Below are 47549 nucleotides of genomic sequence, written 5' to 3'. Positions count from 1 at the left end.
CACCTCTTTTTCAACTCCTTTCGCGCTTCGATGACCTGAAGCAACTCACTGCCGAAAACTGCGTAACTCTTTGTTTACCAAGGAGTTTTCCGTTTCGACTGCGCCGGAAGTGGGGCGAATTATAGACATCCTGAATCTGCCGTCAACCCTTAATTACGCCTTTCGTGCAGAAGATCCCTTTTTATTGGTTAATCGTGGAATTCGGCGGCTTACACAGGGGATTCGCATCACCAATAGCAGTACGCCTATAGAGGCGTAGATCACCCACTCCTTCAAGTCAGCGCGCACGATCCACAGCATATGCAGCAAGCCAAGCCCGAGGATCACATAGACCAGGCGATGCAGCTTCTTCCATCGCCCCCCCAAACGGCGCTGACTGAACCGATTAGAGGTCACTGCCAACACCAACAAACCGAGAAACCCCAGCACTCCGACAATAATGTAAGGCCGCTTGCGCAATTCGACACCCAGCTGCGACCAATCGAACCCGAGGATAAAAGCGGTATAGCCGCTCAGATGCAGCACCACATATGCAAAACACCAAAGACCCAGTTGACGCCGTACAGCTACCCACCCCGCCCAACCGGTAAGCTTCTGCAAAGGCGTCATGCTCAAGGTAATCAGGAGCAACACCAGCGTTCCCTGCCCCAAGCGGTCGACCAGCACCTTCCCGGGATCAGGACCCAGTACATCCTCCCAAGCCTGATAAAGCCAAAGTACAGGCCACATCGCCGCAGCGATGAAAATCCCGATACGCCAGAACGGATAACGCATCAGTAATTCTTCCGCAGATCGAGCCCTGCATATAAGGAAGCGACTTCATCCGCATAGCCGTTGAACATTTGGGTGTCGCGCACATTGGGTTTGAACAGACCACTCGGCAATCTGCGCTCGCGTGCCTGGGTCCAGCGAGGATGATCTACTTCGGGATTCACATTCGCATAGAAGCCATACTCATCGGCAGCGATACTCTGCCAGGTCGTTTTCGGCTGCTCGCTCACCAGACTGATACGCACGATGGATTTGACGCTCTTGAAGCCGTACTTCCAGGGCACCACCAAACGCAGCGGCGCACCGTTCTGATTAGGCAACTCTCGCCCATACATGCCCACCGCAAGAATCGCCAACGGATTCATCGCCTCATCCAGGCGCAGCCCTTCTATATAAGGCCAGTCGATCAACGCAAAACCGGAACGCTGGCCCGGCATGCTCGTGGGGTCCTGCAGGGTTTCGAAGCGGATGTATTTGGCGCTGGAGGTTGGCTCGACTTCTTTGAGTAACGCCGAAATGGGGAATCCGATCCAGGGAATGACCATCGACCACGCCTCCACACAGCGGAGTCGGTATATCCGCTCCTCTAAATGGTAGGGCTTCATGAAATCTTCCAGTGCATACCGCCCCGGCTTACCCACCTCCCCATCCACCACGACGCTCCATGGCTCGGTCTTCAGCGCACCGGCATTCGCCGCCGGATCACCTTTATCGGTACCAAATTCATAGAAGTTGTTGTAGTGGGTCGCGTCCTTGAACGGGGTGATAGCCTCATCCTTGACGTTCACCGCCCCCCATTTAGTGGACGGTAGCTTGTCGGCAAACCAGGAAGGCGCCTTGCCAGGCTCGACGCCGGCATACCGCGCAGCCTCATCAGCAGAAGCCCAGCGAGGAAGACTGCTCACAGCCAGGCCGGCCACGGCAGCACCGAGCACATTGCGACGGGAAAGATAGAGGGATTCAGGCGTAACGTCAGACTCAGAGCAGTCGGACGCTTTAGGGACTTTGATCAGCATGGCTACTCCGCAGTATTGGAGAACAGATACACCAATAGACTGCGGAGTATGAGGGATGTTACGCGTTCTTGTGCCGGCGAAGTCTTAAGAGATATTGCACCGGACCAGAGGCTGCATAGGCAAGGAAAACCAGCAGCAAAATGCGCGGCGGATCACTGAACACAACGGCAAATACCAGGACCACAGCCAGGATCGCCACGAAAGGGACACGCCCCTTCAGATCCAGCTCCTTGAAGCTGTTGTACTTGATGTTACTGACCATCAGCATACCGGCAGCGGCAACCATCAATGCCACCAGGAAAGACATCTTGGAGCCCTGGATGCCGTAATCGCTGAAGGCCCAGACAATACCAGCAACTACACCCGCAGCAGCCGGACTGGCCAGACCGATGAAGTAGCGCTTATCCGCAGTGCCAACCTGAGTGTTGAAGCGTGCCAAGCGCAAAGCAGCGCCAGCTACATAGATGAAGGCAACCATCCAGCCAACCTTGCCCATGTCGCCCAACGCCCAGCCAAACGCCAGCAATGCCGGCGCAACACCAAAGGCAACCATGTCCGACAAAGAGTCGTACTCGGCGCCGAAAGCGCTTTGTGTATTGGTCATGCGAGCAACACGGCCATCAAGCCCGTCGAGGACCATGGCGACAAAGATCGCAATCGCAGCGAAAGCAAAATACTTGCTCGCATTGACTGAATCACCCGCACTCAATGCCGCCTGGGCGCTCATCGAATTGATGATGGAATAAAACCCTGCGAACAGATTCGCAGTAGTGAAAAGATTCGGCAGAAGATAGATACCACGATGCCGGACTTTACGACCTTCAGCGTCATGCCCTTCTTCGATATGTTCATCGATGGGCAGCAGGCTTTCGGCGTCAGAAGCCTGGTTTGGCTCTTCGGGACGTTCGCTCATGGACATTACCTTGCAACAGGGTGGAAAGTTTCGACAAGTGTCTGGGACGACGGTTCGGCCACAAACGATGCAGCTTTATACCAGAACCGGACTCCCAAACGAAAAAACGCGGCCTAGGCCGCGTTTTCCGTTCAACCGTGCGACTTAGTTTTTGGCTTTGTCGACGATCTTGTTGGCACCGATCCACGGCATCATGGAGCGCAGTTGCTCACCGATGATTTCGATACCGTGAGCGGCGTTGTTACGACGCTTGGCGGTCATCGAAGGATAGCCGGTCGCGCCTTCGCTGATGAACATCTTGGCGTATTCGCCATCCTGAATACGTTTTAGGGCGTTGCGCATGGCCTGACGGGATTCGGCGTTGATTACTTCCGGACCCGTTACATACTCGCCGTACTCGGCGTTGTTGGAGATCGAGTAGTTCATGTTGGCGATACCGCCTTCGTACATGAGGTCAACGATCAGTTTCAGTTCGTGCAGGCATTCGAAGTAAGCCATTTCCGGCGCGTAGCCAGCTTCAACCAGGGTTTCGAAACCGGCTTTTACCAGTTCAACGGTACCGCCGCACAGAACGGCTTGTTCGCCGAACAGGTCGGTTTCGGTTTCGTCCTTGAAAGTGGTTTCGATGATGCCGGTACGGCCGCCGCCAACGCCAGCAGCGTAGGACAGCGCAACGTTCTTGGCGTTGCCGGAAGCATCCTGATAGATAGCGATCAGGTCAGGGATACCGCCGCCTTTGACGAACTCGGAACGCACGGTGTGACCCGGTGCTTTCGGCGCGATCATGATCACGTCGAGGTCGGCACGCGGAACAACCTGGTTGTAGTGAATCGCGAAACCGTGGGAGAAGGCCAGGGTGGCGCCCTTCTTGATGTTCGGCTCGATTTCGTTCTTGTACAGAGCGGACTGGAACTCGTCCGGGGTCAGGATCATGACCAGGTCGGCAGCAGCAACAGCCGAAGCAACGTCGGTCACTTTCAAGCCGTGGGCTTCTGCCTTGGCAACGGTAGCCGAACCTTTACGCAGGCCAACGGTAACGTCAACGCCGGAGTCTTTCAGGTTGCACGCTTGAGCGTGACCCTGGGAGCCGTAACCAATGATGGCAACTTTCTTGCCCTGGATGATCGACAGGTCGCAGTCTTTTTCGTAATAAACTTTCATGAAATTCCCCTATATATCCAGGCCGTTCAGGCCATTCACTAATTTGGTTTAGATGCTGAGTACTTTGTCGCCGCGAGCAATCCCGGTCACGCCACTGCGGACGGTTTCCAGAATCGAGGCAGTGCCAATGGACTGAATGAAGCTGTCGAGCTTGTCGCTGGTACCGGTCAGTTGAACGGTATACACGCTGGCGCTGACATCGACGATCTGCCCACGATAAATATCGGTAGTGCGCTTGATCTCGGCGCGCTGGGCGCCGGTGGCCTTGACCTTGACCAGCATCAGCTCGCGCTCGATGTGAGCACTCTCCGACAGGTCGACCAATTTGACCACTTCAATCAACTTGTTCAGGTTTTTGGTGATCTGCTCGATCACTTCGTCATGACCAACCGTGGTCAACGTCAGACGCGACAGTGTCGGGTCTTCGGTCGGTGCCACTGTCAGGCTTTCGATGTTGTAGTTGCGCTGCGAGAACAGGCCGACTACACGAGACAGAGCGCCAGGTTCGTTTTCCAGAAGCAAGGAAATAATGTGCCGCATGATTAAGTACGCTCCGTCTTGCTCAGCCACATATCGCGCATGGAGCCGTCTTTGATCTGCATCGGATAGACGTGCTCGCTGGTGTCCACCGAGATATCGATAACCACCAGACGGTCTTTCATGGCGAACGCCTCTTCCATCTTCGACTTCAAATCTTTCGAGTCGGTGATGCGTACGCCAACATGACCATAGGCCTCTGCCAGCTTGACGAAGTCAGGCAACGATTCCATGTAGGAATGCGAGTGGCGACTGCCATAACTCATGTCCTGCCACTGGCGAACCATGCCCAACACACCGTTGTTCAGGATGACGATTTTTACCGGCAAACCGTACTGCAGGCAGGTCGACAACTCCTGAATGTTCATCTGGATGCTGCCCTCGCCCGTCACACAGGCGACGTCATCATCCGGAAAGCTCAACTTGATCCCCATGGCCGCTGGAAAGCCGAACCCCATGGTGCCCAGGCCACCGGAGTTGATCCAGCGGTTCGGCTTGTTGAACTTGTAGTACTGCGCGGCGAACATCTGGTGCTGACCCACGTCTGAGGTGACATAGGCATCGCCCTTGGTCACTTCGCACAGGGTCTCGATCACGGTCTGCGGCTTGATGATGCTGCCGTCGCCCTTGTCATAAGGGAACAGGCCGCGGTCACCGCGCCATTCGTCAACTTGCTTCCACCAACTGGCAACGGACTCCTTGTTCGGGGTCTCGCCGATCTCCTTGAGAATCGCGACCATTTCGGTCAGGACACTCTCGACCGGGCCAACGATAGGCACGTCGGCTTTGATAGTCTTGGAAATCGAAGCAGGGTCGATGTCGATGTGAATGATCTTGGCGTTCGGGCAAAACTTGGCCGGGCCATTGATCACGCGATCGTCGAAACGAGCGCCAACAGCAAGGATCACATCGGCATGGTGCATCGCCAGGTTAGCGGTGTAGCTGCCGTGCATGCCGAGCATGCCGATAAACTGACGGTCCGTGCCAGGGTAGGCACCGAGACCCATCAGGGTATTGGTCACTGGAAGGTTAAGCATCTTCGCCAGCTCGGTCAGCGGCGCGGAGCCACCACCAAGGATCACGCCGCCGCCCGCATACAACACAGGACGTTTGGCTGCCAGGAGCATCTCTGCTGCCTTGCGGATTTGCCCGGAGTGACCGCGGACAGCCGGGCTGTAGGAACGCAGCTTGGCTTTTTTCGGGAAAATGTATTCGAACTTCTCGGCCGGGTTGGTCATGTCTTTCGGGATATCGACAACGACCGGACCAGGACGACCGGATTGCGCCAGGTAGAACGCCTTCTTCATGACTTCCGGGATTTCCGAAGCATGCTTGATCATGAAGCTGTGCTTCACGATCGGCCGGGAGATACCGATCATGTCGGTTTCCTGGAATGCATCGGTGCCTACCATAGTGCTAGGCACCTGGCCGGAAATGATCACCATCGGAATGGAGTCCATGTACGCCGTGGCAATACCGGTAATGGCATTGGTTGCGCCCGGCCCGGAAGTTACCAGCACCACACCGGCTTTACCGGTTGCGCGGGCATAGCCGTCAGCCATATGGGTCGCAGCCTGCTCGTGACGAACCAGGATGTGAGTCACTTCCGGTTCTTTGAACAGCGCATCGTAAACATGAAGAAGAGCACCACCCGGGTACCCGTAGATGTACTTGACGCCTTCGTCACGCAAAAAGCGGACGAGCATCTCACCGCCAGATAAAAGCTCCACGTTGTTCACCTCTAAAACGCCAGAATACCGCCCACATCAAAGAGGACGGGTCTTAATAGGTTTACTTCTCAGCAGAGCATGAGCGACGGTGGTCGCCGACTACGTCAGCACTGACTGAGCAAGTATTGGGATCGTCCCAAGTGTTGCGGGCCTTTCCCACCCAGCGCGAGGTAACGCGTTGCGGGTGTAACAGGTCGGCGCGGATGTGCGCCTCATGATCTGCTGAGTGGGTCTGCTTCTGGCAGTCCCTCTACAGCGGACTTTGGATTCTTCTGTTTCGCCCTCTCCAAGTCAAGTCGTCTATGTGCTTTATTGAAGTAAGCGCATGAGAAAGCAAGAAAAAACCGCTAAACAGCAACTGTGTTAGCTTCAATTGCGCAACTCATGGCAAGGAAATGGCATGCGAACTTTATTGATGGTCAGTCTGTTGATCAGCCCTTTGTGTATGGCCGGTCAAATCTATAAATGGGTCGACGCCCAAGGCGTTACCCATTTCGACGCTCAACCACCCCAAGGCCAGGCGTCGACAACAGTGGTCACGCCCTCTGCGCCTGCAAGCAAATCGACGCTACCTGCACGCAGCAACGTCATAGGCGATCAGCAGGCAATCGACAAATCGGTGAAAGAGCAGGTCGCTGATCAACAGGCCCAGTTGAAAGTGTTCTGCGAACAGGCACGCACCAACCTTGCTCAACTGCAGAACAATCCAAGGTTACGAGAGGATGTGGATGGCGAGATGCGTCGCCTGACCGATCAACAGCGCCAGGAGCGAACAAGCGAAGCACAGAAACAGATTGCGGAGAACTGCCAATAGGTGCGGATAGATAGCTGTATGCGCTGCCGAGTGAAACGAGGCTGTGATATTCGATTTTGCTTTTCAAGAACAAGATCAAAAGATCGCAGCCTCGTTTCACTCGACAGCTCCTACAAGCCTTACAGATCCAACAATGAATCGGCCTTATCGCGAGGCCGTGATCAGCAGGTCGAACTCTTTGAGCAGCACCTGCAATTGACGATCTTTGCCCTGGACGTTACGGGCAGCGAAAACCATCTCGGCCATTTCCTGAATCCCCGAGGCATTGGGCAACGGTAGATCCTGCTCCAGGATCACTTTCATCCTCGGCAGGAAGATCCATTGCAGCCATTGCTCGAAATCCAGGGTGTCGACCGAAAAGGGCTCGACACTGGAAAGCGCTTCGACCGATGGAGAAACCTCGTCCCACCAGCCCTGAACACGCAACTCGCGCTCGATCAACAGCAACTGTTCGGCGATCTTCGGGAAGCGTTCGTCCATCACAGCGAAACCTTGGCCTTCTGACGGGCCAATGCGGCGCCAGCGGAATCGCCCTGTTTTTCACGCGCCTGAGCGATCAACCCCCACAAACTGGCCTGAAGATCCGGACGACCGTTGGCCATGGTCAGGCCACGTCGCGCGAACTGCTCAGCCTGTGCCGCATCGCCTTGGGCCATGCGGACCTGAGCCAGACGATAAAGCACCTGCGGTTCCCGAGGCGCCACTCGCTGAGCACGCTCAAGACTGGACGACGCACCGTTCAGATCACCACCGGCCTGTTGCTGCTGCGCGGTCGTCAACAGCGCCAATACCGGACCATCCAGTTGCTCATCAGCAGACAAGCCCCCTCCCGTACTGGCGGAGGGAATGCCGCTCGGCGTCGACGGCATGCTGTAGCTACCCTGATTGATCGGCGCCGACTGCACTGGCGAAGTGTCGATCGGCCCCGGAGTAATAGGGCCAGGCGTGATCGGCGACGTACTGATCGGCGCCGATGCTACCGCCCCGCCACCGGGCACCATGACCACTACACCGGTATCACCTTGCGGGATCGCCTGGGCCTGGGCTTGTGCAGGACGTTTCACTGTCGTCTGACGGAAACCGCCATTTGTCTGAATACGTTCGCTGTTCGACACGGCGCTGCCCGAATCCACTACCGGAATCGAACCACGCTGCACGGTGGAACAACCGCTGAGCAAAGCCACGGCGGTAACCGCTGGAATCAACCACTTGTTCACTTGAAACCCTCTTTGCTTAATTCATCCAGCCTTTGACCCAATCCATCACCGTTTCGCCAGAAGCAGGGCTTTCGCCACCGCAGGCGGCACCAGGAGGTGGTTCGCTGCCGCGAATATACGGCATCTGCACGACGCCTGGGCAGCTGGCATCCGAACCCTGTCCCGTGCGCGAATCGACCCACGCCTGCACGATGTTGTCGGGCTGCGGCATGTCCAACGGCAACGGATCGGCCTTGCGCATGAAACTGGACCAGACCTGCAATGCACCGGTAGCGCCGGTAAACGGCGTCTTGCCGTTATCATCGCGCCCCAACCACACCACCGCCAGCAAGTCCTGACTGAACCCTGCGAACCAGCTGTCTCGAGAGTCGTTACTGGTACCGGTCTTGCCGGCCAGCGTCAGGGTTTTCGGTAACACGTTGTAAACCGAACTGCCCGTACCTTCACGCATGACCCGCTGCATGGCGCTTTGAATCAGATAAATGGACGCCGGATCGAAGCGTTGCTCGATCTGGAACGGGTAACGCTTGAGCGGCTCGCCTTCAGCAGTCAGCACGCTACGAATCCCGCGCATCGGCGTATTGAAACCACCGTTGGCCAGGGTCTGATACATGGTCGCGACTTCGATCGGAGTCAAACCTCCCGCCCCGAGCAACATCGAAGGGAAAGCCGGAAATTCACGAGTCACTCCAAGGCGCGCCAGCGTCTTGAGCACGTTGGGTACACCCACCGCCAACCCAAGACGCGCGGTCGACAAGTTGTAGGAATGCGCCAACCCTTGATAAAGGAAAACCGTGCCATGGGAGCGGCGATCATAGTTCTGCGGCTTCCAGACCTGACCGTCAGCCCCCTTGACGGAAAAAGCATCATCGGACAGCCAACTGGTCAGCGTGTACTGGCTTGGCTTCTCAAGGGCGGTCAGATAAACCGCCGGCTTTATCAGCGAGCCAATCGGCCTGACCGCATCCAGTGCGCGGTTGAAACCGGCAAAACTGGCCTGCCGACTGCCGATCATGGCCTGGACTTCACCTGTTTCCGGGTTAGTCACGACCATGGCCGCTTCAACTTCATCGGCCCCTTTGCGCCCGGACAGACGCTTGAACGTATCGTTGACCGATGCTTCAGCTTTCATCTGCAGAATCGGGTCGAAACTGGTGAAAATCCGCAGGCCTTCCTCAGTCAAGTCTTCGTCACGATAATCCTGGCGCAGCTGACGCTTGACCAGATCGATGAAACCCGGGAACGAGCTATCAGCCAATCTGCCGCGCGTAGTCACACCCAGTGGCATTTTCTTCGCTGCAGCGACCTGTTCGGCGGTGGCAACGCCTTGCTGCTCAAGCACGTCGAGCACCAGATTTCGCCGCTCAAGCGCGCGCTCAGGATTGCGACGCGGGTTGTAATAGGACGGTCCCTTGACCATACCGACCAGCAACGCAACCTGATGCAGTTTCAGCTCGGACAACGGCTGCCCGAAGAAGAACTGACTGGCCAGGCCAAAACCGTGCACCGCGCGCTGCCCATCCTGACCGACGAACACTTCATTGAGGTACGCCTCAAGAATTTCCCGCTTGTCGTAATGCAACTCAAGCAACATCGCCATCATGGCTTCGGTGAGTTTGCGAGACAGGCTGCGCTCGCTGGTCAGGTAGAAGTTCTTGACCAATTGTTGCGTCAGCGTACTGCCGCCCTGCGTCATCCTGCCGCCAGAGGTGTTGACGTAAAGGGCTCGCATGATCGACTTGGGCGAAACGCCCCAGTGACTGTAGAAATCCCGGTCTTCAACTGCGACGAGGGTTTCCAGCAGGTACGGCGGGACCTGATCGATCTTGATCAGAATCCTGTCTTCGAGATTTTTCGGATAGATCCCACCGATCATCAGCGGCTCAAGCCGGACAACGGACAGCTTCGAACCGTTCGTCGCGGAGAGCTCGGCGACATAGTCACCCGAGAACCGGACACGCACCGGTTGGGCCTTCTCCATGCCTTCATAGAACTGGAAGCCACGGGTGTTCAGGTCGACAGTGTTGCCATTGACCGCCGCAGCGCCCGGCCCATTGCTCACGCTTTCGCGCCGGTAGCCCAAAGCGTCCAGTTCGGTGAGGAAATCTTCTTTGCTCAGCTTCTGGCCGGTGAACAGTTCCAGCGGGCGGGCGTAGACCTTGGCCGGGATTGTCCAGCGCTTGCCAGAGAACTTCTCCTGGACGATGGCGTCGAGGTAAACCGCGAAACCGGCGAGCACCACAAGGCCGACCAGACTGAGTTTAAGGGCCCATCCCAGCCAGGGGCGCATGCCCTTGGAAGGTGGTTTTTTTGGAGTGCGGGGGGATCGAGTACGAGTCATGGCGGCGGATTATACGCACTTTATTCATACTCAACAGAAGCCCTCCGAGGTTTGCGTCGGGCGGACTTGCGGCCATAATGGCGACCGTGAATTTTCCCAGACTCTGAAGGATCGCCTGTGAGCCAGTCCCTGATCGCTGCCCTGCAAAACCCGGCCCTCTACCCGCATCCCGTAGAAGGGTTCCAGGTCATCGAGACCCACATTTCCTGGGTCCTGCTCACCGGCCCGTTTGCTTATAAAGTGAAGAAGCCCATGAATTTCGGCTTCCTCGACTTCACCAGTCTCGACGCTCGCGAGCATTTTTGCGGCGAAGAGCTGCGACTTAACCAACGTTTGACCAGCGATTTGTATCTTGAAGTGTTGCCGATAACTGGCAGCGCAGATGCCCCCCAACTGGGTGGCGAAGGACCGGCCATCGAATTCGCCCTGAAAATGCGCCAGTTTCCGCAGGCTAATCTGCTGAGCACGCTGCAGGCCAATGGTGAACTGACCACCGCGCACATCGACGAGATGGCCGCGCAAATTGCTCATTTCCACCTCAACGCGCCGAAGGTCCCCGCCGAACATGAAGCCGGTCAGCCGGACAGCGTGATGGCCCCTGTCAGTCAGAACTTCGAGCAAATCCGTCCATTCCTCAGCGACAAGGCCGATCTGCTGCAACTTGATGCCCTTCAAGCCTGGGCGGAAAGCAGCTTCGAACGCCTCAAACCGCTGTTTGCCCAGCGCAAGGCCGACGGTTTTATCCGCGAATGCCACGGTGATATCCATCTGGGTAACGCCACCCTGATTGACGGCAAAGTCGTGATCTTCGACTGCATCGAATTTAACGAGCCGTTCCGCTTCACCGACGTCTACGCCGACACCGGTTTCCTGGCGATGGACCTTGAAGACCGCGGCCTGAAAAGTCTGGCGCGCCGTTTCATCAGCCAATACCTGGAACTGACTGGCGATTACCAGGGCCTTGAACTGCTGAACTTCTACAAGGCCTACCGCGCGCTGGTTCGTGCCAAGGTCACCCTGTTCAGCATGCCGGCCGAAGCCGACCCTGTGCAGCGCGCGACAACGCTGCGTCAATATCGCAACTACGCCAACCTGGCTGAAAGCTACAGCACCATTCCTTCGCGTTTCATGGCCATCACCCACGGTGTTTCTGCTGTCGGCAAGAGCCGTGTGGCAATGCGCCTGGTGGAAGCACTGGGCGCGATTCGCCTGCGCTCCGATGTGGAACGCAAGCGCCTGTTCGGCGAGCAGACCGTGACAAACGATCCGCATGCCGGCATTTATAGCGCCGACGCCAGCGCCGCAACCTATACACGCCTGCATGAAATCGCGGCCGTGATCCTGCGTGCCGGCTTCCCTGTCGTAGTCGACGCCACTTACCTCAAGCGTGAGCAACGCGACGGCGCAGCGAAAATCGCCGAGTCCACTGGCGCGCCATTTTTGATCCTTGATTGCAACGCCCCACAAGCGGTCATCGAGGGGTGGTTGGCATTGCGCCAAGCCGATAAAACCGACCCTTCCGACGCTGACCTCGCGGTAATCGCCGATCAGCAGGCCAATCGCGAAGCCCTGACACCTGCAGAGATTCTGTGCAGCAAACGAGTTCAAACCAACGAAAGCGGGACGCTCGACACTGTCGTAGCGCAAATTCGCCAGCGACTGCCCGGCCTGTAAGGATATTTCAGCCGTGGGGCCTGCGTGGCTTCACGGCTGTCAAATAGTGGCACTATACTGGCGTCATAAAACCAACAGGTGATGTGACATGAGCCAGCCCAAACTCCTCGACACTCCGCTTTATGCCTTGCTGCACAAAGACGACATCACAGGTTTCAACAATGAACGCCCCAAGGAAGGAACCATCGACATGATCGGTGGTGACTTCCGCGGCCTGGACCTGCGTGAGTTGAATGCCGAAGGTGTCGACTTCACCGACGCTTATTTTCGCTCCGCCGACTTGCGCGGCATCGACTTTCGCAAATCCTCACTCGAAGGCGCCAGCCTGGCCCACGCGCAGATTTCCGGTGCCTATTTCCCCGCAGAACTGAGTGCGGACGAGATCCTTATGTCGATGAACTTCGGAACCCGTCTGCGATATCGCACTCGCTAAAAACGACCTGTTAACCGAACGGTCCAGCGCCCCCGCTTTGCGCTGGACTATGGGTCGTAACATCCGATCCACTCGATTCCGGCACCCTCTTTCGATTCGATTCACGTATTTCCTTGGACTCGGCGCCAACGTTTCTTAGAAGCATTTGCCCTGAAACCGACCAAAGAATCACGCTTTTCCTACTGATGGCTACACTCCTGAGAAGCTTGCCCACGCACCATTCGGCCGTCGCAAGGAGGCTTGATGAATGATGAACTGCAACACCTGAAGAATCTTGGCAAGACGTCGGCGCAATGGCTGCATGCCGTGGGCATCCACAGCGCCTCGGACTTGCGTCGCCTCGGGGCGGTGGATGCCTATCGAGCCGTGCGTACGCGCGGGTTTCGGGCGTCCAAGGTGTTGTTGTATGCAATCGAAGGCGCCCTGATGGATGTGCACTGGAACGACATTCCTGCAGAACGAAAGGAAGCGTTGAACAAGCAACTGGAGGCTATTTCGTCCCGTCACAAAAATTGAATAGACGTGGAGCCCAATGATTACGGGCCTCTCGGATGATTTTCTGGGAAATTCAAAGGCAACGAAAAATCAGCTGTTGACATGGTAATGAGAATCGCTATGATTATCACAACCAGTCGCGAGACTGGTCGATATTTGAACAGCCCTTGGTTCGGACTCTCAGATATCTCCTCATCAGGCTAATCACGGTTATTTGACCCGGCTCTTGCCGGGTCTTTTTTTGCCTGTCAAAAAACCCCGTACAGACTTACTTCTTCGACGGCTTGCCGAACTGTTTTCGCATCTGCTCGCAGTAATCCGGGGTTGGCATTTTCGGGGTGTACCAAACGAAATCAGCCATCTGCGACGTGACCTCGCTACCCTGCTGAGCCAGCATCAATACTGTCGGCGCCTCGGGGGCTCCCAGATCGAGCAGATGAATAGGCACACCAACATCCTTGCGCGCATGAAAAGCTCCGGCATACAGCACCGAAGGCTCGGGGGCAGCGAGCAAGCGCTCGGCCATGCGTCGATCGCGCTGCTGCTGAACCGCCAGCATTGCCGGCATTTGCGACGCGGGTAACAGTCCACAATGCGAGTCGCTGACTTGTTTCAGAAGCTCGTCTCTCACGGACGATGCATTGGAACGCGAACCGCTCAGCGTGGGTGGGTTTGCGTAGATGGCACGGACTTCAGGCACGTCCAGATTTGCCGCCAGCAATGGGTACGGTTGAGTCAGGGAAAATCGAACGATAGGCCCGTACAGGTCCCACTCCCAGCCAGACTGCCAGGCCAGAGATCCAGGCAGATCCTTCGGCGGCGTCGCGGCGTGACGCACTTCATCAACACGAGGTTGCTGATCCGGTGTGAGCATCTCCAACAGCAAACTGCCCTGAGGCCGCCTATCCCCCAACGACTGCAACAACCACAACTGCAGCTCATGGTGATCGCGGTTGTCATGCTGCTCACCCACGATCAGTCGAGAAGACTTGGCCAACGCCGCAATCAGCGCCTGCGGCGTCACAGCCTGACCACTGTGCAAGTCGCGAATCTCACCCACCACAGGTGGCGGCGCCGAAACATGCGTACAGGCACTCAGCAATAACAATCCCAGTATCAGCATTACGCGCATGGATTCCCCCCAGTAACAGATCTAGCGGGCGATGATCAGCGGATGCCCACGTTCCGGGTGCTGCTGCACCAGCACTTCCAGACCGAACACTGCCTGGAGTCGATCAGGACGTAACACCCGTTCCGGCGTATCCAGCGCAACAGGTCGTCCGCCTTCGAGCAGCAACAGTCGATCACAATAGCGCGCTGCCAGGTTCAGATCATGCAGGATCACCATTACCGCCGCACCACGATCGGCGAATTCGCGCACAGCTTGCAGTGTGGTGTGCTGATGCAACGGATCGAGCATCGACGTGGGCTCGTCGAGCAGCAAGGTCTGCCCCGCTTCACCTGGCCAGAGCTGTGCCAACACCCGCGCCAGATGTATTCGCTGACGCTCACCTCCGGACAGCGCCAGGTAACTGCGGCCATGCAAATGCCCGGCATCGGCGGCGTTCAAGGCCGCCGCGACAATCTCGTCATCCCGGACACGACCACTCTGATAAGGCAAACGCCCCATGCCGACCACTTCTTCGACCCGAAAGGCAAAGTCCAGCGTCGACACCTGCGGCAATACCGCCAGACGCTGGGCTCGCAACGCCCCGGTCCAGTGACTCAACTCATGCTCACCCAGCCAGATGTTTCCGTGATCAGCCTTCAACTCGCCACACAAGGCGCCAAGCAAGGTGCTCTTGCCGGCACCGTTAGGTCCCAGCACACCCAGGACTTCCCCCGGTTTGAGTTCAAGCGTGATATCCATCAGCACGGTCTTGCGGCCGCGGCGGATTTGCAGATTTTGCGTTCGCAGCATCAGGCGCGTCCTCTGAGGAGCAGGTACAGAAAGAACGGAGCACCAATGAACGCCGTAACAATGCCAATGGGCAGCTCGGCAGGCGCCAGTGCCAGCCGCGCTACCAGGTCAGCAAACAGCAAGAGACTGGCGCCGGCCAACACCGAGGCGGGTAACAGCACTCGATGATCAGGTCCGGCCAGCAGACGCACCAGATGCGGCACCACCAACCCGACAAAGCCAATCATTCCTGCCGCCGCCACAGCTGCCCCTACTCCCAGCGCCGTGCAGAAGACCAGCTCGCGCTTGAGCCTTTCAACGTCAATGCCCAGGTGCCCGGCTTCGGACTCTCCCAGTAACAATGCATTCAAGGCTTTGGCACGACGTGGCAGCCACAGCGCCACACCGGCGCTGATCAACAGCAATGGCCAAAGTCGCGAATAACTGGCGCCGTTGAGGCTGCCCAGGTTCCAGAACGCCAGGGTACGCAGGGTGGCGTCGTCCGCCAGATAGGTGAAAAGCCCAACGGCAGATCCCGCCAGAGCAGTCAAAGCAATGCCTGCCAACAACATTGTTGCAACGTTGGTCTGACCGTTACGCCGACCCAGCCGATACACCAGCGCCGTCACACCCAGGCCGCCGAGAAAGGCACACAGCGATAACAGGTAAGGCCCGAAAGCCTCCGGCAGACCGCCAAACGCCGAACCACCGACAATGGCAATCGCCGCGCCGAGCGCCGCGCCGCTGGAAACGCCCACCAACCCCGGATCGGCCAGTGGGTTACGAAAGAGACCCTGCATGGCCACGCCGGACAACGCCAGCACGCCTCCCACCGCCAAACCCAACAACGTTCGCGGCAGGCGTATTTGCCCAAGGATCAGCTCCGCCTGCTCCAGCCCGTCTGGCGCAATGGGCAGGCCGATCATGCGTAACGCTACGCGCAATGTGTCGAGCAACGGCAGACTGACCGGCCCAAGCGCCAGCGACAACCAGATCGCCAATAAGCACAGCAGGCTCAGGCCAATGAACAATGCACGCGGTTTAACCAGAACCGTCATTGTTTGGCGGTGCCGGGGAAGAAACCGTCAGACAGTTTTTTCAGTTCATCGGGTAACCGCGGCCCCAGCCCGCCGACCAGTAACGTCGGATCGAGCTCGATGACGCGCCCGTCCTTGGCCGCACGTGTCGAAGACAGAATAGGGTTTTCTTTAAACAAGGCGGCACGCGCCTCTTCGCCACTCAGCGCGCGATCGGCAAACACCAGCACTTCCGGGTCCAGGCTGATCAGGGATTCGACGGAAAACGGCTTGTACCCGGTATGCGTCGCCAGGTTATGCCCACCGGCGCGTTGCAGGAGCCAATCCGCGCTGGTGTCTTTGCCGGCGATCAGTGGCTTGCCGCCCGCGTGACCGATCAGCACCAGCACACCCGGTGACGGCTGACTCAACTGCGCCTTGGTGACCCGGACCTTTTGTTGATCAAGCTGTTGCTGGTAAGCCTGAAACAGTTTCGAAGCCCGGCCTTCGGCACCCAGCAACTTGCCCAAATGCTCCAGGTTACTCTGCAAGGCAGGCAAATCAGGCTGGGCTGAGAACAGCTCGACCTGCACTCCCGCGTTGCGGATCTGCGACAGTATCGGCGGTGGCCCCATTTCTTCGGTGCCGACCAATATTTGCGGGCGCAGGCTTAAAATGCCTTCAGCCGACAATTGCCGCTGGTAACCGATACTCGGCAGTGCCTTGAGTGCCTCCGGGTGCTGGCTGGTGGTGTCGACGCCGACCAACTTCGACTCACCACCCAGCGCGCTGACCCACTCCGACAGGGCGCCACCGGCACTGACCCAACGTTGTGGCAACTCGGTTGCGGCAACGTGGTGGCTGGCGAGGAGGCCAACACAGAGCGCAGCAGCGCGGGGACTCAGGCGCATAAACAGCTTCCTTTAAAGTTTTTCCAGGCGTGGAGCTGACAGGCCAAGTATTCTCGGCGTCGGCACCTGCACCCAACGGGCGGAGCCGGCATTTGATAATTGTTTGCATTTGAACGTCAAGCTCTGACATATCCAGTCACGAGCAGGCGTGCTTGAGGATAGACATGAAGTTTCTTTGTGCGGGCCTGGAGCTCGCCGATTCCAGCAGTCGTGGCTTTGACATTGACGGCCAGAAGCTCCTTGCGGTGCGCCGAAGTGGACAGGTTTATGTCTACCTCAACCGTTGCCCGCATCGTGGCGTCGGACTGGAATGGCAACCCGACCAGTTTCTTGATCCGAGCAACAGCCTGATCCAGTGCGCCACCCACGGCGCACTGTTTCTGATCGAAGACGGCGAGTGCGTCGCCGGCCCGTGTTCCGGACAATTTCTGACCAGCGTCCCTAGTCTCGAAGATGAACAAGGCATCTGGATCAGCCTTTAATCTTCAAGCATTAGTTCCAGACGTCGATCGACCACCATTTCTTCATGACTCAATCTCACACCGTATGCCAGCACCTCGACCCCGCACGCCACCGCTTCGCGCAACGCTGCCGCATAAGCCGAATCGATTTCGTGCGCAGGACGCACGGCATCAATGCCACTCAGGTTCACGCAATACAGCTGCACCGCGCGGATCCCGTCCCGAGCCAGGTGTGCCAGCTCGCGCAAATGCTTGGCACCCCGCTGGGTTACCGCATCGGGAAACGCAGCCACCGATGAGCCATCAAAGCCCAGCGTGACGCTCTTGACTTCCACATAGGCCGGCCCAGTCGGGTAATCGAGACGGAAATCGATGCGACTGCTTTCCTGGCCGTAAGCCACTTCGCGCTTGAGCTCGGTGAAGCCGTTCAGTTCGGTGATGACCCCGGCACGCAATGCCTCCTCGATCAAACCATTGGCGCGCCCGGTGTTCACGCAAAACAGCCGGCCCTGCGGGGTTTCGCCGATTTCCCAGGTGCCGGGCAACTTGCGCTTCGGGTCATTGGAGCGGCTGAACCAGACCTGCCCGCCCTCAACCTGGCAATTGAGCATCGAGCCGGTGTTCGGGCAATGAATGGTCAGCAACTCGCCGTCTACAGTTTCGATGTCAGCGAGGAAGCGCTTGTAACGGCGAATCAGGCGACCTTCTTCAAGGGGAGGATGAAAACGCATCAGCCTTGCCAGCTCCGCAATCCGCGGGCGATCCGCTCGACCGCTTCCTGCAGCCGAGGAAGGCTTTGGGTGTAAGCAAATCGCACGTGATGGCCGGCCTGATAACGACCGAAATCCAGACCCGGGGTGATCGCAACATGTTCGGTTTCGAGAAAATGACGACAGAACGCGAAGGCATCGCCGCCGAACTTGGTGATATCTGCATACAAATAGAACGCGCCTTCAGGTTCTACAGCGATACCGAAACCTAGCTCGCGCAACGCAGGCAGCAGGAAATCACGACGACGACCAAACTCGGCGCGGCGCTCTTCGAGGATGCTGATGGTGGCAGGCTCAAAACAAGCCAGCGCCGCATGCTGGGCCATACTCGGGGCGCTGATGTAGAGGTTTTGAGCGAGCTTCTCCAGTTCGCCGACGGCTGCCTCCGGGGCAACCAGCCAACCCAGGCGCCACCCGGTCATGCCGAAATACTTTGAAAAACTATTAAGCACGAACGCGCTGTCGTCGACTTCGAGCACGCTGGCGGCGTCGGTGCCGTAAGTCAGGCCGTGATAGATCTCGTCAACCACCAGATGTCCGTGTCGCGCCTTGATTGCAGCGGACAAGCCCGCCAGCTCATCGCGGGTCAGAATGGTCCCGGTCGGGTTGGCAGGCGAGGCCACGAGGGCACCGACACTGTCATGGTCCCAATGACGAGCCACAAGGTCAGGTGTCAATTGATATCGCACCTCCGGGCCGACGGGCACTAACTGCGCCGCACCTTCCACCAGTCGCAGGAAATGCCGGTTACACGGGTAACCTGGATCCGCCAACAGCCAATGTTTGCCCGGGTCCACCAACAGGGCGCTGGCCAGCAGCAGCGCCCCGGAACCACCGGGTGTGATGAGAATTCGCTGCGGATCGATGTTCAATCCATACCGCTGTTGATAAAAACCCGAAATGGCTTCACGCAGTTCGGGAATACCCCGTGCGGCGGTGTAACGGGTCTTTCCGGCCGTGAGTGCAGCCTGGCCCGCCTGAATAATCGGTTCGGCGGTGGTGAAGTCAGGCTCGCCGATTTCCAGGTGGATCACATCGTGGCCGGCGGCCTGCAATTCATTGGCCCGCGCTAACAGCGCCATCACATGAAAGGGTTCGATCGCGCGACTGCGGGCACTGTAGGACTGAGCCATTGGCCTTCCTTCAACGGTAAAAAGAACTGATTCTACCCAAGCACTGGAACGAGCGAGAACCTAAAGCGGTCAGACGCTCATAACGCCGGTCCCAAACGACTCAAGCGTGTATCCCAGGTTTGACTAAAATCAATATTTGATCAGGTCTCCAGCACCACCAGACAAGGCTTTGCAACTATTTGCAAGAGCATCGGGCCATTACCTCGACATCCGGGAGTAGCGCGGTCCGATTTGATCTGGTAAGTTCGCCCGCTTGCAGCCGCAGGGCCGGCAGGTGTCGGTGATGGAGCAATCCTGCGCAATGGATTACAAGAGTAGAGGCGGTCCATTTCATGCCCACCCAAGCAAAGCAGCAAAACCAGTCGATCAGCGGCTTCGAACCCTACAAAGAAGTGAAGGGTGAGGAATACATGGGCAAGCCCATGCGCGCGCACTTCACCAAGATCCTGAACAAGTGGAAACAGGACTTGATGCAGGAAGTCGACCGTACGGTTGATCACATGAAGGACGAAGCGGCCAACTTCCCGGACCCGGCAGACCGTGCCAGCCAGGAAGAAGAATTCAGCCTCGAACTGCGTGCCCGCGACCGCGAGCGCAAGTTGATCAAGAAAATCGACAAGACCCTGCAGTTGATCGAAGACGAAGAGTATGGCTGGTGCGAGTCCTGCGGCGTCGAGATTGGCGTCAAGCGACTGGAAGCCCGCCCTACCGCCGATATGTGCGTTGACTGCAAGACCCTGGCGGAAATCAAGGAAAAGCAAGTCGGCAAGTAATGTCGACCTGAACGAAAAACGGAGCGTGCGAACGCTCCGTTTTTGTTTCCAAAATTCAAACCAGCAGGCCTCCCTTGAGGGAGCGGACCTTCGTGGCGAGGGGATTTATCCCCGTGGGTCGCGTAGCGGCCCCAAACTCTGTAATCGCGATGCATCAGATAGAGCGCATTTACTGGTTTGCGACTGCTTCGCAGCAGAACGGGGTGGTGCGGCATTCCGATAAATCCCCTCGCCACGAAGGCCACCGCCCTCAAGTGATTTGCGTCTGGCCCAACAACATAGATCGCCTTTATGACCGCCACCTCCTACATCGGCCGCTTCGCCCCCACGCCCAGCGGACATCTGCATTTCGGCTCGCTGGTCGCAGCGCTGGCCTCGTACCTCGACGCCCGCTCGGTGGGCGGTCAGTGGTTGATGCGGATGGAGGACCTCGATCCGCCTCGGGAAGAGCCCGGCGCTCAGGCTGCAATACTCAAGGCCCTGGAGAGCTACGGTTTCGAGTGGGACGGCGAAATGATCCGCCAAAGCGACCGGCACGACGCCTATGCCGAAGTCCTCAATCGTCTGTTTAACCACGGCCTGGCTTACGCCTGCACCTGCTCGCGCAAACAACTGGAGCCTTATCACGGCATTTATCCAGGATTCTGCCGCAATGCCGGGCACAGCACTGAAAACGCAGCAATACGATTGCGAGTACCCGAACTGGAATACCACTTTATAGACCGCGTGCAAGGCGAGTATCGCCAGCACCTGGGTCGTGACGTCGGTGATTTCGTGATTCGCCGCCGCGACGGACTCTATGCCTATCAACTCGCGGTGGTGCTGGACGACGCCTGGCAAGGCATCACTGATATTGTCCGTGGCGCCGACCTGCTGGACTCCACACCCCGGCAGCTCTACCTGCAAGAGCTGCTCGGCTTGCGGCAACCGAAATACCTGCATATCCCGCTGATCACTCAGCCCGATGGCAACAAGCTCGGCAAGTCCTACCGCTCTCCGCCCCTGACAGCCGATCAGGCAACACCTTTGTTGCTGCGTGCCCTGCGCGCGCTCGGGCAAAATCCGGGGACCGAATTGTTGTACGCAACGCCCAGGGAAGTGCTGGACTGGGCCATTGGCCACTGGGATGCACTGCTGATCCCGCGAACACTTGACCTTCCCGAAGCGCAACTGCAGTGATCGCACTTGCAGTGGCGCGCCCATCCGTTACCATCGCCGCACGTTTTCGGGCACGCGCATAAAAAAGAGAGGCCGGGATGTACATCTATCGCTTGGTCCTGCTCCTGGTAGTGGGGATTTATCTGTTCTCCCCAGCCATCATGGATTGGTGGATCGACGCCACCGGTGCCTGGTATCGCCCTTATCTGCTCTGGCTGATTCTGATCGTCGTGACCTTCATCCTGCAGAGCCAAAAAGATGCCGATGAGCTTTAGCCTGACCCAGATGATCCTGATCAGCGCCGCCTACCTGGCCGTGCTGTTCGGCGTAGCCTGGATCAGCGAACGGGGCATGATCCCCCGGGCGATCATTCGCCACCCACTGACATACACCCTGTCGCTGGGTGTTTACGCCAGTGCCTGGGCTTTTTACGGCACCGTGGGCCTGGCCTATCAATACGGTTACGGTTTCCTGTCCAGCTATCTCGGTGTTTCGGGCGCTTTCCTGCTGGCGCCGGTGCTGCTGTATCCGATCCTGAAAATCACCCGCACCTATCAATTGTCTTCGCTGGCGGACTTGTTTGCGTTCCGCTTTCGCAGCACGTGGGCCGGAGCACTGACGACGATTTTCATGTTGATTGGCGTGCTGCCGTTGCTGGCGTTGCAGATTCAGGCCGTGGCCGACTCCATCGGCATTCTCACTCGCGAGCCGGTCCAACATCGCGTGGCACTGAGCTTCTGTGCGCTGATTACCCTGTTCACCATTTTCTTCGGCTCACGCCATATCGCTACCCGCGAAAAACACGAAGGCCTGGTGTTCGCGATTGCCTTCGAGTCGGTAATCAAACTGATCGCCATTGGCGGCGTCGGCCTCTATGCGCTGTACGGCGTGTTCGATGGTCCGCAGCAACTTGAGCTTTGGCTGCTGCAAAACCAGACGGCGCTGGCTGCCCTGCATACACCGTTGCAGGAAGGTCCGTGGCGCACGCTGCTGCTGGTGTTCTTTGCCTCGGCGATCGTGATGCCGCACATGTATCACATGACGTTTACCGAGAACCTCAACCCTCGCTCGCTGGTCAGTGCGAGCTGGGGTTTGCCATTGTTTCTTCTGCTGATGAGCCTGGCCGTCCCGCTGATTCTCTGGGCCGGGCTGAAGCTTGGCGCCACCACTAACCCGGAATACTTCACCCTGGGAATCGGTATTGCCGCCAACAGCAAGGCTTTGGCACTGCTGGCGTATGTCGGCGGATTATCGGCCGCCAGCGGATTGATCATTGTCACTACCCTGGCGCTGTCCGGGATGGCACTCAACCACCTGGTGCTGCCGCTCTACCAGCCGCCGGCCGAAGGCAACATTTATCGCTGGCTGAAGTGGACGCGACGCGCGCTGATCGTCGCCATCATCATGGCCGGTTACGGTTTCTATCTGCTGCTCGGCGCCGAGCAGGATCTGGCCAACCTTGGCATCGTCGCGTTTGTGGCGACATTGCAGTTCCTGCCAGGTGTGCTGTCGGTCCTGTACTGGCCGACCGCCAACCGTCGCGGCTTTATCGCCGGTTTGCTGGCCGGGATCCTGGTGTGGCTGGTGACGATGCTGTTGCCGCTGGTCGGCAATTTGCAGGGCTTCTATATTCCGCTCCTGAACATGATTTACGTGCTGGACGACACCAGTTGGCACATGGCGGCCATCGCTTCGCTGGCTGCCAACGTCCTGATGTTCACGCTGATTTCACTGTTCACCAATGCCAGTCCTGAAGAAGCCAGCGCTGCAGAAGCCTGCGCTGTGGACAACGTCCGCCGACCGCAACGTCGCGAATTGCACGCCGCCTCTCCACAAGAATTTGCCACCCAACTGGCCAAACCATTGGGTGCGAAGGCTGCCCAAAAGGAAGTCGAGCAGGCGTTGCGCGATCTCTACCTGCCATTCGATGAGCGCCGCCCGTACGCGTTGCGCCGTTTAAGGGATCGGATCGAGGCCAACCTGTCTGGCCTGATGGGGCCGAGCGTCGCTCAGGACATGGTCGAAACCTTCCTGCCTTACAAGGCCGGCGGCGAAAACTACGTGACTGAAGACATTCACTTCATCGAAAGCCGTTTAGAGGATTACCACTCGCGTCTGACCGGGCTGGCAGCGGAACTGGACGCTTTGCGTCGTTACCACCGCCAGACGTTGCAAGAGTTGCCGATGGGTGTCTGCTCCCTCGCCAAGGACCAGGAAATCCTGATGTGGAACAAAGCCATGGAGGAGCTCACCGGAATTGCCGCCCAACGCGTGGTCGGTTCACGCCTGAGCACCATTGCCGATCCATGGAAAGAACTGCTGCAAGGCTTCATCAACCTGCCGGACGAGCACTTGCACAAACAGCATCTCGCGCTCGACGGCCAGACCCGCTGGCTCAATCTGCACAAAGCCGCCATCGATGAGCCCCTCGCGCCGGGTAACAGTGGCCTGGTGCTGTTGGTAGAAGACCTGACTGAAACCCAGATGCTCGAAGACAAACTGGTGCACTCCGAGCGTCTGGCCAGTATTGGTCGACTCGCCGCCGGCGTGGCCCACGAGATTGGCAACCCGATCACCGGTATCGCCTGCCTGGCGCAGAACCTGCGCGAAGAGCGTGAGGACGATAGTGAGCTGAAGGAAATCAGCGGCCAGATTCTCGAGCAAACCAAGCGGGTGTCGCGCATCGTTCAGTCACTGATGAGCTTCGCCCATGCCGGCAGCCACCAGCACAGCGACGAGCCCGTCTGTCTGGCGGAAGTCGCCCAGGACGCGATAGGCCTGCTGGCCCTCAACAGACGCAATTTCGAAGTGCAGTTCTACAACCTGTGCGACCCCGATCACTGGGTCGAAGGCGATCCGCAGCGACTCGCCCAGGTCTTGATCAACTTGCTCTCAAACGCCCGCGACGCCTCGCCTCCCGGCAGTGCAGTGCGCGTTAAAAGCGAAGCCGGCGAGCACACGGTCGACCTGATCGTGGAAGACGAAGGCAGTGGCATTCCGAAGAACATCATGGACCGATTGTTCGAACCTTTCTTCACCACCAAGGACCCTGGCGAAGGCACCGGTCTGGGCCTTGCACTGGTCTATTCCATCGTTGAAGAGCATTATGGACAAATCACCATCGACAGCCCGGCTGATGTTCAAAGCCAACGCGGCACCCGTATTCGGGTGACCTTGCCGCGTCATGTCGAAGCGACGTCCGCTGTGAACTGAGACCGTCGAGAGTATCGAATCAATGCCGCACATTTTGATCGTCGAAGACGAAACAATTATCCGCTCCGCCTTGCGCCGCCTGCTGGAACGTAACCAGTACCAGGTCAGCGAAGCCGGTTCTGTGCAGGAAGCACAAGAACGTTTCACTATCCCCACGTTCGACCTGATCGTCAGCGACCTGCGTTTACCAGGCGCGCCGGGCACCGAGCTGATCAAGCTCGGCCAAGGTACGCCGGTGCTGATCATGACCAGCTACGCCAGCCTGCGCTCAGCGGTCGACTCGATGAAGATGGGCGCGGTGGACTACATCGCCAAGCCTTTCGATCACGATGAAATGCTTCAGGCAGTCGCAAGAATCCTGCGTGATCGGCAATCGGTGCAAAGCACTGCGGGTGAGCTTGCCAGTGCCAAGGCGGGCAATGGCACGGCAAAAACAGGTGTCGACAACAGCAATGGCGAAATCGGCATCATCGGTTCGTGCCCCCCGATGCAGGATCTGTACAGCAAGATCCGCAAAGTGGCCCCGACTGACTCAAATGTCCTGATCCAGGGCGAATCCGGCACCGGTAAAGAACTGGTGGCACGGGCGCTGCACAACCTGTCCAAACGTGCCAAGGCACCGATGATTTCGGTGAACTGCGCAGCCATTCCGGAAAGCCTGATCGAGTCCGAGCTGTTCGGCCACGAAAAAGGTGCGTTTACCGGTGCCAGCGCCGGTCGCGCCGGCCTGGTGGAAGCTGCCGATGGCGGCACGCTGTTCCTCGACGAAATTGGCGAACTGCCACTGGAAGCTCAGGCTCGTCTATTGCGCGTATTGCAGGAAGGCGAGATTCGCCGAGTCGGTTCCGTGCAATCGCAGAAAGTCGACGTGCGACTGATCGCTGCGACTCACCGGGACCTCAAGAGCCTGGCGAAGATCGGCCAGTTCCGTGAAGACTTGTTTTACCGCCTCCACGTCATCGCCCTGAAATTGCCAGCGCTGCGCGAGCGTGGTGCAGACGTCAACGAAATCGCCACTGCTTTCCTGGCGCGACAAAGTGCGCGAGTCAACCGCACCGACCTGAAGTTTGCGCCGGATGCCGAGCAAGCGATTCGTCACTATTCATGGCCGGGTAACGTTCGTGAACTGGAAAACGCTGTAGAGCGCGCCGTCATACTTTGCGAAAGCCCGGAGATTTCCGCTGAACTGCTGGGGATCGACATCGAACTGAATGATCTGGATGACGATGAGTTCATCGGCCTCGCACCCCAACAGGGCGGCAGCGCCAGTAACACCAGTCATGAGCCTACGGAAGACCTGTCACTGGAAGACTACTTCCAGCACTTCGTACTCGAGCATCAGGACCATATGACCGAGACCGAGCTGGCCCGCAAACTCGGGGTCAGTCGTAAATGCCTGTGGGAACGTCGTCAGCGCCTGGGCATTCCACGGCGCAAGACCGGTGTGGCCAGCGAAAGCTGAACGTCACCTTTCGAATGTGCAGGTAACAGCTGATTGTGTGAAAAAACTGTTACCTCAGGTTTTTCACGTAACAGAAGCCGGGGCTTACGGTAACGAAGCCCCGGCTTTTTTTGACCTCGCAAATACCCGCGCCAGTGCCTAACCCCTTGTTTTGCTGGGCTTCGCAAAAGTTGGCACGCACCCTGCTATATGTTTGGTACAAGAACAATAACAAGCAATGCACAAGACAATAAAAATAAGACGAATCGACTCACGCACAATAAAAACAAGACGGCGAGAGGCGCAGCTAACTGATTCTTTTGGAGAGGCGTTGTATTTGGGGCTTGCCCCACGACCAGGCCGAGAACAACAAAAACTGTCCTAAGACAGAGCCTGAACTGGTTGGATCGATAGATCACTGCAGCACAGCGACCAAAGCAATCCGTTTGCTCTTGGCTCCCGATTGGGAGGGTCATGAAGGAAAATCTCCATGACGAGGGCACTTAACAAAAACAAAAAGCCCGAAACCAATAATAAAAATAGAGCATGCAACTACTTCTTGGGGAGCTTCGGCTCCCCTTGTAGTTTCCGGGATTTGACGATCATGCGGCCCCTGTCGTCGCTGTCCGATCATTCGCCCTTCATCCCGTTGCGCAGCTTCCTACACCATCCCCCGACTAAATGCTAGAATCCCCGCCCATCATGCGGTCATTCTTCGTTATGGCCGAACATTCCTTCAAACAGTGCATCCCATGCTGAAGAAGTTGTTCCAGTCATTCCGTTCTCCCAAGCGTCATACGCAACACATTCGCAGTACGCCTGAAGTGCTCAACAGCAGCCAACATTCGCTGCAGAAGTCGCAATTCAGCCGATACGCAGTGAATATCGTCGAACGCCTGCAGAACGCCGGTTACCAGGCCTATCTGGTTGGCGGCTGTGTGCGCGACATGATGCTCGGCATCACGCCAAAAGATTTCGACGTCGCCACCAGTGCAACACCTGAACAGGTCAGAGCTGAATTCCGCAACGCGCGGATTATCGGCCGTCGCTTCAAATTGGTGCATATCCATTTTGGCCGCGAAATCATCGAGGTCGCGACCTTCCGCGCCAATCACCCGCAAAACGATGAAGAAGAAGACAGCAACCAGTCCTCACGCAACGAGAGCGGGCGCATCCTTCGCGACAACGTTTACGGGACCCTGGAAGAAGACGCGCAGCGCCGCGATTTCACCATCAACGCCCTGTATTACGATCCGGTCAGTGAGCGCATTCTCGACTACGCCAACGGCGTTCACGATATTCGCAATCATCTGATCCGACTGATCGGCGATCCAAAGCAGCGCTACCAGGAAGACCCGGTGCGGATGCTGCGCGCCGTGCGTTTCGCCGCCAAGTTGAATTTCGGCATCGAAAAGCACAGCGCCGCGCCGATCCGCGAACTCGCCCCGATGCTTCGGGAGATACCGTCGGCTCGTCTGTTCGAAGAAGTCCTCAAGTTGTTCCTCTCCGGCCATGCCGCAGACACCTTCGAAATGCTGGTGGATTTGCAGCTGTTCGACCCGCTGTTCCCGGCCAGTGCCGAAGCGTTGGAATACAACCCGACCTACACGCACACACTGATCAGCGAAGCCTTGATCAACACTGACCTGCGCATCAAGCAGAACAAACCGGTGACCCCGGCGTTCCTGTTTGCAGCGCTGTTGTGGCCTGCATTGCCGGCGCGCGTGCTGCGTCTGCAAGAGCGTGGCATGCCACCGATACCGGCGATGCAGGAAGCCGCTCACGAACTGATTGCTGAACAGTGTCAGCGCATCGCGATTCCGAAGCGCTTTACCATGCCAATCCGCGAGATCTGGGACATGCAGGAGCGCTTGCCACGGCGCAGCGGCAAACGTGCCGACCTGTTGCTCGATAACCCACGATTCCGGGCCGGTTATGACTTTCTGCTGTTGCGTGAGAGCGCCGGGGAACAAACCGATGGCCTCGGTGAATGGTGGACCGATTATCAGGACGCCAACGACAGCGAGCGCCGTGACATGATCCGCGACCTCAGTGGTAAAGACGAAGGCACCGGTGCGCCGCGCAAACGACGCCGTAGCGGTGGCGCAAAGCGCAAGCGTACAGCCGACGCACCGAGCACCACGGGCGAGTAACTCATGGAACGCATCTACATCGGCATGGGCAGCAATCTGGCTGACCCCGCCGAACAATTGCGCAGCGCGGTCGACGCGCTGGCGCAACTGCCATGCACCGAACTGGTCGCCGTTTCCGCGTTTTATCAAAGCGATTCATTGCTGCCCGGCCAACCGCGTTACACCAACGCGGTTGCGGCCCTCGACAGCCTGCTCCCGCCATTGGAGCTACTGGATGCGCTGCAAGCCATCGAGAATGACCAGGGGCGCGAACGCCTCGAACGTTGGGGGCCACGAACGCTGGATCTCGATATCGTGCTGTTCGGCGATCGACTGATCGACGAGCCTCGCCTCAAAGTCCCCCACTACCATATGCAGGAACGCGCGTTCGTTCTGTATCCGCTGGCCGAACTGGCGCCTGCAGACCTGCGCTTGGCCGATGGCCGGGTACTTGGCGAATTACTCCAGGCTTGCCCGTTTGTCGGGCTGGAGCGCATTCCCCAAAATTGATGAAATCCCTCTGCAGGAGCAATGCTTGCTCGCGATAGCTGACTGAAATACGGCACGCATGTCGACTGACACGTCACTATCACGAGCAAGCTTTGTTCCTATAGAAACGCGGAGCCCCCCCTTATGCCGCCGCCGCATCCCGTCTGCTGAATCGCATCAGTTACGCCGGTAACACCTCATGCGTAACAATGCGGTAACACACGCAATTGACTTCCCGAGTTCTCCTCACGACTATAGGCGTCCCGTTGCCGCCAACACGGCGTTGAAGGGCGCAATCCAGGCCTTAAAAGCACGACAACAGACCGTGCGCCTGTATTTAACGAAGAATCACGCGCGTTACTCGCAGTAGTTTTCACAGCGCCTGAATGAGGAACTTTTCATGCCAGCCATTACCCTGACCACCCTGCAAGGTCTCAAGCAAAAAGGTGAAAAAATCACCATGCTGACCTGCTATGACGCGACCTTCGCCCACGCCTGCAATCAGGCTGGCGTCGAAGTGCTGTTGGTGGGTGACTCCCTCGGCATGGTTTTGCAGGGTCATGACAGCACGCTGCCGGTGACCACCGCTGAGATGGCTTACCACGTGGCGTGCGTCAAACGCGGCAACACCGACGCATTGATCCTCGCCGACCTGCCTTTCATGGCCTACGCCACCACTGAACAAGCCATGACCAACAGCGCGCTGTTGATGCAGGCCGGTGCGCACATGATCAAGGTTGAAGGGGCATTGTGGCTTGCGGACTCGATTCGCTTGCTGGCCGAGCGTGGCATCCCCGTCTGCGCTCACATGGGACTGACACCTCAATCAGTGAACATCCTGGGCGGCTACAAAGTTCAGGGACGTAACGAAAACCAGGCGCGACAAATGCGTGCCGATGCGATCTCGCTGGAACAAGCCGGCGCAGCGATGCTGCTGCTTGAATGCGTCCCGAGCGAGCTGGCCGAAGAAATTACCCAGGCAGTGAAGATCCCGGTTATCGGCATCGGCGCAGGCAGCGCCACAGATGGCCAGGTATTGGTGATGCACGACATGCTGGGGTTGTCGATTACAGGTCGCATGCCAAAATTCGTGAAAAACTTCATGGCCGGTCAGACCAGCATTGATGCGGCGTTGACTGCCTACGTCACTGACGTCAAAGCGGCGACCTTCCCAGGTATCGAACACGGATTCTCTGCATGAACACCGTAAAAACCGTACGCGAACTTCGAGCCGCCGTCGCCCGCGCCCGTAGCGAAGGCAAGCGCATCGGCTTCGTGCCCACCATGGGCAACTTGCACAGCGGCCATATCGCGCTGATCACCAAAGCCACTCAACGAGTGGATTTCGTGGTCGCGAGCATCTTCGTCAACCCGTTGCAATTTGGGGCCGGCGAAGACCTCGACAAATACCCGAGAACCCTCGCTGCGGATCAGGAAAAACTGCTCCAGGCGGGCTGCCATTTGCTGTTCGCGCCAAGCGTTGAAGAGATGTACCCGGACGGCATGCAAGGTCAGACCCGCGTCAGTGTTCCACAGCTCTCCGAAGGCCTGTGCGGCGCCAGTCGTCCCGGTCACTTCGAAGGCGTGGCGACAGTGGTCAGCAAGCTGTTCAACATGGTCCAGCCGGACCTGGCGATCTTTGGCCAGAAAGACTTCCAGCAATTGGCCGTGATCAAGTCCCTGGTTCATGACCTGAACATGCCTGTGCAGATCATTGGCGAGCCTACTGTTCGTGCAGCCGATGGCCTGGCGCTTTCCTCGCGTAATGGCTTTCTCAATGAACAACAGCGCTCCGTTGCACCCGTGGTGTATCAAGGCCTGACGCAAATTGGCGGGGCGATCAAACAGGGCGACAGGGATTTCCCGGCGCTCATCGATGCCCAGATCAAACAGCTGGAAACCGCCGGGCTGCGTCCGGATTACCTGGAAATACGTGAAGCGCGGACCTTGCGTCCGGCAACCCCGGAGGATCGGGACCTGGTCATTCTGGTAGCCGCGTATCTGGGGACAACGCGCCTGATCGACAACCTGCACATCAACCTCGACGCCACGGCGTAGAAAGTGCGGTCGGTCATCCAGCATGATGCTGGATGACCCAGCAGATTCGCGCCTGCTTTCACATCGAATCTGGTTCAGCTTTCCCCTACTCGGTTCAGGTCGCCTGACCGAGCCAAAACCCGCACATCCTTCCGTTTGTCGGCTCACCCTCTTCTTTATGTATAAAAAAGTACCGGGGACGGGTCAGACAAAGTCAAGACAGATCGCAGCGCGAAGGTTACTGTATTCGCCCTGCGCCATGAAAACGTGAAGACGCAGTTGACCGGACGCCCACCCGCAGCGATCCGGTATTTTTAGTGTTCAAAAGGCCGTTCAAGTAAAAAGGAAACCCGCAGCGATGGCGTACTACCGCACTCCTCACGACGTGACCGCTCTGCCCGCCTGGCAAGCGTTGAATGATCACCGCCAAGCCATGCAGGATTTCAGCATGCGCGAAGCGTTTAATGCCGATCCGCAGCGCTTTACCCAATTCACCCTCAGTAGCTGCGGTCTGTTTCTCGATTACTCGAAAAACCTGATCAACGCCGAGACCCGCAACCTGCTGGTGGGTCTGGCCAACGAAGTCGACCTCAAAGGCGCTATCAAGTCGCTGTTTGAAGGCGAAATCGTCAACTCGTCCGAAGGTCGCCCTGCCCTGCACACCGCGCTGCGCCGTCCAGTTGGCGACAAGTTGTCGGTCAACGGCGTCAACGTGATGCCGGAAGTCCACAAGGTGCTGAATCAGATCACCGATCTCGTGGGCCGCATCCACGACGGTTTATGGCGTGGTTACACCGAGAAGCCGATCACTGACGTGGTCAACATCGGCATCGGTGGTTCGTTCCTCGGCCCGGAACTGGTGTCCGAAGCACTGCTGTCCTACGCCCAGAAAGGCGTGCGTTGCCATTACCTGGCGAACATCGATGGCAGTGAGTTCCACGAGCTGACCATGAAGCTGCGTGCCGAGACCACGCTGTTCATCGTTTCGTCGAAATCCTTCAACACCCTCGAAACCCTGAAGAACGCCCAGGCAGCGCGCGCCTGGTACCTGGCTCAGGGCGGTTCCGAGGCGGAGCTGTATCGTCACTTCATTGCCGTGTCCAGCAACAACGCGGCAGCGGTGGCTTTCGGTATTCGTGAAGAAAACATCTTTCCGATGTGGGACTGGGTTGGCGGCCGTTACTCGTTGTGGTCGGCCATCGGTCTGCCGATTGCCCTGGCCATCGGCATGTCCAACTTCAAGGAACTGCTGTCCGGTGCCTACACCATGGACCAGCATTTCCAGAGCGCTCCTTTCGAACAGAACATGCCGGTATTGCTGGCGCTGCTCGGCGTCTGGTACGGCAACTTCTGGGGCGCGCAGAGTCACGCGATCCTGCCGTACGATCACTACCTGCGTAACATCACCAAGCATTTGCAACAGCTGGACATGGAATCCAACGGCAAGAGTGTTCGCCAGGATGGCACGCCAGTGTCCACCGAAACGGGCCCGGTCATCTGGGGCGGCGTGGGTTGCAACGGCCAACACGCCTATCACCAGTTGCTGCACCAGGGTACCCAACTGATTCCGGCCGACTTCATCGTGCCGATCGTCAGCTTCAATCCGGTCTCCGACCACCACCAGTGGCTGTACGCCAACTGCCTGTCCCAGAGCCAGGCATTGATGCTGGGCAAAACACTGGCGGAAGCCGAAACCGAGCTGCGTGACAAAGGCATGAGTGAAGAAGAAATTCACACAGTCGCGCCGCACAAGGTGATCCCGGGCAACCGCCCAAGCAACACCATCGTGGTGGAGCGCATCAGCCCACGTCGTCTCGGCGCATTGGTGGCGATGTACGAACACAAAGTCTTCGTGCAAAGCGTGATCTGGGGCATCAACGCCTTCGACCAATGGGGTGTGGAGCTGGGCAAAGAACTCGGCAAAGGCGTCTACAACCGCCTGGTCGGCAGCGAAGAAACTCCGGCTGACGATGCCTCGACCCAAGGCTTGATCAACTATTTCCGCGGTCGTCACCGCGGCTGATCGTAAGCAATGCCTTGTGGGAGCGGGCTGCCCGCTCCCACATTGGTTTGTGTCTGACTTGAACCGATCCACTACTCGGCGCATCTTTATATCTTGTCGCAAAACAAGAATAAGGAACCGTCATGTTCGATATCAGCACGTTCCCCGAAGCCGATGCCGTCCGCCGGGCTGCGAATCTGAGTCAAGACGACTACCAGCGCCTGTACCGCCAATCCATCGAACACCCCAGTACTTTCTGGGCCGAACAAGCCACACGCTTCCTCGATTGGAGCGCCCCCTGGGACACTGTCCAGCGCTACAACCTGAAAACAGGTGAAGCCAGCTGGTTCTCCGGCGGCCAGTTGAACGTCAGCTACAACTGCATCGACCGTCACCTGAAACAACGTGGCGATCAAATTGCGATCATCTGGGAAGGCGACGATCCCGCCGAATCCGCCCAGATCACCTACAAAAAACTCCACCACAACGTCTGCCGCCTGGCCAACGTGCTGAAAAGCCGTGGGGTCAAAAAAGGCGACCGGGTGTGCATCTACATGCCGATGATTCCCGAAGCGGCTTACGCCATGCTCGCTTGCACGCGAATTGGAGCAGTACATTCGGTGGTGTTTGGCGGATTTTCTCCCGACTCCGTCCGCGACCGGATACTCGACGCCGATTGCCGCACGGTCATCACCGCAGATGAAGGCGTGCGTGGCGGCAAATCCGTACCGCTCAAACAGAAGGTCGACCAGGCGCTGAAAAGCTGTCCGGACGTCAGCACCGTTATCGTGGTCGAGCGCACGCAAGGCGAAGTGGACTGGGTCGAAGGCCGGGACATCTGGTATCACCAGGCATTGCGCGATGTCAGCGATGACTGTCCGCCCGAACCGATGGACGCTGAAGATCCGCTGTTCATCCTCTACACCTCCGGCAGCACCGGCAAACCAAAAGGCGTGCTGCACACCACCGGCGGCTACTTGCTGCAAGCGGCGATGACGTTCAAATACGTGCTCGATTACCGTGATAACGAGGTTTTCTGGTGCACGGCCGATGTCGGCTGGGTCACCGGCCACAGTTACATCGTCTACGGCCCCCTCGCCAACGGCGCGACCACGCTGATCTTCGAAGGCGTGCCCAGTTATCCGAGCAGCTCGCGCTTCTGGCAGGTCATCGACAAACACCACGTCAACATCTTCTACACCGCCCCGACAGCCCTGCGTTCGCTGATGCGCGAAGGCCCCGAGCCCTTGAAGGAAACGTCCCGGGCGAGCCTGCGACTTCTCGGCAGCGTCGGCGAGCCGATCAACCCGGAAGCCTGGGACTGGTACTTCAACGTCGTCGGCGAGCAGCGTTGCCCGATCGTCGACACCTGGTGGCAGACCGAAACCGGCGGCATCATGCTTAGCCCCCTGGTCAGCGCCCAGCGCATCAAACCCGGTTGCGCCACCCAACCGATGTTCGGCGTGCAACCGGTGTTACTTGATGAAACGGGCAAGGAAATCAAGGGCGCCGGCAGCGGCGTACTGGCGATCAAGTCCAGCTGGCCGGCGCAGATCCGCAGCGTGTATGGCGACCCTCAACGAATGGTCGACACCTACTTCAAGCCCTACCCCGGGTATTACTTCACCGGTGATGGCGCGCGGCGCGACGAGGATGGCGATTACTGGATCACCGGGCGAATCGACGACGTGATCAACGTCTCCGGGCACCGCATCGGCACTGCGGAAGTGGAAAGCGCGCTGGTTCTGCACGACAGCATCGCCGAGGCCGCTGTGGTCGGTTACCCTCACGACGTAAAAGGTCAGGGCATCTATGCCTTCGTCACGCCCATGAATGGCACCGAGCCCAATGATCAGCTGAAAAAAGAGCTGCTGGACCACGTCAGCAAGGAAATTGGCAGCTTCGCCAAGCCGGATCTTATTCAGTGGGCACCGGCCTTGCCGAAGACCCGATCAGGCAAGATTATGCGGCGAATTCTGCGCAAGATCGCCTGCAATGAGCTCGACACGTTGGGCGACACCTCGACCCTGGCCGATCCAAGTGTGGTTCAGGAGTTGGTTGATAAGCGTCTGAATCAATAACATTGGACTCGCAATGCCCCCCGCAGGAGCTGCCGCAGGCTGCGATCTTTTGATCTTGTTTTTTAGAGAATCAAAATCAAAAGATCGCAGCCTGCGGCAGCTCCTACAGGGGTATTTCAGGTCCGTAATTTTTTCGCCATTGAGTCGCCATGGAATACATCCGCAGTCGCATCGAAACCCAGATCATGAGCCTGACCGGTCTGTCCCTCGGCAAACTTGACCTGGAAAACCCCAAAGGTGATCCCGGCCTGTTCGGTCCCGACTCGGTGAGCTGGCAAGTTCATGGCGACTTCAGCAGCATGCTGATTGGTGGTATCAGCGCGCTGATGTTGCAAGCCTTGCACCCCTTGGCGCTGGCCGGGGTGTGGGACCACTCGAATTTTCGCGAGGACATGCTCGGCCGATTGCGCCGCACCGGCCAGTTCATCTCAGGCACCACCTTCGGCTCACGAAAAGATGCCGACTGGTTGATCGAGAAAGTCCGCACCATTCACCTTCAAGTCACCGGCACCGCGCCTGACGGACGCCCCTACGCTGCCAGCGACCCCGATCTGTTGACCTGGGTTCATGTGGCCGAAGTCAGCAACTTTCTCGCTGCGCACCTGCGGTATCGAAATCCGAACCTGTCCCTGGCGGATCAGGACCGCTATTACGACGAAATCGCTTTGGTCGCCGAACGGTTAGGCGCCCGTGATGTACCTCACTCGCGGCAAGACATTGCCAACTACCTTGAGCGCGTCCGTCCGCAGTTGCTGTGCGATGAGCGCAGTCGCGAGGTGTTGCGGCTGCTCATGAACGCGCCATCCCCCAGCCGGTTGGCCAAGCCGTTCGGCGGGTTGATGATGCAAGCCGGGATCGACCTGCTGCCGGACTGGGCCAGCGACATGCTGGGTGTCCACCAGACCCCGCTGCAACGAAAACTGATCCGCGCCAGTGTCAATCGCAGCGCGCCGATGTTGCGCTGGGCAGTCCGTAACGGTTCGGTTCAACGGGCCAAGCGGCGGATGGGCTTACTGACCTGAGCCGGGTATCCGCCCTCGCCACAGGCAATCCCCTTCCACACAGTGTTAAACTCCCGCGCCAAATTACCTCCTGCAAGGCGCCCAGCATGTCTTCCTTGAATCAGGCGCTGCGCGCCGCCCTCGATCAGCGCCAGGACCTGCTTGCCGAACTGCATCAGCAAGGCACCGATTGCTACCGACTGTTCCATGGCAGCCAGGAAGGCGCTGGCGGTTTGACCATCGACCGTTACGGTCCACAGTTGCTGGTGCAAAGCTTCCACCAAGCGCTGGAACGCGACGCCCTGCTGCAGTTGCATGCCACGATCAATCAACACTTGGGCGTTGAAACGCTGCTGGTCTACAACGACCGCTCCCGTGGCAACTCACGCATTGACCGCGAAGACACGGTTTACCAAGCCGACGAAGCCGCGTTGCAGGACCTGGTCGGTCACGAGTGGGGGCTCAACTACCGGGTCCGCGGTCGTCACGCGGGTCAGGACCCTCTGTTGTTTCTCGACCTGCGCAACACCCGTGGCTGGGTCAAGGCACACAGCAGCAACAAAAGCGTACTCAACCTGTTCGCCTACACCTGTGGTGTCGGCCTCAGTGCTGCGGCCGGTGGCGCGCGCGAAGTGTGCAACCTGGACTTTGCCGAGGGTAACCTGGCAGTCGGTCGCGAGAATGGCCTGCTCAACCCGCAATTGCCGACCATGGAATTCGTCCAGTCCGATTATTTCCCGGCGATCCGCCAACTGGCCGGTCTGCCGATCAGCCAGCGTCGCGGGCAGAAACTACCAAGCTATCAGCGCCTGGAACAACGTCAGCACGACCTGGTGCTGCTTGATCCACCGGCATGGGCGAAGAGCGCGTTCGGCACCGTCGACCTGCTGCGCGACTACCAGAGCCTGCTCAAACCAGCGCTGCTGACCACCGCCGACAACGGCGTGCTGATCTGCTGCAACAACCTGGCGAAAGTCAGCATGGACGACTGGCGCGAGCAGGTACTGCGTTGTGCCGAGAAGGCTGGACGGCCGGTTCGTGAGTGGACCGTGATGAAACCCGGCGCCGATTTCCCGTCGATGGACCAGCAGCCTCCCTTGAAAACGCTGATCCTGCAGCTCTGACATCTGCCGACATTTTCAGACAAATCCCATAAAGCCTGTTCACTTCGGAACCAGAAACGCGTGCCATACTCCAAGGCACTCCGATTCAGACAGATGAAGCCGCACATGCCCAAAGGATTGATTCGCGCTATTGGCGCTTTGTTGACTGCTCTGGCCCTCTACAGCCTGCTGGGGTTTCTGATTTTGCCGGGCATTGTGCTTCGGGTGGCCAACCAGCAACTGGCCAACTACGCCACCGTGCCCGCGCATCTGCAACGCATCGAACTCAACCCGTTCAGCCTTGAAGTGACCCTGTGGGGGCTGACCCTCGGTGAGCCAGGCAAGGAACAAGTCGGTTTCGAACGTCTCTACGCCAATTTGCAGATCGACAGCCTCTGGACCAAGGCACTGCACCTGTCCGATATCGAGCTGGACAAAGCCAAGACCGAAATCCTCTTCAACAAGGAAGGCCAGCTCAATCTGATCGGTCTGTTCAAACTGCCCGCGAGTGAACCGACGCCCGTAGACCCTGACGCCAAACCTTTCCCGATGCGTATCGAGCGCATTAAATTCGCGGATGGTTACGTGCACTTCCAGGATGCGCGGCCCAGCGAACCCATTGAGTTTCTCTACGACAAACTCGATTTCGAACTGAACAACCTCAGCACCCTGCCCGATGACAGCGCCGACATGACTCTGGTCGCGGTCGGGCCAGGAGGCGGTCAAATTGACTGGACGGGCAATTTCAGCCTGATCCCGATTGCGTCCGAAGGTAAGTTGAAAATCACGAACGGCCAGATGAAACTCTTTTGGCCCTACGTTCGCGATGCCTTGCCACTGGTGCTGGAGAACGGCGTTGTAAACCTCAGCACTGACTACAAACTCAACCTGTCCAAGCAAACCGAGCTGCTGTTGAGCAACGTCGCGGTCAGTGTCGCGCCCTTTGCCATCAAAGCCCCGGACGGTCGTCCTCTGGCGAAACTTGAGCGTCTGGATGTCACGGAGACCACCGTCGACCTGGCCAAGCAGCAAGTGGTGGTCGGCAAGATTCGCAGCCAGAAACTGGAAACCTGGGCAGCCCTCGAAGCAGACGGGCAGCTCGACTGGCAAAAACTGTTCGCAAGCCAGCCGTCCAAACCGGCGGCCAAAGTCAAAGCCGACGCCGAACCCGCCAGCACACCCGCCGCTGCCGATTCACCGAAACCTGAACCTGCCGCGCCCGGCAAGCCATGGCAGGTGTTGCTCAAAGACGTGCAACTGCGCAATTACCAGGTGCACCTGGCGGACCGTCAGGCTCAGCCCAACGTAGCGCTGGATGTCGGGCCGCTGAACGTTGATCTGCAGAACTTCGATAGCCTCAACGGCTCGCCTTTCGACCTCAAGCTCGACACTGGCATCGGCAAGCAAGGCAAGCTCACCGCGCAAGGCACCGTCAATCTGGCGCCGGTCAATGCGAAGCTCCAGGTTCAAACCAAAGATATCGACCTGCGTGTCGCCCAGTCCTACATCAACCCCTTTATTCGCCTCGAGCTGCGCAGCGGCATGCTGGGCAGTGACCTGGCTGTCGACCTGAAAAGCACCGAGCCCCTCGCGCTCAGCGTCACCGGTCGGGCTCAGATCGATCAACTGCACACCCTCGATACCCTGAAGACCCGCGACTTTCTAAAGTGGCAACAGGTCGTGGTCGAAGGTCTGAATTATCAGCATGGCGACAGCTTGTCGATCGACAAGGTCAACCTGTTCCAGCCTTACGTACGCTTCATGATCAACGATGACCGCACAACCAACGTCGATGATTTGCTGATCCCGCAACCGGCCGACTCTGGCAGTAAATCCACTGCCGCCAAACCGGCCAGCAAGGACAAACCCCTGGGCATTCACATTGGCGGCATTGCCATCAATGACGGGTCGGCCAACTTCGCCGACTTCAGCCTGACGCCAAACTTTGCCACCGCCATCCAACAGCTCAACGGTGCGATTGGCACCATCGACAGCCGCCAGATGAAACCGGCCACCGTCGACATCAAGGGCAAGGTCGACCGCTATGCGCCAGTGACCATCAAGGGCGCGGTCAACCCGTTCGACCCGATGGCCAGCCTGGACATTGCGACCAGCTTCAAGCGCGTGGAACTGACCACACTGACGCCCTACTCCGGCAAATTTGCCGGTTACCGCATCCGCAAGGGTCGACTTAATCTCGACCTGCATTACCTCATCACCAAAGGCCAGCTCAAAGCCGAAAACAAAGTGGTGGTCGAACAGCTGCAACTGGGCGAAAAAGTCGACAGCCCCGATGCAGTGAGCCTGCCGTTGAAACTGGCGATTGCGCTGCTCAAAGACGTCGACGGCAAGATCTCGATCGAACTGCCGGTCACTGGCGATCTCAACAACCCCCAGTTCAGCGTTATGCCGATCGTCTGGCAAACCCTGCGCAACCTGATCGTGAAAGCGGCTGCTGCCCCCTTCAAATTGATCGGCGGACTGGTCAGCGGTGGTGGCTCGCAGGATCTGGGCACCGTCTCCTTCGCCCCAGGTTCAAGTGACTTGAGCAAGGATGCCGAAGAGGCATTGATCAAACTGTCCCAGGCCCTCAAGGAACGCCCAGCCCTGCGCCTGGAAATTGAAGGGACTGCGGCGGCCAGCAGTGACGGCCCGCTGATCGCCGAGCAACGTCTGGAGCGGGAATACCAATACAACTACTACAAGATGCTCCAGCGTCGCGGCGACAAAGTGCCGGCCCAAGCCTCTCTTCTGGAGGTGCCGGACGGCGAAAAGGGCGCACTGCTGGAAGGGATCTACCGCACACGCCTGAAGACTCAACCTCCTGCCGAGTGGAAGGATCTGGGCAAGGAAGAACGCACCGCGAAAATGCGCGAAGGCGTTATCAAGTTCTGGAGTTCCAGTGACGTGCTGTTACGCCAGCTGGGTCAGGACCGCGCCAGCAGCATCAAGGATTATCTGGTCGACAAGGGGCAACTGGCCGATGACCGCGTTTACTTCGTCGACGCCAACCTTGGCGAAGCGGAAAGCGACGGCCGTGTCATTACGCCGCTGCACCTGGATGCTGAGTGATGATTCGCAAAGTGTTATTCAGCCTGGCGCTGACATTGATTGCGGGGCATGCCTCGGCAGCCAACACCCTACGCTGCGGCAGTCAATTGATCAGTGTCGGGGACCGTTCCAGCGAGGTCTTGCAGAAGTGCGGGGAGCCCGTCGAACGAGACCCGCTGGGCTATAAGCGCAGCGCTAACCGACGGGAAGAATTCCAGGTCGAAGAATGGACTTACGGGCCGAATGGCGGGATGTATCAGTACTTGCGGTTCGAAGGTAACCGCCTGGTGCAGATCACCAGCAAGCGCGGAAGCTGATAAATCCCCTACGCCAGCTGCTACAGGAGCGAGAGCGCACTAAATTTTCAAACTCCCACAATAGAACAGGCCCCGACACGAATGCCGAGGCCTGTAATGGCCACATCCTTGTGGCCTTCGCATGAACTCCAAAGCTGCGACAGACGTATAGCTCGGCCCGTCTATCGCGCCTTCTCCCGGTTCAGGCGAGAAGTCGTGCCGTTTACTCGGCTTTCAGGCCGTCAGCGGAGACCGCTTTGACGCCTTTGATTTTCTTGGCGATAGCCACTGCGGTGGTTTTCTGAGCGTCAGTCACTGCAACAGTGGACGACAGGGAAACAACGCCTTTGTTGGTTTCAACTTTGATGTCGGTACCAGGAATGCCTTTTTCGGTAACCAGGTCAGCTTTGACTTTGGTAGTGATCCAGGTATCGGAAGTAGCTTCTTTGGCTTCGGTCACTTCACCAGCAGCCAGCACCATTGGTGACTGGGTAGCCTGGGTAGTTTGTGCAAATGCGGAACCGGCCATGGTCAGGGTCAGCGCGGTAGCAGCAGCGGCAGTGATAGCGAACTTCTTCATACGAGTAACTCCTGTTTTTCTGGAAAGTCTGCTGCGTGTCTTGTCAGCAGGGTTACTGGGTATATTGCGAACGCTGTGCCAACTTTGAGACACCTGAATATTCGTTATAAATCAACAGCTTAGCAAACAGGCCGATTTTCGGAATCATGCAATTTGCATGAGTTGGAAATAATGGACATGCAAGTTGCGGGTTTTGGCGTGGGCCTAAGGCCATGAATTGTCGGGGGTTTTCTTGATTGACCCGATCGCACCGAATAAAAAGCAAAAAAAACCCTGTATCGCGAGATACAGGGCTTTTGATTACGCTGAAAATGGATCAGCCAGCAGCAGGCGTGCAACCTTTCGGCGCGTAGTCTGCGATAACACTGGTGGCGCATGACCAGCCTTTGGCGGCATCGCGAGTCAACGTCACAGTTGCACCGGTAATAACGGAAGGTGCGCCTTTGATTGTGCAAACGATTCCTGATGCAGGACTCGTAGCAGCGGTGATGGTGCAGTTTTGCGTATCGCCACCCGGGTTGAAGGCAGTCACAGCTGGTGCCGCAGTACCGGAGTTCACCGCGTCTTCATAATTGACCTTGAGCGCCGATACTTCAGCTGCACCAGCAGTCATCTTCGCCCGCGCCTGATATTTCGAATAGGCCGGAATAGCAAACGTCGCCAGAATCCCGATGATCGCCACAACGATCAACAGCTCGATCAGGGTAAAACCTTTTTGGTTATTCATAGACAAGCTCCATGCATGAGTCGGAATCTCATGATCTGAATTTATCCCAGCACAGCGCATGCCAACAGCCGCAACGCCTGCACGCTGGGGGCAAGCGCAAATGATCTGCCTGACGGGCCCTCGTAAACCGCACTATCTGACACTTTTTGTCACTTCACCACGGCTGGTTTGGCTCCGTCCCTTGACTAGGCTATAAGTCATGAACTGTCTGCGTCCGGTATCCCAATGAATGACATCGCTCTTAGCGGCCTGGCCAAGCAATTGGTCCTGGCCGAGCTGCTGACTGACAAAAGCGCGCAACAGGCGTATCAGCAAGCCCAACGCAACCGCATCTCGCTGGTCAGCCATCTGGTGCAGAACAAGCTGGTAAAGAGCCGGCAGGTCGCCGAGATCGCCTCCGAGCATTTCGGCATGGCGCTGTTCGACCTCAATGCCCTCGACAAGGAAGGCCAGCCCAAAGGACTGGTCAGCGAAAAGCTCGTGCGCCAACACCACGTCCTGCCCCTGTGGCGGCGTGGTAACAAGTTGTTCGTTGGGGTCTCCGACCCAACCAACCATCAAGTCATCAATGACATCCAGTTCAGTACCGGGCTGACCACCGAAGCCATTCTGGTAGAGGATGACAAGCTAAGCGACGCCATCGAAAAACTCTTCGACACCCACTCCACCGGCCTGGAAGACATGGCCGACGTTGACCTTGATGGCGTGGACATCGATTCAGCCGATGACAGCAAAGCGGACGCCATCGCTGGACAGGATGCCGATGACGCGCCAGTGGTTCGCTTCGTCCACAAGATGCTGCTCGACGCGATAAAAAGTGGCTCCTCCGACCTGCACTTCGAGCCTTACGAAAAGACCTACCGCGTGCGGATGCGCACCGACGGCATGCTGCGCGAAGTCGCCAAGCCGCCGATTCAACTGGCCGGTCGTATCGCCGCGCGGTTGAAAGTCATGGCCAGCCTCGACATCTCCGAACGACGCCGGCCTCAGGACGGGCGGATCAAAATGCGCCTGTCCAAAAGCAAATCCATCGACTTCCGGGTCAATACCCTGCCCACCCTGTGGGGCGAGAAAGTGGTGATCCGGATCCTCGATCCGTCCAGCGCACAAATGGGCATCGATGCGCTCGGTTACGAACCCGCGCAAAAAGACCTGTACATGGCCGCGCTGAGGCAGCCACAGGGCATGATTCTGGTCACCGGCCCCACGGGTTCCGGCAAGACCGTATCGCTCTACACCGGCCTGAACATTCTCAACACCGTGGACATCAACATCTCCACCGCCGAAGACCCGGTGGAAATCAACATGGAAGGCGTCAACCAGGTCAACGTCAATCCCAAGCAAGGCCTGGATTTTGCCCAGGCCTTGCGCTCATTCTTGCGGCAAGACCCGGACGTGATCATGGTCGGTGAGATCCGCGACCTCGAAACCGCTGAAATAGCCATCAAAGCGGCCCAGACCGGGCATTTGGTGTTATCGACCCTGCACACCAACAGTGCGGCGGAAACCCTCACCCGCCTGCACAACATGGGCGTTCAGGGCTTCAACATTGCGACGTCCGTCAGCCTGATCATCGCTCAGCGCCTGGCGCGCAAATTGTGCGGCCATTGCAAGAAACCCATCGATATTCCGCGCGAAGCATTGCTCAAGGAAGGCTTTCCCGAGGAACGCATCGGCTCGTTCACGATCTTTGAACCGGTCGGATGCGACCTCTGTAACAACGGCTATAAAGGCCGGGTCGGGATTTATGAAGTGGTGAAGAACACGCCGGCGCTTCAACACCTGATCATGGCCGAAGGCAACTCACTGGAAATCGATATTCAGATGCGCAAAGACGGTTTTGATGATCTGCGTACTTCCGGTCTTCAAAAGGCCATGCAAGGCATCACCAGCCTTGAAGAAATCAACCGGGTCACCAAGGACTGAACATGGCGGTCAAAGCAGTAAAAATCAGCGTTTACGCCTGGGAAGGCACCGACAGGAAAGGCACGAAAATGACCGGCGAATTGAGCGGTCAGAATCCGGCGCTGATCAAGGCTCAGTTACGCAAGCAAGGCATCAACCCGGGCAAGGTGCGCAAGAAGTCTGTCTCGATTCTCAACCTGGGCAAACGCATCAAAGCCCAGGACATCGCCCTGTTCACCCGGCAAATGGCGACCATGATGAAAGCCGGCGTGCCGCTGCTGCAATCGTTCGACATCATCGGCGAAGGCTTCGAGAATCCGGCCATGCGCAAACTGGTGGACGAGGTGAAACAGGAAGTCGCGGCGGGTAACAGCTTCGCTGCCGCCTTGCGTAAAAAGCCCCAATACTTCGATGAGCTCTACTGCAACCTGGTGGACGCGGGCGAACAGGCGGGCGCCCTGGATACCCTTCTGGAACGGGTCGCGACCTATAAGGAAAAAAGCGAAGCCCTCAAGGCGAAGATCAAGAAAGCCATGACTTATCCGCTGTTCGTGGTGTTCGTCGCGCTGATTGTGACAGGGATTCTGCTGGTCAAAGTGGTGCCGCAGTTCGAGTCCGTCTTCAAGGGGTTTGGCGCTGAATTGCCCGCCTTTACCGTGATGGTCATCGGCCTCTCGGAGTTCATGCAGGAGTGGTGGTGGATCATACTGGGGCTATTGATCGCAGCAATCTTCGGTGTACGCCATGCGCTTAAAACCTCTCAAGCTTTTCGCGACCGGATGGACACCTGGCTGTTGAAGCTGCCCTTGGTGGGCACCTTGATGTACAAGTCCGCCGTCGCTCGATATGCCCGCACACTGTCGACCACTTTCGCCGCGGGTGTACCACTGGTAGAAGCCTTGGAGTCCGTTGCCGGGGCGACCGGCAATATCGTGTTCAAGCGTGCGGTATTAAGGGTCAAGCAAGATGTTTCGACGGGTATGCAGCTGAACTTCGCCATGCGCACCTCTGGCGTTTTTCCAAACATGGCGATCCAGATGACAGCGATCGGCGAGGAGTCTGGCGCGCTGGACGACATGCTCGACAAGGTGGCGAGCTTCTACGAAGCCGAAATCGACAACATGGTGGATAACCTCACCAGCCTGATGGAACCGTTCATCATGGTGGTGCTGGGGATTATCGTCGGCAGCCTGGTGGTGGCCATGTACCTGCCTATTTTCCAACTCGGCGCAACGATCTGACATGCCCTTGAATGAAATCCTCAACGCGCACCCATTGGCCTTTGTCGCCCTTGCTTTGCTGGTCGGCTTGCTGGTGGGCAGCTTCCTGAATGTGGTGATCTGGCGCCTGCCAAAAATGCTTGAGCGTGACTGGCGCCTGCAAGCTCACGACATACTCGGTCAACCGCTGGATACGCCGCAGCCGACCTACAACCTGATGCTGCCCCACTCCCATTGCCCGCACTGTGATCACAGCATTCGAGCCTGGGAAAACATTCCGCTCATCAGTTACGTGTTTCTGCGGGGACGTTGCTCAAACTGCGCGGCGTCGATCAGCAAGCGCTATCCATTGACCGAGTTGGCCTGCGGTGTTTTGTCGGCGTTTATTGCCTGGCACTTCGGATTCGGCTGGCCGGCTTGCCTAGTGCTGGTGCTGACATGGGGCCTGTTGGCCATGAGTCTCATCGATGCAGAACATCAACTGTTGCCGGATGTGCTGGTGCTGCCGTTGCTGTGGCTGGGATTGATCGTCAACAGTTTCGACCTGTTCGTGCCGCTGCATGAGGCGCTGTGGGGCGCGATCGCCGGCTACCTGGTGTTGTGGTCGGTGTTCTGGCTATTCAAGCTGATCACCGGCAAGGACGGTATGGGCTACGGAGATTTCAAGCTGCTGGCGATGCTCGGCGCCTGGGGCGGTTGGCAAATTCTGCCGCTGACCCTGCTGCTTTCGTCCTTCGTGGGCGCCATCATCGGCGTGACCCTGCTGCGTTTTCGCAATGCCAAAACCTCCACACCGATCCCGTTCGGCCCCTATCTGGCAATTGCCGGCTGGATTGCGTTGCTCTGGGGTGGTCAAATAACCGACTTCTATTGGCAGTTTGTCGGTTTGAAATGAATACCCCTGTGGAAAAACCCTGGATACTCGGCCTCACCGGCGGCATTGGCAGCGGCAAAAGCGCGGCGGCACAGCACTTCATCGATCTTGGGGTGCACGTGGTGGACGCCGACCACGCAGCGCGCTGGGTGGTGGAACCCGGTCGCCCGGCGCTGGCGAAAATCGTCGAGCACTTCGGCCCTGGTGTCTTACAGGCTGACGGGCAGCTGGATCGCGCGGCGTTGCGCAAGCTGATCTTCGAAGTGCCAGAGCAGCGCATGTGGCTTGAAGCGTTGCTGCATCCACTGATCGCGAAGGAAATCGTCGAACACCTGGGCAAGGCACAATCGCCCTACGCGATACTGGTGTCGCCGCTGTTGATCGAATCCGGCCAGTACGCCATGACGCAACGTGTCCTGGTCATCGATGCCCCCGAACAGCTTCAGATCGAACGCACCCTGCAGCGCGACCAGACCAGCGAGCAACAGGTCCAGGCGATCCTCAAGGTTCAATCAAGCCGTCAGGATCGCGTGAGCCATGCCGACGATGTCGTGATCAACGACCGCGACCTCGCCTGGCTGCACAGCGAGGTCGAACGCCTGCATCACTTTTACCTTACTTTGCGTGGAGGCCAGTCATGAGCCAGACCCCAACCGTCAACTGCCCAACTTGCGGCGCTCCTGTCGAATGGAGTGCCACCAGCACCTTCCGGCCCTTCTGTTCGGACCGTTGCAAACTGATCGACCTGGGCGCCTGGGCGTCCGAAGAACACAAGATTCCCGTCAGCCCGGACGCCGAAGATGACCTGTTCAGCGAAGACTTCGAACCCCGTCACTAAGAGAACGACCCAGGCGGAGCTTCAAATCCAAGGGCGAAAGACTTCAATTCAGAATCAGGATTCTGGATCGTCGTCTTTCCAGGGTGCCGACAGGTAGCGAGTACGATTGAAAGTTTCCAGCCACTCGGGGCAGAACACCACCAATGCGCTCACCACCATGCCGTTGATGAACGCCTCGGGAAATATGATCAGCCACAGATAGCCGACAAAATCCTCCAGCCAATACGGCATCGCAAAACGCCCATCGAACCACAGCAGCCAAAGCGCAAGCAGAAGGCACAGCAACGCAGACACCGCCGCCGCAAAGAACCCGGACACGAAGATGTAGACGAAGGGATTACGCGGCTGCGCGCGCTCGACCAGAATGGCGCAGCATTCGGTAATCAGCGCCGGCAGCAAAATCAGCAAGGCGCCATTGACCCCCACGGCAGCAAGGTCCTGACGCCCGAGGAAAACCAGGCCCATTTGCGCCACCAGGCCGCCAATGATTGCCAAAGGCCAATCCAGCAGCAGAGTAACCGCCGTCAGACCGATGAAGTGATAGCTCACGCCAGTGTCGAAATCCCGACGCACCAGCCAAAGCATGAACAGTGCGAACACCGTGCCAAACAGTAAATGCTGACGCCGCCGGTCGGTGAACAATTCGACCCACGGCGCACGCCAGATCGCCCACATCACCACAGGTAAATAAATCAGCCAGCCCACCGTCAGACTTTCCGGTGACAGCAACTCGACGCCGATCATGTGCCTACTCCTTTGAACACCACCGTAGTCTCCTTGGCTGAGTGCAGCTCATATCAGCAGTCTACACCGGCCTAAAAGTCGCTCCACCTGATGCAAAGCTTTCTGCTTGTCGCATTTGAACGCTAAGCTTGGGCCTATGGATGACTCAGACTACTTACGCCTGCTGACCATTGCGGCCGAGCAAGCCAACGCGTTCCTGTCCAATGCCCGCAAATGGGAGCGTGAGCGTTGGGTTTGCCAGCGCCTGCTGCAAGGCCTGAACATTCCCTACCGCGCCGACGAATTCGCCCCCGCCGGGGAGCCGCCAGACGTGCTGTTTCGCGACGCCAGTTTCGAGGTGTTCTTCGTACTCGACGAAGGCCGACGCCTCAATGACGAATGGCGCGATGAACTGCAGCGCCGACGCAGCGCATTTTCCTTGAGCTCCCTGGTGCGCCGCGAAGCAAAACCCAAACGCATTCCGGCCAATGAATTCTTGATGAGACTGGCGCCGACCCTGCGTAAAAAAGCGCACAACTACAAAGAGCGCGGCATGGACCTGGGGGAACTGGACATCATTGCCTTTGCCAGCCTCAAGCGTGAAGTCCTCGA

The 47549-nt window shown here is 57.9% G+C and carries 44 protein-coding genes (1 of these 44 only partly in view); 26 read left to right on the top strand and 18 right to left on the bottom strand.

The genetic code is table 11. The annotated features are described in order from the left end of the window. Nucleotides 1-153: 153 nt before the first annotated feature. The 6 genes from msrQ to GBC55_RS12935 all read right to left on the bottom strand — a co-directional run bounded on the left by msrQ (nt 154) and on the right by GBC55_RS12935 (nt 6128). Nucleotides 154-774, bottom strand: coding sequence for a protein-methionine-sulfoxide reductase heme-binding subunit MsrQ (gene msrQ, locus GBC55_RS12960; RefSeq protein ID WP_162437842.1), 621 nt, complete (start codon nt 772-774; stop codon nt 154-156). Then, nucleotides 774-1787: a protein-methionine-sulfoxide reductase catalytic subunit MsrP gene (msrP, locus tag GBC55_RS12955; RefSeq protein ID WP_162437841.1), complete on the bottom strand. Its 1014-nt coding sequence runs from the start codon at nt 1785-1787 to the stop codon at nt 774-776. The genes msrQ and msrP overlap by 1 nt, the downstream gene beginning before the upstream one ends. 58 nt (nt 1788-1845) lie before the next feature. Further along, nucleotides 1846-2700 carry a CDP-diacylglycerol--serine O-phosphatidyltransferase gene (gene pssA, locus GBC55_RS12950; protein ID WP_162437840.1) on the bottom strand — a complete coding sequence of 285 codons (855 nt, stop codon included), beginning with the start codon at nt 2698-2700 and terminating at the stop codon, nt 1846-1848. A 144-nt stretch (nt 2701-2844) separates the two neighbouring features. Beyond that, entirely contained in the window at nt 2845-3861 is a 1017-nt protein-coding gene (gene ilvC, locus GBC55_RS12945; RefSeq protein ID WP_007948647.1) for a ketol-acid reductoisomerase, read from the bottom strand. 48 nt (nt 3862-3909) lie between these two features. Continuing rightward, nucleotides 3910-4401, bottom strand: a complete 492-nt coding sequence (ilvN, locus tag GBC55_RS12940) for an acetolactate synthase small subunit (protein ID WP_003176102.1) — start codon at nt 4399-4401, stop codon at nt 3910-3912. 2 nt (nt 4402-4403) lie between these two features. Further along, nucleotides 4404-6128, bottom strand: coding sequence for an acetolactate synthase 3 large subunit (locus tag GBC55_RS12935; RefSeq protein ID WP_162437839.1), 1725 nt, complete (start codon nt 6126-6128; stop codon nt 4404-4406). A 400-nt stretch (nt 6129-6528) separates the two neighbouring features. On the opposite strand from GBC55_RS12935, the gene GBC55_RS12930 reads away from it, so the two are divergent. Next, nucleotides 6529-6942 (top strand): DUF4124 domain-containing protein, encoded by a 414-nt coding sequence (locus GBC55_RS12930; protein ID WP_162437838.1) that lies wholly within the window; start codon nt 6529-6531, stop codon nt 6940-6942. A gap of 144 nt (nt 6943-7086) precedes the next feature. On the opposite strand, the gene GBC55_RS12925 is transcribed toward GBC55_RS12930, so the two are convergent. Genes GBC55_RS12925 through mrcB form a run of 3 tightly spaced genes read right to left on the bottom strand, consistent with a single transcriptional unit; the run spans nt 7087 to nt 10500 of the window. After that, nucleotides 7087-7422: a YqcC family protein gene (locus GBC55_RS12925; protein ID WP_162437837.1), complete on the bottom strand. Its 336-nt coding sequence runs from the start codon at nt 7420-7422 to the stop codon at nt 7087-7089. After that, nucleotides 7422-8159, bottom strand: coding sequence for a hypothetical protein (locus GBC55_RS12920; protein ID WP_162437836.1), 738 nt, complete (start codon nt 8157-8159; stop codon nt 7422-7424). The genes GBC55_RS12925 and GBC55_RS12920 overlap by 1 nt, the downstream gene beginning before the upstream one ends. Nucleotides 8160-8175: 16 nt before the next feature. Further along, nucleotides 8176-10500 carry a penicillin-binding protein 1B gene (gene mrcB, locus GBC55_RS12915; protein WP_162437835.1) on the bottom strand — a complete coding sequence of 775 codons (2325 nt, stop codon included), beginning with the start codon at nt 10498-10500 and terminating at the stop codon, nt 8176-8178. A gap of 117 nt (nt 10501-10617) precedes the next feature. On the opposite strand from mrcB, the gene GBC55_RS12910 reads away from it, so the two are divergent. From GBC55_RS12910 to GBC55_RS12900, 3 genes are all read left to right on the top strand, one after another. After that, a complete protein-coding gene (locus GBC55_RS12910; protein WP_162437834.1) occupies nt 10618-12174 on the top strand; it encodes a bifunctional aminoglycoside phosphotransferase/ATP-binding protein in 1557 nt (518 codons plus the stop codon). An 88-nt stretch (nt 12175-12262) separates the two neighbouring features. After that, nucleotides 12263-12607: a pentapeptide repeat-containing protein gene (locus GBC55_RS12905; RefSeq protein WP_162437833.1), complete on the top strand. Its 345-nt coding sequence runs from the start codon at nt 12263-12265 to the stop codon at nt 12605-12607. Nucleotides 12608-12850: 243 nt separating this feature from the next. Continuing rightward, entirely contained in the window at nt 12851-13123 is a 273-nt protein-coding gene (locus tag GBC55_RS12900) for a TfoX/Sxy family protein (RefSeq protein ID WP_007971093.1), read from the top strand. Nucleotides 13124-13370: 247 nt separating this feature from the next. On the opposite strand, the gene GBC55_RS12895 is transcribed toward GBC55_RS12900, so the two are convergent. The 4 genes from GBC55_RS12895 to GBC55_RS12880 are packed head-to-tail and all read right to left on the bottom strand — an operon-like array spanning nt 13371 to nt 16929. Next, nucleotides 13371-14234 (bottom strand): ChaN family lipoprotein, encoded by an 864-nt coding sequence (locus tag GBC55_RS12895; protein WP_162437832.1) that lies wholly within the window; start codon nt 14232-14234, stop codon nt 13371-13373. A gap of 21 nt (nt 14235-14255) precedes the next feature. Then, entirely contained in the window at nt 14256-15023 is a 768-nt protein-coding gene (locus tag GBC55_RS12890; protein WP_162437831.1) for a heme ABC transporter ATP-binding protein, read from the bottom strand. Next, a complete protein-coding gene (locus GBC55_RS12885) occupies nt 15023-16060 on the bottom strand; it encodes an iron chelate uptake ABC transporter family permease subunit (RefSeq protein ID WP_162437830.1) in 1038 nt (345 codons plus the stop codon). The genes GBC55_RS12890 and GBC55_RS12885 overlap by 1 nt, the downstream gene beginning before the upstream one ends. Beyond that, nucleotides 16057-16929 (bottom strand): ABC transporter substrate-binding protein, encoded by an 873-nt coding sequence (locus tag GBC55_RS12880; protein WP_162437829.1) that lies wholly within the window; start codon nt 16927-16929, stop codon nt 16057-16059. The genes GBC55_RS12885 and GBC55_RS12880 overlap by 4 nt, the downstream gene beginning before the upstream one ends. Nucleotides 16930-17093: 164 nt before the next feature. Here GBC55_RS12880 and GBC55_RS12875 point away from each other — a divergent pair, with 164 nt between their 5' ends. After that, the gene (locus GBC55_RS12875) at nt 17094-17411 is read left to right on the top strand and encodes a Rieske (2Fe-2S) protein (RefSeq protein ID WP_162437828.1); all 318 of its coding nucleotides are present in this window, start codon (nt 17094-17096) and stop codon (nt 17409-17411) included. Here the strand turns inward: GBC55_RS12875 and sfsA are convergent. Then, a complete protein-coding gene (sfsA, locus tag GBC55_RS12870; protein ID WP_162437827.1) occupies nt 17408-18121 on the bottom strand; it encodes a DNA/RNA nuclease SfsA in 714 nt (237 codons plus the stop codon). The genes GBC55_RS12875 and sfsA overlap by 4 nt on opposite strands. Further along, nucleotides 18121-19293 (bottom strand): pyridoxal phosphate-dependent aminotransferase, encoded by a 1173-nt coding sequence (locus GBC55_RS12865; RefSeq protein ID WP_162437826.1) that lies wholly within the window; start codon nt 19291-19293, stop codon nt 18121-18123. The genes sfsA and GBC55_RS12865 overlap by 1 nt, the downstream gene beginning before the upstream one ends. Before the next feature lie 332 nt (nt 19294-19625). On the opposite strand from GBC55_RS12865, the gene dksA reads away from it, so the two are divergent. The 15 genes from dksA (at nt 19626) to GBC55_RS12790 (ending at nt 40091) form a co-directional block, all read left to right on the top strand. Next, on the top strand, nt 19626-20066 hold the full coding sequence (dksA, locus tag GBC55_RS12860; RefSeq protein WP_007902025.1) for an RNA polymerase-binding protein DksA: 441 nt from the start codon (nt 19626-19628) through the stop codon (nt 20064-20066). Between the two features lie 291 nt (nt 20067-20357). Next, nucleotides 20358-21245 (top strand): tRNA glutamyl-Q(34) synthetase GluQRS, encoded by an 888-nt coding sequence (gluQRS, locus tag GBC55_RS12855; RefSeq protein WP_162437825.1) that lies wholly within the window; start codon nt 20358-20360, stop codon nt 21243-21245. Nucleotides 21246-21322: 77 nt separating this feature from the next. Beyond that, nucleotides 21323-21499, top strand: a complete 177-nt coding sequence (locus GBC55_RS12850; RefSeq protein WP_003176118.1) for a hypothetical protein — start codon at nt 21323-21325, stop codon at nt 21497-21499. Continuing rightward, nucleotides 21483-24437, top strand: coding sequence for a sensor histidine kinase (locus tag GBC55_RS12845; protein WP_162437824.1), 2955 nt, complete (start codon nt 21483-21485; stop codon nt 24435-24437). The genes GBC55_RS12850 and GBC55_RS12845 overlap by 17 nt, the downstream gene beginning before the upstream one ends. A gap of 22 nt (nt 24438-24459) precedes the next feature. Next, nucleotides 24460-25899 carry a sigma-54 dependent transcriptional regulator gene (locus tag GBC55_RS12840; protein WP_162437823.1) on the top strand — a complete coding sequence of 480 codons (1440 nt, stop codon included), beginning with the start codon at nt 24460-24462 and terminating at the stop codon, nt 25897-25899. 731 nt (nt 25900-26630) lie between these two features. Beyond that, nucleotides 26631-28031, top strand: a complete 1401-nt coding sequence (locus GBC55_RS12835; RefSeq protein WP_162437822.1) for a polynucleotide adenylyltransferase PcnB — start codon at nt 26631-26633, stop codon at nt 28029-28031. A gap of 3 nt (nt 28032-28034) precedes the next feature. After that, entirely contained in the window at nt 28035-28520 is a 486-nt protein-coding gene (gene folK, locus GBC55_RS12830) for a 2-amino-4-hydroxy-6-hydroxymethyldihydropteridine diphosphokinase (RefSeq protein ID WP_162437821.1), read from the top strand. Between the two features lie 379 nt (nt 28521-28899). Next, on the top strand, nt 28900-29700 hold the full coding sequence (gene panB, locus GBC55_RS12825; protein WP_162437820.1) for a 3-methyl-2-oxobutanoate hydroxymethyltransferase: 801 nt from the start codon (nt 28900-28902) through the stop codon (nt 29698-29700). Then, nucleotides 29697-30557: a pantoate--beta-alanine ligase gene (gene panC, locus GBC55_RS12820; protein WP_162437819.1), complete on the top strand. Its 861-nt coding sequence runs from the start codon at nt 29697-29699 to the stop codon at nt 30555-30557. The genes panB and panC overlap by 4 nt, the downstream gene beginning before the upstream one ends. Nucleotides 30558-30894: 337 nt before the next feature. Further along, nucleotides 30895-32559, top strand: coding sequence for a glucose-6-phosphate isomerase (gene pgi, locus GBC55_RS12815; RefSeq protein WP_162437818.1), 1665 nt, complete (start codon nt 30895-30897; stop codon nt 32557-32559). Between the two features lie 122 nt (nt 32560-32681). Beyond that, entirely contained in the window at nt 32682-34619 is a 1938-nt protein-coding gene (gene acs, locus GBC55_RS12810) for an acetate--CoA ligase (RefSeq protein WP_162437817.1), read from the top strand. A gap of 149 nt (nt 34620-34768) precedes the next feature. Continuing rightward, a complete protein-coding gene (locus GBC55_RS12805) occupies nt 34769-35641 on the top strand; it encodes an oxygenase MpaB family protein (protein ID WP_162437816.1) in 873 nt (290 codons plus the stop codon). 86 nt (nt 35642-35727) lie between these two features. Next, on the top strand, nt 35728-36744 hold the full coding sequence (locus tag GBC55_RS12800) for a class I SAM-dependent methyltransferase (protein WP_162437815.1): 1017 nt from the start codon (nt 35728-35730) through the stop codon (nt 36742-36744). Nucleotides 36745-36837: 93 nt separating this feature from the next. Then, nucleotides 36838-39795: a DUF748 domain-containing protein gene (locus GBC55_RS12795; protein WP_162437814.1), complete on the top strand. Its 2958-nt coding sequence runs from the start codon at nt 36838-36840 to the stop codon at nt 39793-39795. Next, on the top strand, nt 39795-40091 hold the full coding sequence (locus GBC55_RS12790; RefSeq protein ID WP_162437813.1) for a DUF2845 domain-containing protein: 297 nt from the start codon (nt 39795-39797) through the stop codon (nt 40089-40091). The genes GBC55_RS12795 and GBC55_RS12790 overlap by 1 nt, the downstream gene beginning before the upstream one ends. A 202-nt stretch (nt 40092-40293) precedes the next feature. Here the strand turns inward: GBC55_RS12790 and GBC55_RS12785 are convergent, their stop codons facing one another. Further along, nucleotides 40294-40650: a BON domain-containing protein gene (locus GBC55_RS12785; RefSeq protein ID WP_162437812.1), complete on the bottom strand. Its 357-nt coding sequence runs from the start codon at nt 40648-40650 to the stop codon at nt 40294-40296. Nucleotides 40651-40966: 316 nt separating this feature from the next. Next, nucleotides 40967-41377, bottom strand: coding sequence for a pilin (locus tag GBC55_RS12780; RefSeq protein WP_162437811.1), 411 nt, complete (start codon nt 41375-41377; stop codon nt 40967-40969). A 225-nt stretch (nt 41378-41602) separates the two neighbouring features. Here GBC55_RS12780 and pilB point away from each other — a divergent pair, with 225 nt between their 5' ends. Genes pilB through yacG form a run of 5 tightly spaced genes read left to right on the top strand, consistent with a single transcriptional unit; the run spans nt 41603 to nt 46214 of the window. Beyond that, complete coding sequence (gene pilB, locus GBC55_RS12775) at nt 41603-43303, top strand: type IV-A pilus assembly ATPase PilB (RefSeq protein ID WP_162437810.1); 1701 nt, start codon at nt 41603-41605, stop codon at nt 43301-43303. Between the two features lie 2 nt (nt 43304-43305). Then, nucleotides 43306-44523 (top strand): type II secretion system F family protein, encoded by a 1218-nt coding sequence (locus GBC55_RS12770; RefSeq protein WP_162437809.1) that lies wholly within the window; start codon nt 43306-43308, stop codon nt 44521-44523. 1 nt (nt 44524) lies between these two features. Beyond that, entirely contained in the window at nt 44525-45397 is an 873-nt protein-coding gene (locus GBC55_RS12765) for an A24 family peptidase (protein WP_162437808.1), read from the top strand. After that, nucleotides 45394-46017 (top strand): dephospho-CoA kinase, encoded by a 624-nt coding sequence (gene coaE / locus GBC55_RS12760; RefSeq protein WP_162437807.1) that lies wholly within the window; start codon nt 45394-45396, stop codon nt 46015-46017. The genes GBC55_RS12765 and coaE overlap by 4 nt, the downstream gene beginning before the upstream one ends. Then, nucleotides 46014-46214 carry a DNA gyrase inhibitor YacG gene (yacG, locus tag GBC55_RS12755; protein WP_123404924.1) on the top strand — a complete coding sequence of 67 codons (201 nt, stop codon included), beginning with the start codon at nt 46014-46016 and terminating at the stop codon, nt 46212-46214. Before coaE ends, yacG begins: the two co-directional genes overlap by 4 nt. Before the next feature lie 54 nt (nt 46215-46268). Here the strand turns inward: yacG and GBC55_RS12750 are convergent, their stop codons facing one another. Further along, nucleotides 46269-46958 (bottom strand): energy-coupling factor ABC transporter permease, encoded by a 690-nt coding sequence (locus GBC55_RS12750; protein ID WP_162437806.1) that lies wholly within the window; start codon nt 46956-46958, stop codon nt 46269-46271. 136 nt (nt 46959-47094) lie between these two features. On the opposite strand from GBC55_RS12750, the gene GBC55_RS12745 reads away from it, so the two are divergent. Then, nucleotides 47095-47549, top strand: partial view of a DUF1780 domain-containing protein gene (locus tag GBC55_RS12745; protein ID WP_162437805.1) — the 5' portion only. Its footprint extends 172 nt past the window's final position; the window shows 455 of its 627 coding nt (coding positions 1-455); it begins with the start codon at nt 47095-47097; its stop codon lies off the right edge, out of view.

Origin of the sequence: Pseudomonas sp. TNT3 (genome assembly GCF_010095445.2) — a bacterium.
Classification (GTDB): Bacteria; Pseudomonadota; Gammaproteobacteria; order Pseudomonadales; family Pseudomonadaceae; genus Aquipseudomonas.
Note: the sequence above shows the minus strand (reverse complement) of the source record. Positions and strands in the feature narration are given on the sequence as shown.

Coding starts and splice junctions, on each gene's coding strand:
- GBC55_RS12880 (WP_162437829.1), bottom strand. CDS start 16,929: ATGCGCCTGAGTCCCCGCGCTGCTGCGCTCTGTGTTGGCCTCCTCGCC.
- GBC55_RS12840 (WP_162437823.1), top strand. CDS start 24,460: ATGCCGCACATTTTGATCGTCGAAGACGAAACAATTATCCGCTCCGCC.
- GBC55_RS12845 (WP_162437824.1), top strand. CDS start 21,483: ATGCCGATGAGCTTTAGCCTGACCCAGATGATCCTGATCAGCGCCGCC.
- GBC55_RS12770 (WP_162437809.1), top strand. CDS start 43,306: ATGGCGGTCAAAGCAGTAAAAATCAGCGTTTACGCCTGGGAAGGCACC.
- sfsA (WP_162437827.1), bottom strand. CDS start 18,121: ATGCGTTTTCATCCTCCCCTTGAAGAAGGTCGCCTGATTCGCCGTTAC.
- GBC55_RS12850 (WP_003176118.1), top strand. CDS start 21,323: ATGTACATCTATCGCTTGGTCCTGCTCCTGGTAGTGGGGATTTATCTG.
- GBC55_RS12785 (WP_162437812.1), bottom strand. CDS start 40,650: ATGAAGAAGTTCGCTATCACTGCCGCTGCTGCTACCGCGCTGACCCTG.
- GBC55_RS12895 (WP_162437832.1), bottom strand. CDS start 14,234: ATGCGCGTAATGCTGATACTGGGATTGTTATTGCTGAGTGCCTGTACG.
- GBC55_RS12795 (WP_162437814.1), top strand. CDS start 36,838: ATGAAGCCGCACATGCCCAAAGGATTGATTCGCGCTATTGGCGCTTTG.
- pilB (WP_162437810.1), top strand. CDS start 41,603: ATGAATGACATCGCTCTTAGCGGCCTGGCCAAGCAATTGGTCCTGGCC.
- msrQ (WP_162437842.1), bottom strand. CDS start 774: ATGCGTTATCCGTTCTGGCGTATCGGGATTTTCATCGCTGCGGCGATG.
- GBC55_RS12885 (WP_162437830.1), bottom strand. CDS start 16,060: ATGACGGTTCTGGTTAAACCGCGTGCATTGTTCATTGGCCTGAGCCTG.
- mrcB (WP_162437835.1), bottom strand. CDS start 10,500: ATGACTCGTACTCGATCCCCCCGCACTCCAAAAAAACCACCTTCCAAG.
- pgi (WP_162437818.1), top strand. CDS start 30,895: ATGGCGTACTACCGCACTCCTCACGACGTGACCGCTCTGCCCGCCTGG.
- ilvN (WP_003176102.1), bottom strand. CDS start 4,401: ATGCGGCACATTATTTCCTTGCTTCTGGAAAACGAACCTGGCGCTCTG.
- GBC55_RS12765 (WP_162437808.1), top strand. CDS start 44,525: ATGCCCTTGAATGAAATCCTCAACGCGCACCCATTGGCCTTTGTCGCC.
- GBC55_RS12790 (WP_162437813.1), top strand. CDS start 39,795: ATGATTCGCAAAGTGTTATTCAGCCTGGCGCTGACATTGATTGCGGGG.
- folK (WP_162437821.1), top strand. CDS start 28,035: ATGGAACGCATCTACATCGGCATGGGCAGCAATCTGGCTGACCCCGCC.
- GBC55_RS12780 (WP_162437811.1), bottom strand. CDS start 41,377: ATGAATAACCAAAAAGGTTTTACCCTGATCGAGCTGTTGATCGTTGTG.
- GBC55_RS12930 (WP_162437838.1), top strand. CDS start 6,529: ATGCGAACTTTATTGATGGTCAGTCTGTTGATCAGCCCTTTGTGTATG.
- GBC55_RS12875 (WP_162437828.1), top strand. CDS start 17,094: ATGAAGTTTCTTTGTGCGGGCCTGGAGCTCGCCGATTCCAGCAGTCGT.
- GBC55_RS12865 (WP_162437826.1), bottom strand. CDS start 19,293: ATGGCTCAGTCCTACAGTGCCCGCAGTCGCGCGATCGAACCCTTTCAT.
- GBC55_RS12750 (WP_162437806.1), bottom strand. CDS start 46,958: ATGATCGGCGTCGAGTTGCTGTCACCGGAAAGTCTGACGGTGGGCTGG.
- yacG (WP_123404924.1), top strand. CDS start 46,014: ATGAGCCAGACCCCAACCGTCAACTGCCCAACTTGCGGCGCTCCTGTC.
- GBC55_RS12925 (WP_162437837.1), bottom strand. CDS start 7,422: ATGGACGAACGCTTCCCGAAGATCGCCGAACAGTTGCTGTTGATCGAG.
- pssA (WP_162437840.1), bottom strand. CDS start 2,700: ATGAGCGAACGTCCCGAAGAGCCAAACCAGGCTTCTGACGCCGAAAGC.
- GBC55_RS12905 (WP_162437833.1), top strand. CDS start 12,263: ATGAGCCAGCCCAAACTCCTCGACACTCCGCTTTATGCCTTGCTGCAC.
- coaE (WP_162437807.1), top strand. CDS start 45,394: ATGAATACCCCTGTGGAAAAACCCTGGATACTCGGCCTCACCGGCGGC.
- GBC55_RS12800 (WP_162437815.1), top strand. CDS start 35,728: ATGTCTTCCTTGAATCAGGCGCTGCGCGCCGCCCTCGATCAGCGCCAG.
- acs (WP_162437817.1), top strand. CDS start 32,682: ATGTTCGATATCAGCACGTTCCCCGAAGCCGATGCCGTCCGCCGGGCT.
- dksA (WP_007902025.1), top strand. CDS start 19,626: ATGCCCACCCAAGCAAAGCAGCAAAACCAGTCGATCAGCGGCTTCGAA.
- msrP (WP_162437841.1), bottom strand. CDS start 1,787: ATGCTGATCAAAGTCCCTAAAGCGTCCGACTGCTCTGAGTCTGACGTT.
- ilvC (WP_007948647.1), bottom strand. CDS start 3,861: ATGAAAGTTTATTACGAAAAAGACTGCGACCTGTCGATCATCCAGGGC.
- GBC55_RS12805 (WP_162437816.1), top strand. CDS start 34,769: ATGGAATACATCCGCAGTCGCATCGAAACCCAGATCATGAGCCTGACC.
- GBC55_RS12835 (WP_162437822.1), top strand. CDS start 26,631: ATGCTGAAGAAGTTGTTCCAGTCATTCCGTTCTCCCAAGCGTCATACG.
- panB (WP_162437820.1), top strand. CDS start 28,900: ATGCCAGCCATTACCCTGACCACCCTGCAAGGTCTCAAGCAAAAAGGT.
- GBC55_RS12890 (WP_162437831.1), bottom strand. CDS start 15,023: ATGCTGCGAACGCAAAATCTGCAAATCCGCCGCGGCCGCAAGACCGTG.
- GBC55_RS12900 (WP_007971093.1), top strand. CDS start 12,851: ATGAATGATGAACTGCAACACCTGAAGAATCTTGGCAAGACGTCGGCG.
- panC (WP_162437819.1), top strand. CDS start 29,697: ATGAACACCGTAAAAACCGTACGCGAACTTCGAGCCGCCGTCGCCCGC.
- gluQRS (WP_162437825.1), top strand. CDS start 20,358: ATGACCGCCACCTCCTACATCGGCCGCTTCGCCCCCACGCCCAGCGGA.